Annotated in this window: 57 protein-coding genes and 1 tRNA gene (1 of these 58 running past the window's edge); 34 read left to right on the forward strand and 24 right to left on the reverse strand. The window is 39.4% G+C overall.

Annotated features, from left to right (window positions below; all coding sequences use genetic code 11):
- Positions 1 to 433: 433 nt before the first annotated feature.
- Positions 434 to 661: a helix-turn-helix domain-containing protein gene (locus E4661_RS12245; RefSeq protein WP_136467743.1), complete on the reverse strand. Its 228-nt coding sequence runs from the start codon at positions 659 to 661 to the stop codon at positions 434 to 436.
- Between the two features lie 217 nt (positions 662 to 878).
- On the opposite strand from E4661_RS12245, the gene E4661_RS19080 reads away from it, so the two are divergent.
- Positions 879 to 1,028: a hypothetical protein gene (locus E4661_RS19080; RefSeq protein WP_168796368.1), complete on the forward strand. Its 150-nt coding sequence runs from the start codon at positions 879 to 881 to the stop codon at positions 1,026 to 1,028.
- A 78-nt stretch (positions 1,029 to 1,106) separates the two neighbouring features.
- On the opposite strand, the gene E4661_RS12250 is transcribed toward E4661_RS19080, so the two are convergent.
- The 9 genes from E4661_RS12250 to rseP all read right to left on the reverse strand — a co-directional run bounded on the left by E4661_RS12250 (position 1,107) and on the right by rseP (position 8,577).
- Positions 1,107 to 1,520, reverse strand: a complete 414-nt coding sequence (locus tag E4661_RS12250; protein WP_136467744.1) for a VOC family protein — start codon at positions 1,518 to 1,520, stop codon at positions 1,107 to 1,109.
- Positions 1,486 to 1,938: an NUDIX hydrolase gene (locus E4661_RS12255; protein ID WP_136467745.1), complete on the reverse strand. Its 453-nt coding sequence runs from the start codon at positions 1,936 to 1,938 to the stop codon at positions 1,486 to 1,488. The genes E4661_RS12250 and E4661_RS12255 overlap by 35 nt, the downstream gene beginning before the upstream one ends.
- Before the next feature lie 57 nt (positions 1,939 to 1,995).
- Positions 1,996 to 2,301, reverse strand: a complete 306-nt coding sequence (locus E4661_RS12260; RefSeq protein WP_136467746.1) for a hypothetical protein — start codon at positions 2,299 to 2,301, stop codon at positions 1,996 to 1,998.
- Between the two features lie 42 nt (positions 2,302 to 2,343).
- The gene (locus E4661_RS12265) at positions 2,344 to 2,646 is read right to left on the reverse strand and encodes a hypothetical protein (protein WP_136467747.1); all 303 of its coding nucleotides are present in this window, start codon (positions 2,644 to 2,646) and stop codon (positions 2,344 to 2,346) included.
- Between the two features lie 2 nt (positions 2,647 to 2,648).
- On the reverse strand, positions 2,649 to 3,623 hold the full coding sequence (locus E4661_RS12270) for a deoxyhypusine synthase family protein (protein ID WP_136467885.1): 975 nt from the start codon (positions 3,621 to 3,623) through the stop codon (positions 2,649 to 2,651).
- Positions 3,613 to 4,551: an agmatinase gene (gene speB / locus E4661_RS12275; RefSeq protein ID WP_136467748.1), complete on the reverse strand. Its 939-nt coding sequence runs from the start codon at positions 4,549 to 4,551 to the stop codon at positions 3,613 to 3,615. The genes E4661_RS12270 and speB overlap by 11 nt, the downstream gene beginning before the upstream one ends.
- 12 nt (positions 4,552 to 4,563) lie before the next feature.
- Positions 4,564 to 6,015, reverse strand: a complete 1,452-nt coding sequence (locus E4661_RS12280) for an arginine decarboxylase (RefSeq protein ID WP_136467749.1) — start codon at positions 6,013 to 6,015, stop codon at positions 4,564 to 4,566.
- A 1,063-nt stretch (positions 6,016 to 7,078) separates the two neighbouring features.
- Positions 7,079 to 7,152, reverse strand: a tRNA-Asn gene (locus tag E4661_RS12285).
- Positions 7,153 to 7,221: 69 nt separating this feature from the next.
- Positions 7,222 to 8,577 carry an RIP metalloprotease RseP gene (gene rseP / locus E4661_RS12290; RefSeq protein ID WP_136467750.1) on the reverse strand — a complete coding sequence of 452 codons (1,356 nt, stop codon included), beginning with the start codon at positions 8,575 to 8,577 and terminating at the stop codon, positions 7,222 to 7,224.
- 153 nt (positions 8,578 to 8,730) lie between these two features.
- On the opposite strand from rseP, the gene E4661_RS12295 reads away from it, so the two are divergent.
- The 4 genes from E4661_RS12295 (at position 8,731) to E4661_RS19310 (ending at position 12,074) form a co-directional block, all read left to right on the forward strand.
- Positions 8,731 to 9,405, forward strand: coding sequence for an SCO family protein (locus E4661_RS12295; protein WP_136467751.1), 675 nt, complete (start codon positions 8,731 to 8,733; stop codon positions 9,403 to 9,405).
- An 88-nt stretch (positions 9,406 to 9,493) separates the two neighbouring features.
- Entirely contained in the window at positions 9,494 to 9,736 is a 243-nt protein-coding gene (locus E4661_RS12300; RefSeq protein WP_136467752.1) for a FeoA family protein, read from the forward strand.
- On the forward strand, positions 9,733 to 11,925 hold the full coding sequence (feoB, locus tag E4661_RS12305) for a ferrous iron transport protein B (RefSeq protein ID WP_136467753.1): 2,193 nt from the start codon (positions 9,733 to 9,735) through the stop codon (positions 11,923 to 11,925). The genes E4661_RS12300 and feoB overlap by 4 nt, the downstream gene beginning before the upstream one ends.
- Complete coding sequence (locus E4661_RS19310) at positions 11,925 to 12,074, forward strand: hypothetical protein (RefSeq protein ID WP_205728956.1); 150 nt, start codon at positions 11,925 to 11,927, stop codon at positions 12,072 to 12,074. Before feoB ends, E4661_RS19310 begins: the two co-directional genes overlap by 1 nt.
- A gap of 3 nt (positions 12,075 to 12,077) precedes the next feature.
- Here E4661_RS19310 and E4661_RS12310 read toward each other — a convergent pair whose 3' ends face one another.
- The 4 genes from E4661_RS12310 to E4661_RS12325 form a co-directional block, all read right to left on the reverse strand.
- Positions 12,078 to 12,470, reverse strand: a complete 393-nt coding sequence (locus tag E4661_RS12310; protein ID WP_136467754.1) for a DUF423 domain-containing protein — start codon at positions 12,468 to 12,470, stop codon at positions 12,078 to 12,080.
- Positions 12,471 to 12,494: 24 nt separating this feature from the next.
- Complete coding sequence (locus E4661_RS12315; RefSeq protein ID WP_240751472.1) at positions 12,495 to 12,872, reverse strand: DUF2141 domain-containing protein; 378 nt, start codon at positions 12,870 to 12,872, stop codon at positions 12,495 to 12,497.
- 79 nt (positions 12,873 to 12,951) lie between these two features.
- On the reverse strand, positions 12,952 to 13,386 hold the full coding sequence (locus tag E4661_RS12320) for a hypothetical protein (protein WP_136467756.1): 435 nt from the start codon (positions 13,384 to 13,386) through the stop codon (positions 12,952 to 12,954).
- The gene (locus E4661_RS12325) at positions 13,379 to 15,418 is read right to left on the reverse strand and encodes a S9 family peptidase (RefSeq protein WP_136467757.1); all 2,040 of its coding nucleotides are present in this window, start codon (positions 15,416 to 15,418) and stop codon (positions 13,379 to 13,381) included. The genes E4661_RS12320 and E4661_RS12325 overlap by 8 nt, the downstream gene beginning before the upstream one ends.
- A gap of 148 nt (positions 15,419 to 15,566) precedes the next feature.
- On the opposite strand from E4661_RS12325, the gene E4661_RS12330 reads away from it, so the two are divergent.
- The 7 genes from E4661_RS12330 (at position 15,567) to E4661_RS12360 (ending at position 20,690) form a co-directional block, all read left to right on the forward strand.
- Entirely contained in the window at positions 15,567 to 16,325 is a 759-nt protein-coding gene (locus E4661_RS12330; protein WP_136467758.1) for an SDR family NAD(P)-dependent oxidoreductase, read from the forward strand.
- Between the two features lies 1 nt (position 16,326).
- Complete coding sequence (locus E4661_RS12335; protein WP_136467759.1) at positions 16,327 to 16,800, forward strand: hypothetical protein; 474 nt, start codon at positions 16,327 to 16,329, stop codon at positions 16,798 to 16,800.
- A 64-nt stretch (positions 16,801 to 16,864) separates the two neighbouring features.
- The gene (locus E4661_RS12340; protein ID WP_136467760.1) at positions 16,865 to 17,563 is read left to right on the forward strand and encodes a DUF4386 domain-containing protein; all 699 of its coding nucleotides are present in this window, start codon (positions 16,865 to 16,867) and stop codon (positions 17,561 to 17,563) included.
- Between the two features lie 67 nt (positions 17,564 to 17,630).
- Positions 17,631 to 18,548: a helix-turn-helix domain-containing protein gene (locus E4661_RS12345; RefSeq protein ID WP_205728957.1), complete on the forward strand. Its 918-nt coding sequence runs from the start codon at positions 17,631 to 17,633 to the stop codon at positions 18,546 to 18,548.
- Between the two features lie 81 nt (positions 18,549 to 18,629).
- Positions 18,630 to 19,139 (forward strand): nuclear transport factor 2 family protein, encoded by a 510-nt coding sequence (locus tag E4661_RS12350; protein WP_168796369.1) that lies wholly within the window; start codon positions 18,630 to 18,632, stop codon positions 19,137 to 19,139.
- Positions 19,123 to 19,653, forward strand: coding sequence for a nuclear transport factor 2 family protein (locus E4661_RS12355; protein ID WP_205728958.1), 531 nt, complete (start codon positions 19,123 to 19,125; stop codon positions 19,651 to 19,653). Before E4661_RS12350 ends, E4661_RS12355 begins: the two co-directional genes overlap by 17 nt.
- A 5-nt stretch (positions 19,654 to 19,658) precedes the next feature.
- The gene (locus E4661_RS12360; protein ID WP_136467762.1) at positions 19,659 to 20,690 is read left to right on the forward strand and encodes an alpha/beta hydrolase; all 1,032 of its coding nucleotides are present in this window, start codon (positions 19,659 to 19,661) and stop codon (positions 20,688 to 20,690) included.
- Between the two features lie 56 nt (positions 20,691 to 20,746).
- Here the strand turns inward: E4661_RS12360 and E4661_RS12365 are convergent, their stop codons facing one another.
- Positions 20,747 to 21,934: an MFS transporter gene (locus tag E4661_RS12365; RefSeq protein WP_205728960.1), complete on the reverse strand. Its 1,188-nt coding sequence runs from the start codon at positions 21,932 to 21,934 to the stop codon at positions 20,747 to 20,749.
- 65 nt (positions 21,935 to 21,999) lie between these two features.
- On the opposite strand from E4661_RS12365, the gene E4661_RS12370 reads away from it, so the two are divergent.
- Entirely contained in the window at positions 22,000 to 22,554 is a 555-nt protein-coding gene (locus tag E4661_RS12370) for a Crp/Fnr family transcriptional regulator (protein ID WP_136467763.1), read from the forward strand.
- Between the two features lie 5 nt (positions 22,555 to 22,559).
- Here E4661_RS12370 and E4661_RS12375 read toward each other — a convergent pair whose 3' ends face one another.
- Complete coding sequence (locus E4661_RS12375; RefSeq protein ID WP_136467764.1) at positions 22,560 to 23,381, reverse strand: ZIP family metal transporter; 822 nt, start codon at positions 23,379 to 23,381, stop codon at positions 22,560 to 22,562.
- The gene (locus E4661_RS12380; RefSeq protein ID WP_136467765.1) at positions 23,381 to 24,037 is read right to left on the reverse strand and encodes a metal-dependent transcriptional regulator; all 657 of its coding nucleotides are present in this window, start codon (positions 24,035 to 24,037) and stop codon (positions 23,381 to 23,383) included. The genes E4661_RS12375 and E4661_RS12380 overlap by 1 nt, the downstream gene beginning before the upstream one ends.
- A 179-nt stretch (positions 24,038 to 24,216) precedes the next feature.
- On the opposite strand from E4661_RS12380, the gene E4661_RS12385 reads away from it, so the two are divergent.
- From E4661_RS12385 to E4661_RS12405, 5 genes are all read left to right on the forward strand, one after another.
- On the forward strand, positions 24,217 to 26,490 hold the full coding sequence (locus E4661_RS12385) for a TonB-dependent receptor (RefSeq protein WP_136467766.1): 2,274 nt from the start codon (positions 24,217 to 24,219) through the stop codon (positions 26,488 to 26,490).
- 66 nt (positions 26,491 to 26,556) lie between these two features.
- Complete coding sequence (locus E4661_RS12390) at positions 26,557 to 27,261, forward strand: hypothetical protein (RefSeq protein ID WP_136467767.1); 705 nt, start codon at positions 26,557 to 26,559, stop codon at positions 27,259 to 27,261.
- A gap of 217 nt (positions 27,262 to 27,478) precedes the next feature.
- On the forward strand, positions 27,479 to 27,658 hold the full coding sequence (locus E4661_RS12395; RefSeq protein WP_136467889.1) for a SymE family type I addiction module toxin: 180 nt from the start codon (positions 27,479 to 27,481) through the stop codon (positions 27,656 to 27,658).
- A 286-nt stretch (positions 27,659 to 27,944) separates the two neighbouring features.
- Positions 27,945 to 29,066 (forward strand): chromate efflux transporter, encoded by a 1,122-nt coding sequence (gene chrA, locus E4661_RS12400; RefSeq protein ID WP_136467768.1) that lies wholly within the window; start codon positions 27,945 to 27,947, stop codon positions 29,064 to 29,066.
- Between the two features lie 51 nt (positions 29,067 to 29,117).
- Positions 29,118 to 30,260 carry a lycopene cyclase family protein gene (locus tag E4661_RS12405; RefSeq protein ID WP_136467769.1) on the forward strand — a complete coding sequence of 381 codons (1,143 nt, stop codon included), beginning with the start codon at positions 29,118 to 29,120 and terminating at the stop codon, positions 30,258 to 30,260.
- Positions 30,261 to 30,404: 144 nt separating this feature from the next.
- Here the strand turns inward: E4661_RS12405 and E4661_RS12410 are convergent, their stop codons facing one another.
- The gene (locus E4661_RS12410; RefSeq protein ID WP_136467770.1) at positions 30,405 to 31,388 is read right to left on the reverse strand and encodes a polyprenyl synthetase family protein; all 984 of its coding nucleotides are present in this window, start codon (positions 31,386 to 31,388) and stop codon (positions 30,405 to 30,407) included.
- A 184-nt stretch (positions 31,389 to 31,572) separates the two neighbouring features.
- On the opposite strand from E4661_RS12410, the gene E4661_RS12415 reads away from it, so the two are divergent.
- The 6 genes from E4661_RS12415 to E4661_RS12440 all read left to right on the forward strand — a co-directional run bounded on the left by E4661_RS12415 (position 31,573) and on the right by E4661_RS12440 (position 39,502).
- On the forward strand, positions 31,573 to 32,118 hold the full coding sequence (locus E4661_RS12415) for an RNA polymerase sigma factor (RefSeq protein ID WP_136467771.1): 546 nt from the start codon (positions 31,573 to 31,575) through the stop codon (positions 32,116 to 32,118).
- Positions 32,119 to 32,123: 5 nt separating this feature from the next.
- Positions 32,124 to 32,558 (forward strand): hypothetical protein, encoded by a 435-nt coding sequence (locus E4661_RS12420; RefSeq protein ID WP_136467772.1) that lies wholly within the window; start codon positions 32,124 to 32,126, stop codon positions 32,556 to 32,558.
- A 212-nt stretch (positions 32,559 to 32,770) separates the two neighbouring features.
- A complete protein-coding gene (locus E4661_RS12425) occupies positions 32,771 to 33,376 on the forward strand; it encodes a TetR/AcrR family transcriptional regulator (protein ID WP_136467773.1) in 606 nt (201 codons plus the stop codon).
- Positions 33,377 to 34,708 carry a TolC family protein gene (locus E4661_RS12430; RefSeq protein WP_136467774.1) on the forward strand — a complete coding sequence of 444 codons (1,332 nt, stop codon included), beginning with the start codon at positions 33,377 to 33,379 and terminating at the stop codon, positions 34,706 to 34,708.
- A gap of 24 nt (positions 34,709 to 34,732) precedes the next feature.
- The gene (locus E4661_RS12435) at positions 34,733 to 35,923 is read left to right on the forward strand and encodes an efflux RND transporter periplasmic adaptor subunit (protein ID WP_136467775.1); all 1,191 of its coding nucleotides are present in this window, start codon (positions 34,733 to 34,735) and stop codon (positions 35,921 to 35,923) included.
- A gap of 69 nt (positions 35,924 to 35,992) precedes the next feature.
- Entirely contained in the window at positions 35,993 to 39,502 is a 3,510-nt protein-coding gene (locus E4661_RS12440; RefSeq protein ID WP_136467776.1) for an efflux RND transporter permease subunit, read from the forward strand.
- Positions 39,503 to 39,569: 67 nt separating this feature from the next.
- On the opposite strand, the gene E4661_RS12445 is transcribed toward E4661_RS12440, so the two are convergent.
- Positions 39,570 to 39,920: a toxin-antitoxin system YwqK family antitoxin gene (locus tag E4661_RS12445; RefSeq protein ID WP_136467777.1), complete on the reverse strand. Its 351-nt coding sequence runs from the start codon at positions 39,918 to 39,920 to the stop codon at positions 39,570 to 39,572.
- A gap of 299 nt (positions 39,921 to 40,219) precedes the next feature.
- On the opposite strand from E4661_RS12445, the gene aspS reads away from it, so the two are divergent.
- The 4 genes from aspS (at position 40,220) to E4661_RS12465 (ending at position 44,348) form a co-directional block, all read left to right on the forward strand.
- Positions 40,220 to 41,968 (forward strand): aspartate--tRNA ligase, encoded by a 1,749-nt coding sequence (gene aspS, locus E4661_RS12450; RefSeq protein ID WP_136467778.1) that lies wholly within the window; start codon positions 40,220 to 40,222, stop codon positions 41,966 to 41,968.
- 63 nt (positions 41,969 to 42,031) lie between these two features.
- Positions 42,032 to 43,816, forward strand: coding sequence for a chloride channel protein (locus tag E4661_RS12455; protein ID WP_136467779.1), 1,785 nt, complete (start codon positions 42,032 to 42,034; stop codon positions 43,814 to 43,816).
- Positions 43,813 to 44,076, forward strand: coding sequence for a hypothetical protein (locus E4661_RS12460; RefSeq protein ID WP_168796370.1), 264 nt, complete (start codon positions 43,813 to 43,815; stop codon positions 44,074 to 44,076). Before E4661_RS12455 ends, E4661_RS12460 begins: the two co-directional genes overlap by 4 nt.
- 80 nt (positions 44,077 to 44,156) lie before the next feature.
- A complete protein-coding gene (locus E4661_RS12465; protein ID WP_136467780.1) occupies positions 44,157 to 44,348 on the forward strand; it encodes a cold-shock protein in 192 nt (63 codons plus the stop codon).
- A gap of 56 nt (positions 44,349 to 44,404) precedes the next feature.
- Here the strand turns inward: E4661_RS12465 and E4661_RS12470 are convergent, their stop codons facing one another.
- Complete coding sequence (locus tag E4661_RS12470) at positions 44,405 to 44,857, reverse strand: nucleoside deaminase (protein WP_417936400.1); 453 nt, start codon at positions 44,855 to 44,857, stop codon at positions 44,405 to 44,407.
- Positions 44,858 to 44,931: 74 nt separating this feature from the next.
- Here E4661_RS12470 and dxs point away from each other — a divergent pair, with 74 nt between their 5' ends.
- Positions 44,932 to 46,713, forward strand: coding sequence for a 1-deoxy-D-xylulose-5-phosphate synthase (gene dxs, locus E4661_RS12475; protein ID WP_136467781.1), 1,782 nt, complete (start codon positions 44,932 to 44,934; stop codon positions 46,711 to 46,713).
- Positions 46,701 to 47,768 (forward strand): DUF3078 domain-containing protein, encoded by a 1,068-nt coding sequence (locus E4661_RS12480; RefSeq protein WP_136467782.1) that lies wholly within the window; start codon positions 46,701 to 46,703, stop codon positions 47,766 to 47,768. The genes dxs and E4661_RS12480 overlap by 13 nt, the downstream gene beginning before the upstream one ends.
- Here E4661_RS12480 and dgt read toward each other — a convergent pair.
- Positions 47,765 to 49,123 carry a dGTP triphosphohydrolase gene (dgt, locus tag E4661_RS12485; protein ID WP_136467783.1) on the reverse strand — a complete coding sequence of 453 codons (1,359 nt, stop codon included), beginning with the start codon at positions 49,121 to 49,123 and terminating at the stop codon, positions 47,765 to 47,767. The genes E4661_RS12480 and dgt overlap by 4 nt on opposite strands.
- A 306-nt stretch (positions 49,124 to 49,429) precedes the next feature.
- Here dgt and E4661_RS12490 point away from each other — a divergent pair, with 306 nt between their 5' ends.
- The 3 genes from E4661_RS12490 (at position 49,430) to E4661_RS12500 (ending at position 53,390) form a co-directional block, all read left to right on the forward strand.
- Positions 49,430 to 50,632, forward strand: coding sequence for a porin (locus E4661_RS12490; RefSeq protein ID WP_136467784.1), 1,203 nt, complete (start codon positions 49,430 to 49,432; stop codon positions 50,630 to 50,632).
- Between the two features lie 74 nt (positions 50,633 to 50,706).
- Complete coding sequence (locus tag E4661_RS12495; protein WP_136467785.1) at positions 50,707 to 53,010, forward strand: inorganic phosphate transporter; 2,304 nt, start codon at positions 50,707 to 50,709, stop codon at positions 53,008 to 53,010.
- Between the two features lie 17 nt (positions 53,011 to 53,027).
- Positions 53,028 to 53,390 carry a DUF6503 family protein gene (locus E4661_RS12500; protein WP_136467786.1) on the forward strand — a complete coding sequence of 121 codons (363 nt, stop codon included), beginning with the start codon at positions 53,028 to 53,030 and terminating at the stop codon, positions 53,388 to 53,390.
- 40 nt (positions 53,391 to 53,430) lie between these two features.
- Here E4661_RS12500 and E4661_RS12505 read toward each other — a convergent pair whose 3' ends face one another.
- Entirely contained in the window at positions 53,431 to 54,153 is a 723-nt protein-coding gene (locus E4661_RS12505; RefSeq protein ID WP_136467787.1) for a DUF6503 family protein, read from the reverse strand.
- A gap of 10 nt (positions 54,154 to 54,163) precedes the next feature.
- Positions 54,164 to 55,867 (reverse strand): recombinase family protein, encoded by a 1,704-nt coding sequence (locus E4661_RS12510; protein WP_136467788.1) that lies wholly within the window; start codon positions 55,865 to 55,867, stop codon positions 54,164 to 54,166.
- A gap of 292 nt (positions 55,868 to 56,159) precedes the next feature.
- Here E4661_RS12510 and E4661_RS12515 point away from each other — a divergent pair, with 292 nt between their 5' ends.
- Positions 56,160 to 56,774 (forward strand): recombinase family protein, encoded by a 615-nt coding sequence (locus E4661_RS12515; RefSeq protein ID WP_136467789.1) that lies wholly within the window; start codon positions 56,160 to 56,162, stop codon positions 56,772 to 56,774.
- On the opposite strand, the gene E4661_RS12520 is transcribed toward E4661_RS12515, so the two are convergent.
- Positions 56,771 to 57,671 carry the 3' portion of a hypothetical protein gene (locus E4661_RS12520; RefSeq protein WP_136467790.1) on the reverse strand. Its footprint extends 197 nt past the window's final position, so only the last 901 of its 1,098 coding nucleotides appear in the window; its start codon lies off the right edge, out of view — the gene reads right to left on this strand; it ends in the stop codon at positions 56,771 to 56,773. The two genes, E4661_RS12515 and E4661_RS12520, sit on opposite strands and share 4 nt — an antisense overlap.

Raw genomic sequence — 57,671 nt, forward strand, 5'->3', positions numbered from 1 at the left:
TTGTTTGGCAAGTTCTAATAATCCTAACTTTGGTTTGATGATCTTTTCTTCTGTACTCATCTGACAAATCTAATTTAAGGGTTAAACTAATTTATTAAGATTGTCAGATTAAGTCTTAACTATTACAGCTTAATTCTATTTAACGGTTAATTCTTATTTTTTTGAGTTGTAACCTCTTATCCCATATAACCCGAAGGTCACTGGTTCGAGTCCAGTTCCCGCTACTTGCAAAGACAAGGGTTTCAAGAAATTGAGGCTCTTTTTTAATATCTAAAATTTACTTGGGTACAACAATCTAGAGTTTTCTGATTTACTCATTTTTGTTAAACTTGTTTAGACTGTTTTAGTATTTATCCCCATATCAATTGGGGATTTATTAGTTTAGGTTTAAGAGGTTTCATAACAATAGGTTAGAGGGAAATCAGGAAGAAAGCTAAATTCCTTTGAAAAACTCTTCCAAACTCAAATTATGGATTTTGAGAATCCTGATTAAGGTATTAATAGTGAAATTTTCTCCTTTTTCAATACGCCAATAATTCTTTCGAGGTAGACCATTTTCAATAGCAAAAGTTTCGTAACTGGTATATCCACTTTGTATTCTTAGCTCTTTTACTCGATTAGCTATGAGTTCCCTTTCCTTTGTATAGTCAGCTTTCTGCATAAATGGGAAATTGCGGAAAACGCATGATATAGATTACGTCAAATATGACGTGTATTTATTATCTTTGTTCAAAATCCATAGGTCAGCGTCATTATAAACAATGTTATCGTCGCAAAAAAATAATGAACCCCGATATCTTCTTTGCCTCAGTAAGGATGCTAAACTACTGTTTCAAGTTTCTTTGAAGACTCTAATTGAATCGGAAAACTCTGATTTTATGGTTTACAAATTACGAGACAGGAGCATGATAGATATACCAGACTATAAAGAATGGCTAGAAATTGTGGAAATTGATGAAGGCAAATATTCACTTTTACATCTGAACCTCTGTTACAAGATTGGCAAGGAGGTAAGGCGTAATAAATAACTAGAAGAAGACATTAAAAAAGATAACTTTTTCTTTTACGCTATAAAAATGTCGTTTTTATCATGAGAGATTATTTCTTTAATTGGCAAAAATCTCATCTGCATCCTTGAAGCTTTTAAACTCCAACATATATCCATTGGGATCTTGAACCAAAAACGAAAGATGTTCTCCTTTTTTACTTTGCATAAATGTCGCTTCGGTAGTGACCTCCAAATCCATTTGGAATAGCCTTGTATAAAGTTTACCCCAAATATCCACTGGTACAATAACACCGAAATGGAAGGACGGTAAAATATAGTCTTCCAATTTGTAACTTTTAAAATCAAATTTAAAATCCCCTGCCTGTGTAAAGGTCAGTTGGTTACCGAACAGGTTAACATCCAACCATTTTCCCGTATTCCTTCCTAAACTTGCGCCTATGATATCTACATAGAAACTTTTGGTTTCTTCTATTTCCTTACAGGGCAATGCGAGGTGAAACTTGGCGTTCATAATTGTCTTTGCTTTTTTGTTTTCTTCTTATGTTCTTGAAATATGCCTTTATGGCCATACGATCTGATTTATCCATAAACTCAACTGCTTTCTTCCAACTCAGCCAAAGCACCGTTTCGAATTTATGTTTTTCCAAAACTTTGATTTTTGATGGCTTTAAAATGGTGTAATAGTAATTTTTGTTTATGATTTCAGTATCTGTCCGTTTAATATGGGACAAATAAAATTGAAGCTGTTCTTCAATCAGTTTCAGTGCTATTTCTTCTCCTGTTTCCCTAATAAGGGCTTCTTCTTCGGTTTCTTTTCGCTTTTTGACACCTCCGGGTAATGTATATCTAATGGGCTTACCAACTTTTTTAAGGACCATGACCTTGGTTCCTTTGACAGCCAATAATCTTGATTTGACTATTTTTTTCATATTCCTTTTTTTGGTTAAAAAGGGGCAGAAAAAATATCCCGCCCCCAAAGGTTTGAGTTAGTTAATCAAATCAAGGTTTACAATAATATAAACATCGTATTCCTCATCATTTTCGTCAATTTCAGTATCCGTCCAATAGGTAATCTCAAATTTCTTTCCCACCAACTTATCCGAGTCCAGGTCATATTTCTTCGAAGCCTTTACATCAATATCTGAAAACTCGTACTCCAACTCATCATCATCAATAAAAGTGTAAACGCCCTCTTCTACACCAACATAAGTGGCTTTAACGGTAAACTCTTGCATGAAAGATTCTTGTACAAAAGCTGTTAAGGCTGTAAAAATTATTATAAGTGTTTTCATGTTTCTTTGTTTTTAGATATCTGTCATTTTTAGTCCAACGATTTATTCTTCTTCAAAATCTTTGGACTCATTAATATTTATTTCGTCATCAGATGAATCTTCATCATCATATTCTTCCATGGCCATGGTCAGTCGCTTACTTACCTTTACCAAATACAGAGTGTCCGCCGTTTTGACCTCAATACATTCCACCCATTCCCCTAGGGCGTTTCTGAAACTTATGATATCCCGATCTCCGTACCCATCCGCATATTTTTCCATGATAAGATCCAGAATATCCTTGTTCAATTTTTTATAATCGACAATTACTCGTTTTAGGGCGTTGTTTCTCTTGTTCTCCTTCATGATTACATGTTTAATAGGTATGCAAAAATCAATGGAGCCACGATGGTGGCATCACTCTCAATTATGAATTTTGGTGTATTAATGTCCAGCTTTCCCCATGTAATCTTTTCGTTTGGAACGGCTCCCGAATAAGATCCATAACTTGTGGTGGAATCGCTTATCTGGCAGAAATAGCTCCAGAAAGGCGTATCAGTCTCTTCTAGGTCTTGGTACAACATTGGAACCACACAAATTGGAAAATCACCTGCGATTCCACCTCCTATCTGAAAAAAGCCAATACCATTTTTGCTGTTGTTCTTGTACCAATCCGCCAAGAAGGTCATGTACTCAATTCCCGATTTCATGGTGCTTGCCTTAAGTTCTCCTTTGATGACATAACTGGCAAAAATGTTTCCCATAGTGCTATCTTCCCATCCTGGGACAACCATAGGTAGATTCGCTTGAGCGGCGGCAAACATCCATGAATCTTTAATATCAATTTCATAGTGCTCTTCCAAGACACCAGAAAGTAAAAGGCGATACATAAATTCATGTGGGAACAAGCGTTCGCCGTTTTCATCAGCTTGTTTCCATATCTTATAGATATGTTTCTGCAAACGGCGGAACGCTTCTTCTTCTGGAATGCAGGTGTCGGTAACCCGATTGAGTCCACTTTCCAGTAAGTCCCATTCATCTTGTGGGGTCAGATCTCGATAATTGGGCACCCTTTTGTAGTGGGAATGGGCCACCAAGTTCATAATATCCTCTTCCAGATTGGCACCTGTGCATGATATGATATGTACCTTTTTTGAACGAATCATCTCTGAAAAAATCTTACCCAGCTCCGCTGTGCTCATAGCTCCGGCCAACGACACCAACATTTGAGATCCTTGCTCCAACTGTGCCTCATATCCCTTGGCGGCATCGACCAAAGAAGCTGCATTGAAATGCAAAAAGTGTTTCTCCAGAAATTGGGAGATTTTCCCTTTATTTTTCATCATATTGCTCACCATTCCTTTCAAATTTTTCAAAATTGTAGGGTTGTTCATATTCATTCTCAATTTCTTCCATGTTCTGTTTGAATTTGTAGCTCAGCATTTTATAATAAAGCTTTGCTGCCAAGAAATCTGAGGACTTCTCCTTTTTATTAGGACAGAGCTCCACTATATCAAAACCAACCACATTGCATTCTTCAAAAATCCGTTTTAGAAATTCAAGGGTTTCATACCAAAAAAGTCCTCCAGGTTCCGGTGTTCCGGTAGATGGAAGGATTGAGGGGTCCAGAGCATCCAAATCAAAAGTTATGTAAACATTGTCCGTCATCAAATCCAAAACATTGTCCATCCAATAGTCATTGGACATTATTTCATGTGCAAAAAAGACATGGTCACGGTTCATGACGGATACCTCCGACCGATCCATGCTACGAATACCTACTTGAACCAAATTTGTAATCTGAGAGGCTTCATACAAAGCGCAGGCGTGATTGTATTTAGAACCGTTGTATTCCTTTCGTAAATCAGCATGTGCATCGATTTGGAGTACTGTTAGTCCCTGATGTGCTTCATTGAACGCCCTAATGGCCCCTATGGAAACGGAATGCTCCCCGCCAATCATGGTGACCATTTTTCCTCGGTTGATAAAATCTTTTACCTCATTATGTACGGTGTTGACCATGTTTTCCGGTGAATTGAAACCATCCAAGGTCTCGGTCAAATAAATTCCTTCTCGATATACTTCGCTATCGGTTTCAATGTCGTAGAGCTCCATATTCTCTGAAGCTTCCAAAAATGCTCCCGGGCCTTTATCGGCTCCTTTTCCCCAAGTGCTGGTGCCATCGTAGGCCACCGGGATCAACACCACTTTGGACTTTTCCGCGGATGCATACTCCTCGGGTATTCCAGCATAGGTTCTTATTAGTTTCATCTTAATTATAGTTTATGGTTGATAGACCATTTTTTTGTTCCTTAAAACCTTAGGCTTTGAAACCTTCGGTTTGCCATATCCCAAAATGGATAAAAAATCTCCGGCGGTCTGTTGTTCAGAAAAAACACGGGTCTTTAGGTTCCCTTCAACATCTTTATCGATTAAAATATGTTTGGGCTGGGGAATCAAACAATGTTGCAACCCACCAAAACCACCTATGGTCTCTTGGTAGGCTCCTGTATTGAAAAAACCTACATACAATGGCCGTTCCTTTTTGAACTTGGGAAGGTAGATGGCATTCATATGCTGCTCCGAATTGTAATAATCATCACTGTCGCATGTTAGCCCCCCCAATAACACTCTTTCGTATTCCTCGTTCCAGCGATTAAGGGAGAGCATGATAAATCGCTTGCTAATGGCCCACGAATCTGGAATGGTTGTTATGAACGAAGAATTGATCATGTTCCATTTCTCCCGATCATTCTGCTGTTTTTGATACAGGACTTGATAAATGGCCCCACCACTCTCACCCACAGTGAAGCTGCCAAACTCGGTAAAGATGTCCGGAACCTCAACATTTGCTTCTCGGCAAGCCTGATTTATTTGGTTAACGATCTCATCCACCATGTACTCGTAATCGTAATCAAATGCCAGTGAGTTTTTAATGGGAAAACCTCCGCCAATATTCAAACTGTCCAGTGTAGGGCATATTTTCTTTAGGTTGATGTATACCTTTAGGCATTTTAAAAGTTCGTTCCAATAGTAGGCAGTATCCCTAATTCCTGTATTGATAAAAAAGTGGAGCATTTTTAACTCAACTTTTGGATTGTCCTTAATAGCCTTTGAATAAAATGGAACTATGTTCTTATAACCTATGCCCAATCTTGAGGTATAAAACTCAAATTTGGGCTCTTCTTCAGAGGCAATCCGGATTCCTACTTTGAAGTTTCCGTGAATTTCATTCCCAAGTAGATCGAGTTCTTCAAAATTATCGATGATGGGGATGCAGTTTTTGTGGCCTTTGTTTATGAGTCGGGCAATTTTTTCAACATATTCATCCCTTTTGAAACCGTTGCACAGCACAAAGGTCGAATCTGAAATCTTACCCTCAGCTTTCAGGTGTTCCACAATGTCAATATCGAACGTAGAAGAAGTCTCAATATGGATATTATTTTTGAGTGCTTCGTTTAGAACGTGTTCAAAATGTGAGCTCTTGGTGCAATAGCTATAATGATATGCACCAGCATAGTTATGTTTATGAATTGCTGTTGCGAACCATTTTTTGGCCCGCTGGATATTCTCGGATATTTTTGGGAGATAGGTGAACTTAAGGGGTGATCCATAACGGTGAATCATTTCCATAAGGTCAACCCCGTGAAAGTGCAAATTGTTCTCCACAAGTTGAAACTCCCTTTGTGGAAAATCATAGGTCTGTTCAATCAAATCGATGTATTTGGTCTTCATCTGTATTTCGCATTAATAAAAAAGTGATTAAGGGTCGTGGTAATTGACCAATCTCAAATGCGGAATACAAAAAACCTATCAGGCGTAGAACCAAAAAATCGTAGATACAACCTACGGTAAGAAGAAAACATTTCGGAAGTCAGCCCTATTATTCGGTGTCCTATCCCTAAGACGGCTTTTTGGGTAGACTTCCTTATCCCCATTGGCCCGAACTTGAAAAAAGTTTTCAAAACAAAAGGCAATGCGTCCGATTAGTTGGACTCATTTACTTAAAGTAAACTTAGTAAAAAAATCAATCCGTAAACTTTTTCATATTAATATTTCCATTAGTTCGTTATTCATAAGGCAGTTTGAAGTTCATGTGCCATTCTTTGCAGTATTTTGATTTTAATTAATGTTAAACAGAGTTATGTTATATTTCCAATAATCTCATTTTCTCTAAATTTTATGAATCAATTAAGTTTGGAGTGTTTTGGATAAATATGACTGATGAGAACGGCACTTTGTGTTTACAGTTTTTGTCCTGCTTGCAGGACGAAGAATGTAAAGCAAGAGGATAACACGCTAACGCGATGTTATGTTTTTTAATTAATTGATTATCAATTAACTATGAATATCTGAGGTTTAACCAAAAAAAGTTTTTGCTGTAAAAACCTTGGTAAGCCCAGTAAACATTGGAATTTTTTACTGTAAAAAATATTATTTGCCTCGGTTTGTAGGTATTTGGGAAACTTTTTCGGTCAAATTTAATTTGACATCGTTTAGGGGTATTTGAAAGCCTCACTTCTAGATTGAAAAAAAGGATATTAAGGGGTATGGTAGGTGCGCCCTATTTTAATTTTACTTAACGCTTATTCTTTCCGAACACTATAAAATTAAAACAGGATCCATGCGCAAAGTTTTAGGGTAAGTATTTGGGACAAATCGCAAGTAATTCTGGAAAAATTTAGATTGAAATGTTAAAGTTTGACTCCAAATAAAATTTTTCTCAATCTGCGTGCAAATTGCGTGCAAATAAAAAAGGCTCCAGAGTGTGAATTTCTCTGAAGCCTTGCTGTTTCTGCTCCCCCTCTTGGGCTCGAACCAAGGACCCTCTGATTAACAGTCAGATGCTCTAACCAACTGAGCTAAGGAGGAATTTTTTATCCTAAGCGGGTGCAAATATAGTAGTTTCTTTATAACACCCCAAACAAAAAAAGTGCTTTTCTATTTAAAAAGCCATTTATATAAATCGTTCCCATTGGCAAACAATAAAAGTCCAATCAAAAGAAAGAAACCAACCATTTGGGCATACTCCAAAAATTTATCGCTTGGCTTTCTACCCGTGACCATTTCATATAGTAAAAACATTACATGACCACCATCCAAAGCCGGAATCGGTAAAATGTTCATAAACGCCAAAATAATCGATATCAATGCAGTGGTAGACCAAAACGCTGCCCAGTCCCAAGTATCTGGAAACATACTGCCAATAGCGGCAAAACCACCAACTCCCTTATAGGCTCCTGTTTGCGGATTGAAAATCTTTTTTAATTGCTTTACATAACTGGATAACGTGGTAACACCCTTGTCGATTCCTGCTGGAATGGCTTCCAAAAAAGTATACTTCTGGGTTTTGATTTTAAAATAACCCCTTTTCTCAAAATCCTCCATGGTAAGGCCTCCAATATCCAGCCCTAATTTTCCTTCATCGTTAACTTGAGCAACCAAACTGGCTTGACCCCCATCTTCTCTCTTAACAGCAATGTTAATCTCTTGCCCTTTATTCGCTTCCAAAATTTTGAAAACTTGATCTTGGTAAACGGATAGTTCACCATTAATACTTAAAAACTCATCCCCTTCTTTAAATCCAACATTTTTGTTATGGGAAGTTTTTGTAACATCATTCACCACAAACGGGGCCCGCAGACTTATGAACCTAACTTTTTCTTCATCCTCCAAAAGCGTCGATATAAAATCAATCGGGATTTCTTTTTCAATACGCTTTCCGTCCCGTTCAATGGTTATGGTATTTCCATTAATGAGTTCAATGAACACATTGCCGAACTTCTCTATTTTGTTACCGTCTACAGCAATTATCTTATCCCCTGTTTGTATTCCAATCTTATCTCCTATTTCCTTTTCCGTTACCCAGACTCCATCACGGACACTATCCATTGGAATGTATTGATCCCCATAGGAATATGCCATTCCAATATAAATGATAACGGCAAGTATAAAGTTTACGGTAACCCCTCCCAACATAATGATCAAACGCTGCCACGCTGGTTTACTTCTAAATTCCCAAGGTTTAGGTTCCTCCTTCATCTGCTCGGTATCCATACTCTCATCAATCATTCCCGCAATTTTCACATACCCGCCCAAGGGAAGCCAGCCAATTCCATATACCGTTTCGCCAATTTTCTTTTTAAACAAAGAAAACTTAACATCGAAAAAGAGATAGAATTTTTCAACCCTTGTCTTAAAGGCCTTAGCAGGAATAAAATGTCCTAGTTCATGAAGCACGATCAACAGGGACAAACTAAGGAAGAATTGTATGGTCTTTATTAAAATGGGGCTCATCAGCAATTATCTGTTAAAACGCACAAAAGTAAACTTTTAGATAGTGATAAAAAAACGCTTGACTCATGGCTACTTTGATTTAAGAAAGTTTTAGCAACAAAACTTCACTTTGAATGGTGATGAATCCCCAACTGGGGCGTAATTTTGTATTTGGTGTTATCATTTTTCTCAAAATATAAGTTCTTCGGAATGGTGTTGCTTGGATTATCCGCTGTGATCATCTATCTTTTTTACAACGCCCTTCAACCAAAAAAAATGCTTCCGGTATTTCAACCTTCAATGGTAGATCAATCACTGGTAGATAGCACCCTTCATTATAAAAAGAAGTACCACAGCATTGTCGATTTTGAACTTATTAATCAAAATGGGGAAAAAATCACACAGGACGATTACAAGGACAAAATATATGTTGCGGATTTCTTCTTTACAACCTGCCCTACCATTTGCCCAATAATGACCAAAAACATGGCTCAAATCCAAAATTCAATTTTGGAGGATAAGGATGTGCTTTTGTTGTCCCATTCAGTTACCCCAGTTATCGATTCTGTCCCTCAATTGAAAAAATATGCCCTTGAAAAGGGGGTTGTTGACAGTAAATGGAATCTAGTCACAGGAGATAAGAAACAGATATATGAATTGGCTAGAAAATCGTACCTAGCGGTTAAAAATGATGGTGATGGAGGGCCTTACGACATGATTCACACAGAGAATTTCATCCTCGTTGATAAGGAAAGAAGAATTCGTGGGTTTTATGATGGAACCAACAAGGAAGAAATTGAAAAATTACTTTCAGATTTGGAAATCCTAAAATCCAGCTACGCAGAATAGACTCCAATATCCAAACCATTTTGCAGCGCACATGTTCGCTTTTTTCCCTATTTTTGCTCTTACTTAAAATCAATCTAAATAATATTTAGTGGTTACGGTTGCGGAATTGGAACATGGACAAAAGGGAGTGATAAAAGATTTTTCAAATGATATTCTCCCCATCAAACTATTGGAATTAGGGTGTCTGCCAGGGAACATTGTTGAACTTGTACAGGTTGCTCCTTTGAATGACCCCATTTACATCAATGTTAACGGAAGTCATATTGCCATTCGGAGAACGCTTGCCAAGCAGATTGAAATTGATATCCAAGAAGACCCCAAAGCCATATGAGCAAAAACATCAATGTTGCACTAATTGGCAATCCCAATACTGGAAAAACCTCAGTTTTTAATGCCCTCACAGGTCTAAAACAAAAAGTCGGTAACTACCCCGGAATCACAGTTGAAAAGAAAATGGGGGTCTGCAAGCTACCCAACGGTGTTAAAGCCAATATTTTAGATCTTCCCGGAACCTATAGTTTAAATACCACCTCATTGGACGAAAGTGTAGTGGTGGAAGTCCTTCTCAACAAAAACGACAAGAGCTATCCTGATGTTGCAGTCGTGGTATGCGATGTGGAAAACTTGAAAAGGAACCTACTACTTTTCACCCAAATCAAGGATTTAAAGATTCCAGCTATTTTGGTTATCAATATGGCCGATCGTATGTCTAGAAAGGGTATTTCGTTGGACGTTGCTGCCTTGGAAGAAAAACTGGACACCAAAATAGCCTTGGTCAGTACAAGAAAAAACAATGGTGTTCCGCGCATTAAAGAACTCATTGCAGATTATGCTTCCTTGTCCGCCGACCCAAATGTTGATACTTCAAGGATTTCACCAGAGTATTTTTCCCGCTTGCAAAAAGCTTTTCCCAATGAAGATTTGTACAAACTCTGGTTGGTCATTACCCAAGATGTCAATTTCACGGATATTGAAAAGAAGCGTATAGAAGATGCTACTTCCTTTTCGACCAAATCCAAAACAGAGCTCAAAAAATTACAGCATAAAGAAACCGTGCTGCGGTATCAGTTTATCAATAATACCTTAAAAGAAACCTACAAAGTTGACCTTCAAACCGCAAAAGGACTAAGGGCATCTCTAGATAAAATTTTGACCCATAAAATATTTGGGTATGTCATTTTCTTTGCCATTTTGCTATTGATATTCCAAGCCATTTTTGATTGGAGCACTTATCCAATGGATTTTATCGACGAGCAATTTGCCATAGCTAGTGAGTGGTTAAAAAACACGTTACCTCCTGGTGTTTTTACTGATTTGTTAGCAGAAGGAATCTTGGCAGGTATTGGAGGTGTTGTAATTTTCATTCCGCAAATCGCCTTTTTATTTCTCTTTATTTCCCTTTTGGAAGAATCAGGGTATATGAGCAGGGTGGTTTTTTTAATGGATCGATTAATGCGTCCCTTTGGATTGAGTGGAAAAAGTGTCGTTCCTTTAATTTCGGGAACTGCCTGTGCTATTCCGGCAGTAATGGCCACCCGTACCATCGAAAACTGGAAAGAGCGGTTGATCACTATTTTGGTAACCCCATTTACCACCTGTTCGGCAAGACTTCCTGTTTATTTAATTCTGATTGCATTGGTAATTCCAGAAGGCAGATTTTTGGGTTTAAGCTATCAGGCCCTGACCTTAATGCTACTATATCTCATTGGATTTGGCATGGCGCTTTTTTCAGCCATGGTTTTGAACAAAATCCTGAAAATAAAGAGTCGTTCCCTTTTTATGGCCGAAATGCCCACTTATCGATTGCCTTTGCTTAAAAATGTGGGCTATACCGTTTTGGAAAAAACCAAAAGCTTTGTTTTTGGAGCTGGAAAAATCATTTTGGCCATTTCCATTGTCCTATGGTTTTTGGGGTCAAATGGAATTTCGGATGATTTCAAAAATGCCGAAAGCATCGTAACCCAACGAATCGAAGAACAAGGCCTTACTCCGTACAGTAAGAATTACATTCAAAACAATCTTGATGGCTATTCTGAGGAAGGGAAACAAGACTCCATCCGAATAATGACCCCTATCCTAAAGGAAAGGGCCAGAGCACAGGAAATTGCAGGCTATAAATTAGAACATTCCTATATAGGTTATGCGGGCAAAGCTATTGAACCTGTAGTCAAACCTTTGGGTTACGACTGGAAAATAGGGATTGCAGTTTTGACTTCATTTGCGGCACGCGAAGTTTTCGTTGGCACCTTAGCCACAATATACAGTGTTGGCAGCGATGAGGAAGAGACTATTAAAAACAGAATGGCGGCTGAACTGGATGCTTCTGGCAAGAAACCCCTTTTTAATTTGGCCTCAGGCATTTCCTTGATGCTATTTTATGCCTTTGCCATGCAATGCATGAGTACACTGGCCATCGTAAAGCGAGAAACCAACACCTGGAAATGGCCTTTGCTTCAACTCCTTTTTATGAGTGTTTTTGCGTATCTTGTAGCGTTGACCGCTTTTCAAATCCTTAACTAATGGATACTTTTCAGCAAATTCTAATTTATATCACCTTGGCTATGGCTGTGGGGTATTTAGTCTGGAAGTTTATCCTACCCAAATCTTTGGTAAGAGGAAAAAAGCAAGCATCTAAAGCCTGCGGGCAAGATAGGTGTGGCTGTGATTAATCTTTAAACCATTGGTGCCACAAAATGGAACAGTAGCAATACCCACCCAATCACCAACAACAAACCTCCAATGGGAGTCATAGGCCCAAAAACACGAAGCTTTTTGCCATTGGCGGCACTCAAGCAAAGTGCATAAATACTGAAAGAAAAAAGCAAAGTGCCGAAAATAAAACAGTTCACAATATAGGTATCCAATGCTTTGTCAAATCCCAAGTTGAAAGCAAGTACCAGCAACAGGATAGCGTGATACATCTGATACCTCACCCCGGCCTCAAAGCTTTGTTGTTGTTCGGGAGTAAATCTCTTTTTTAATGCATGGGCGCCAAAAGCACCCAATATTACCGCTAGTAAACCGTAAAGGCCACCCATAAATTGGGCAAGTAAAATGGTTTCCATTCTATATGTTGAAATTTGAGAAGGCTAGAGCTCAATATCGATTTCAAAGTCTGAATTTACGCTAAAAACACATTCCTTGTATTTGGGAGGGCCAAAGGTTTTCATTTTGCCTTTAGAAAAGGCCACTTTTTCTGTAGGGATGCCCAACCAATTTTTATCAAGCTCATCATTGCCATTTTCATCATGGAAAATAGCCAAGGCGTACTCTCCAGCTGGCATATCCTCAATCTTTAAATCAACCACTCCTTTATGGGCTTGGGTAGAACCTGTTTTGACCACACCTTCAAACTTTAGAAAAGTCTCATCAGAATCGTATACCGCTACGTTGATTTTACCATCTTCAGACGGAACGTTATGCACATGAATTGAAATGGTATTTTGGGAAAATAACCAGGCGGGCATTATGAAGACGCATAGGATAAGTGTTCTCATAGTAAAACTGCGACTAAATTATCTTTCTTGAACATATACGACGTCAAAACTAGTTTGGGTTTTTGAGCTTAGCCAACAATTCTTCTTTTAAAACCTCATACACTTTTTGGGTTTCCAAACTATCCTTAAAATTAATGAACACTTTAAGGGAATCGCCATGCACCAAGCGTATTTTTTGCTGCCTTAAGTCATCCACAAAAACATAAACCTTGGTTTGGGTCAAAGAATCTTTGAAAATCCCTTTTTCCTTCGCTTCCCATGAAAAACCGTTCGAACGCTCCATTTCGGGCAGCTTATCAACAAATTTAATGCTGTCAATTTCTGAAATAGAGATTCTTTGATAGTAAATTCCAGATAGAATCTTTAACTCTCCTTCTTCAATTTTGTGCCAGTTTTTGTAGTGTATAACAAAAGCGAAAATACATATGAAAAGGGTTAGCACAATAAGTACGTTGCATAACCAATGTCTTTTCTTCTTATTCATTTTCCTTATCCGTTCTAAACTTATCGAACCAAGCTACTGTATGTGCAATTTTGGTAATCAAATTACTGGGCTTACCTGCTATCCCATGGCTTGCACTTGGGATTTCAACCAATACCGTCTCAATTTTGCGCAGTTTTAAGGCATGGTATAGTTGTTTGGCCTCACTTGGCGGGGTACGCAAATCGTTCATGCCAACCATGACCATCGTTGGGGTCTGTATATTACCAACGAGTGAAATGGGAGAAAATTTCCAATACCCTTCAAAATTTTCCCAAGGTTGTCCCGGGTACCGATGATTGAAGTAGTAAAAATAATTATCAGCAACTAAGGTTTTATTGATCCAGTTCATTACAGGTTTTGCAACTACCGCTGCCTCAAATCTGTTGTTTTTTCCAATCATCCAAGCAGACATAATACCTCCTGCGCTTCCGCCAGTCACGAACAGTTGATCTTCATGAGCAATCCCCTTTTTAATGCAGTAATCCACCCCATCCATCACATCGTTATAATCTTCTCCTGGGTAATTGTTGTAAAGCAAATTCCCAAATTCTTCCCCGTAACTGGTACTTCCTCTGGGATTCGGATAAAAAACGATATATCCAGCAGCCGCGTAGAGCTGCATTTCGGTGGAAAATCGGTCACCATAATTCAAGATAGGACCTCCATGGTTTTCCACCATAAAAGGATATTTTTTAGAAGCATCATAATTTGGAGGATACACTACCCAACCTTGTATGTCACGGCCATCCACAGATGATTTGTACCAAATCTCTTCTACTCTCCCCAATTCTCGATAATCAAGTAGAGCCCCATTCAGATTGGTAATCTTTATTGGGTTTTTGGCCTTTGGTTTAAGAATGGCTAATTCGGACGGATAGCTGGGTCGAGATTGCGTATAGGCAATAGTCCCATTTTTAGAAACACTGAACGATCCGCTTGCATATGGCCTACCCAAAGTAGTACCTCCTTGATTATCAAGTAATTTTGTAACAGTCCCAGAAAGCGAAATCTGTCCAATCTTTCCATTTCCTTTGTCGTCGTATTGAATGTAAACACCATCGCTTTTTGCATTCCACTGGATATCGGAAATGGTACGGTCCAGTGCTTCAGAAATGACTCTTTTGCCACTTCCATCCATGTTCATGATATGCACTTTTCTGGTTTGAAAGGCCTGCACTTTATCTTCATATCCCAAATAGGCGATATACTTTCCATTTGGTGATACTTTAGGACTGTAATCCGGTCCGTTTCTATTGGTCAAGGCCTTTATTTCGCCATTTTCAACATTGACCGAATAGATTTCGCTATTTCGGAAACGGTACTCCCAATCTTCAACCCTATTTGCTGAAAAATAGATTTTGCTTCCATCCATGGCCCAAGAAATCGTACCTCTATGGTGCCAATCCCCAGAAGTGATTTGCCGTGGCGCCCCACCATCTGCCGGAATGGTAAAAATATGGTTGAAACCAGGTTTTATATATCCCCTCCCGTCGGCCTCATGGTAAACCCTATCCGTAATCCGTGGTGTTTCGGCCCATTTGGCTCCCTTAGGCTTTTTAGGCATTTTGGCGATAACCGGAGGAGCTTTGGGAACATTCATGGAAAAGGCCAATGTTTTTCCGTCAGGGGACCAAGTCAATGAACTTGGGCTAAACGGTAATTGGGTCAATCGAGCCACTTTTCCAGAATCAACCCAGTACATATATATTTCGGAACCTTCATCAGTGCTGCTTGCAAACGCGATTCGATTACCAGTTGGTGACCATACTGGACTACTTTCGCTTACCTCCCGTAATGTTAGTTTTTGATGCTGGCTTCCATCCGTTCTAATCATCCATAAATTTCCAACGGAACGATCTTTCATGATATCAAAGCCCATTCTTCTATATACCACCCATTCTCCATTTGGAGAAATCTGTGGGTCAGACACATACTGAAGTCCAAATACATCGAGATAAGAAAAATTTTGCTTTTGTGCTGCTGAAAACTGTAGGGCACTAGCTGCTAGAACGAAAAGAAAGAGTCTCCGCATAGTTTTGAAATTTGTAGTTTTAAAGGTAAGCAAAAGGAAAATCCTTAGAAATAAAATTACGGGTGTAATTCCACATTTCAATTATCCAATAATAGAAATACAAAACCGTAATGTACGTGCTATCTTTGATAGCGATAAAAGTACCCGAATGGAGTTCAAGAATAAAAATGTATTGATAACAGGCGCCTCCCGTGGAATTGGCAAGGCCACGGCAATTGCATTTGCCAAAAAAGGAGCTAAAATCGGCGTCAATTTTCGAAGTAATTTGGAGGAAGCAGAAAAGACCTTATCCGAATTACCTGGTGAGGGCCATCACCTTTTTCAAAAAGATATCAGTCAAAAAGAAAACTGCCAAGCTCTCATCAATGAATTTGTTTCAACTTTTGGCTCTTTGGATATTTTGGTGAACAATGCGGGAATTTCCATTTTTCATGACATTGACGAGGTAGATTTTGACCATTGGACCCATGCCTGGGAAAATACGTTTAAGACCAATCTATTTGCCGCAGCCAATATGTGCTATTGTGCTGCACAAGCCATGATGGAATCGGGTGGAGGCCATATTGTCAATGTATCATCAAGGGGTGCATTCCGAGGAGAACCGACCAAGCCGGCATATGGAGCTAGCAAAGCTGCATTGAACGCCATGAGTCAATCCCTTGCTAAAAAACTAGCTCCACACAACGTTTATGTTGGAGTCGTTGCACCAGGCTTTACCGAAACGGAAATGGCAGCCGTGACTTTGACACCCAAGGAGCGTGAAAATCTGCTACGGGAATCTCCTTTTCAGCGCATGGCGCAACCTGAGGAAGTCGCCCATGCTATCTTGTTTTTGGCTTCCGAAGGTGCTAAATATTCATCGGGAACCATAATTGATGTCAATGGCGCCTCATATCTAAGAAGTTAATATGAAAGCCTCCACCATTGCTCAACTTAAAAAGGAGCTACAACACCGTAACCCAGATGAGCTTTTATCACTTTGTTTGCGTTTGGCCAGGTTTAAAAAAGAAAACAAGGAACTCCTAACGTACCTACTTTTTGAAGCAGATCATGAAGCTGGTTTTATTGAAAGTGTTAAATCTGAAATTGATGAGCAGTTTACTGAAATCAATACCAACAGTTTCTTCTACATTAAAAAAAGTGTCCGAAAAATTTTGCGCAATATTAAAAAATATATCCGCTATTCCGGTAACAAGGAAACCGAAGTGGAGCTTTTGTTGTATTTCTGCCAAAAACTGAAGGATTTTAGACCCTCAATAAAACGCAATGTAGCATTAAGCAATTTGTACGATAGGCAATTGGTCTTTATCGAAAAGAAAATTAGTGCATTGCATGAGGATTTACAGTACGATTTTGGGCAAATTCTAGAAAGTTTAAAATAGCAACAGGCAACCTAAAGCACCTCAAAAGCGTCTTTTTTAGTAAAGAACCTTCATCAATCGAAAAATGGAAGTAAATAACAAAACCGCACGCCTGGCCGGTCTCCTTTATTTTTTAGTAGTAATCACAGGAATATTTAGTTTGTTATATGTCCCCTCAAAGCTTATTGTTTGGGATAATCCTTCAATAACAGTTGAAAACATTAAAGCTTCGGAAGGTCTATTTCGTTTAGAAATTTTAAGCGGTCTCCTCTGTTACCTTTTCTTCCTTCTATTACCTTTAGTACTCTACCAATTATTTAAAAAAACAAATAAAATTGTCGCCATAACAATGGTGGTGTTGGCAGTGGCGAGTGTTCCTATCTCATTTGGTAATATGGTGCATAAATTGGATATTCTTTCCCTGCTCAGCGGGGCTGAATATCTAAAAGCGTATACTCCAAATCAGATTCAGGCCCAGGTAATGTTAGCCTTAGAATCGTATAATTCGGGCAACTTGATAGCTCAAACCTTTTGGGGACTGTGGCTATTCCCATTCGGATATCTCGTTTTTAAATCTGGATTTTTACCTAAGCTTCTGGGCATTTTCTTAATGGTAGGTAGTATTGGATATTTTCTGGATTTTGTAGGTCGCATCGTATGCTCCGATTTTGGCAGTCTCGGGATAGCAGACTATTTAACCATCCCTGCTAGCATCGGTGAAATTGGAACCTGTCTTTGGTTACTGATTATGGGAATCAAGCTGAAAAAATCGACTGCTGAATAAGCGGTATTCGTATTTGGGATATTTAATTTTAAAACTTTACTTTCATAGAGAGTAATTTTTCCTCTAGGTGATATCCCAGTATTCCACATTGCAAGACTACTGCAAGGCCATTAATATTCCGCCTCCAAAACGGGATGATTTTGATATTCGAAGTTTTCAAGAAAACATGCCGTCGGTAGTTCATAAAATGCCTCCTTTCAAACATGAATTTTATGCTATTGCCCTAAAGTTGGAAGGAAGCGGCAAAGCCATTTCGGGACATCATGAAAGCTTGGAAGGATCCACCGTTTTTTTTAATTCCCCGTTCCAAATCATCTCATGGGATATAGCACCGGATTGGGAAGGCTATTATATCATTTTCACCAAAGATTTTATAGCTAAGTCCAAACACTTGTTGCACTTATTGGATGAATTCTCGTTCCTCAAAATTGACAAAGCCATTCCATTTGCGGTAGATGCCAAAGAAGCATTGCCAATACTTAGTGTGTTCCAGAATATCTACGAGGAACTTCAGAATGAAAAAGCGGATAGCCTCCTAATGCTGGAAGCTCAGGTACTGCTTTTGTTGAATTATGTAAAACGATATTTTAACTTAAAGGTCGATTCCAACGAAGCCTCAAAAGCCATTCGGAAAACGGATGTTAAGCTACTGTCAAGATTTCAAACACTTATTGAGACCCAGCTTCGTTCCGATGCACCATTGGGAAAAGGTAAAACACATTCCCCAAGCTACTATGCCAATCAACTGGGCATCCATCCCAACCATTTGAACACTATTGTCAAGAGCATTACACAACATACGGCAAAGCAACATGTTCACGAACATTTACTTCGATTGGCCAAATCCCGATTGCTCCAAACCGATATGAGTGTCAAGGAAATTGCCTATTCCCTACATTTTGATTCTCCGAACAACTTCAGCAGTTTTTTTAAAAAATACACTGGAAAAACACCAAATTCCTTCAGAAAGGAAGCGATTCTTTGATTTTTAGAGTTCTTGCTTTGATTTTATAAATCCATTCCTATGGGTGCTTTGGACATTTGTACTGTTCAAAATTTACAACCCATGAAAAAGTTGATATCCCTTTTTGCATTCACAATTTGTTTAACCCTAAACGCTCAAGAAATGGAACAATCCCATGTACAAACTGCTGTAACAAAATTGTTTGTTGCGACTGACCAACAAGATTGGTCATTGGTCGAGGAACAATTCACTGACAAGGTAAATCTAGATTACTCATCCATGACAGGAAACCCAGCCGCAGAAGTTTCACCAAGTGAAATCACATCGGGTTGGAAAACGGTTTTACCCGGTTTCACCCACACCCATCATCAACTTGGAAATTTTATAACAGCGATAGAAAATGACAAAGCCCATGTATTTGTATATGGTACCGCCTCGCATTTTCTAGAGGATGAAAACGGAAATGTTTGGACCGTTATCGGTTCTTATGATTTCGATTTGATAAAAACCGGAGGCGACTGGAAAATCACCTCTATGACCTTTAACTACAAGTTTCAAGATGGTAATGGTGGATTAATTCAAAAAGCTATAGAAAATGTCAATAAAAAATAAGCTAACAGGACTATCAGTAATCATTTTGGGACTTGTGTTGCTCTCATGCAATTCCAAGTCACCAAATAACAACACAACAACTATGGACATACAGATTGCAACCCAGAACAAAGAGACCGTTAAAAAGTTCTTTAAAGCCCTGGAAAATGAAGATGTCAACAGCTTGGTAAATCTTTTTGCAAAAGATGCCGAACACATCAACCCATACCATTCCGATTTGTTTCCTAAAGGAGCCAAAGGAAAAGATGGAATCCGTACCTACTGGACTCCTGTTTTTCCAAACTTCGATGGTATGGAATTTCCAATAGAGGACCTTTACGCCATGGAAGACCCGAACATCGTATTCGCAAAATACAAAGGCGATATCAAACTGAAGAATGATGCCGGTGTTTACAGCAACGATTATTACTCCACCTTTAAGTTTAATGGTTCAGGAGAAATCATTGAATACGTAGAAATTTTTAATCCCATTGTAGCCGCTCGTGGTTTTGGATTATTGGACCAAATAAAATAAAAAACATGAAAACGTACATTTTAACCTTAGTTGCGGCAACATGCTTGTTAGGCTGCAACAGAAACAAAAAAGAAGTCAAATCGGAAAATTCGAAAGAACAAATAGAAACGTCAAATCAAGAACAGATGAAAAAAGTAAATTTTAAAAGTGAAGGATTGAATTTAGTGGGAAACCTTTACTATCCCAATAATTATAAAGAAGGTTCCACCCATCCCGCAGTTGTCGTTTCTGGAAGCTGGACCACCGTAAAAGAGCAAATGGCAGGGCTATATGCCGAAAGACTTGCTGAAAAAGGTTTGATCACTTTAGCTTTTGATTTTCGAAATTTCGGCGAGAGTGAAGGTCTCCCTCGAGTTTATGAAAGTCCTACTTTAAAAATCAAGGACATTGAGAACGCAGTTGCCTTCCTAAAAACATTACCTGAAGTGGACAGCGATCATATTGGAGCATTTGGAGTGTGCGCAGGTTCTATGTACACCTTGATGGCATCGGCGGAAGATGCTGATATTAAAGCTGTGGCTACCGTTGCTTCATGGTTGCATGATGGAGAGGCCGTTAAACTGTTCTATGGTGGCGAAGAAGGAGTTCAACAAAGAATAACTGCTGCACAAAATGCCAAAAAGCGTTTTGCCGAAACTGGGGAAATCGAATATATACCCGCAATTTCCACCACTGATGAAAGTGCTGCCATGTTCGGGGAGTTTGATTACTATTTAAATCCTGAGCGCGGAGCTATCCCCGAATGGAATGCAGACCAATTTGCCGTTGCTACTTGGGAAGATTGGTTGACCCTTGACCCATTTCCTGCTGCTGCAAAATTGAACAAGCCTGTTTTTATGGTTCATAGTGATGGTAGTGTTTTGCCTGATTATACCCGAAAATTTTACGAGGCCATCCCTTCGGAGGATAAGGAATTGCTTTGGGTAGATACGGAACTGCCTTCGCCCACGCACCAATTTTCTTTCTATGACCAAGAGGAAGAAGTTTCCCTTGCCGTAAATGCCGTTGGGAAATTCTTTAATGAAAAATTGAAATAGCAAGGGTTAACCGAGATTAGTATCCGTGTTTTGGTCTCAAGCTGAAGCGCGGATATCTATTTCCTATTCTTTTTAAACCATAAAAAACCTAATCCTACCAAAGCTAGCACAGTACAAGCATACATTGTAACAGGAATGTTTTGATACTGGTCTTGATAGTACCATCCCGATAAAAGGGCTCCCAACCCTATGCCCGCTTCAAGAGCAATAAACATGGTCGCAATACCTTTTCCTCGCTGTTCTTCGGGACTCAAATCCACGGTCCATGCGTTCAATGCTGGAGAAAGAACTCCCATAGAAAGTCCATATATAGCAGCGGCGAACAACAATCCATTAGTTGTTTGAAAAAATGCCATAATTAGCAGGGCGAAACACAGCAAAATAAGTCCTATCATGGTGACCACTTTACGTCCTATTCTATCCGAGACTTTCCCTGCCAAAAAACGAATGGTCAATGAAGCAATGGTGAATACCATAAAAAAACTTCCCTTATTCCGTATACCCAGATAGTCACTCCAATCCGGAATCAATGTCAACACCATTCCAAACGCAAAATAGGATAAGAAAGTAATGATCGCGGGTGTCATCACTTTCAATGAAATGATATCCTTACTTGAAATTTTGAGCATTGAGAAGGTGAATGACTTTACATTATCTAAAGTCTCTCGAAGTTTATAAATCAATAAAATAGATATCAATGCCATGACAGATGAACTGTGAAACAGCACATCATATGAATAATGAAGTTTGATAGTGCTACCAATAGCGGGACCTAGCGCCAAACCACATGTAAAAAATACGCCTTGAATGCCAAAAGCTTCGCCCCAACGCTGGGCGGGAACTATATCGGCAACATAAGCTGCAATAGCAGTTGGCGTAAAACCTGTGGAAAATCCGTGAACTAACCGCAAGAACAAAAAACCGGCAACAGTAGTCAAAACTGGATATAGAAATCCACAAACTACACAGACCAATGCGCCAAAAATCATGACGGGTTTACGTCCTATCTTATCCGTTAGCACCCCACTAAAGGGGCGAGAAAGCCCTGCAGTCAATGTAAATAAAGCAATGATAAGGCCAATGTATTTAGAACCGCCTAGCCCAGAAAGATACCCTGGCAATTCAGGAATAAGCATATTATAACTGCTAGAGAAGAGCAGAGAACTCAAACACAATAATCCAAATCTAAGATTGTAGATCGGGTGTACTTTATTTGGTCTGGTAATGCTATCTTGTAGGTTCATATTTGACACCAAAGAAATAGCCCCTTTTTGAATTTGAAAAGGACATTTGTCCCAACCTTCAAAAAATGATACGCATCAATACCGAACTACTGAATTATATCACCCGGTTGCATTGCTCCGGAGATTATCCCATGATTGTGGAGGGGGAAGCTCAAGCTGGAGAAAAGATCATTGTGCAAAAAACCAAGGTCTTTGCACTATACATTATTAAAACTGGAATGGTCAAATGTTATCATACCATTGATACTGGCACTTATTTTATACAAGAGTTTTTTGGAGAGGGCGAGCCTTTTGGTGAGATTGAAATCTTTACTGGGGAATTTAGTTTTTGCACGGTTGAGGCCCTTACCCCGATTTCCTATTTTAAGATTTCCAAGACCGATTTAGAAGAACTTGTCAAAAAAGATGCTGCTTTTAATAGTCTTTTGTTTAAAATGATGGCTTCCAAAATTAGGTATACGGCAGTGAGACATTCGTACAATCAATCGCATTCCTTGAAATTGAATCTAAAAAGATTGACAGATGACTTTCCAGATCTATTGGAAAAAATTTCAAAGACCGATATTGCCAACTACCTCGGCATCACGGTGAGAAGCTTGAATCGGGTTTTGAAAAATTAGTTGGGTTACCCAAGACCCACATCCAACATCATCATAATGATAAATCCACCGATAAAGCCCATGGTGGCAATGTCAGTGTATTTGTCTCTCTGAGTTTCTGGAATCACCTCTTCCACCACCACAAAAATCATGGCTCCGGCCGCGAAAGAAAGCGCATAGGGTAAAATAGGTTCAAAAGTGAGCACGGCCCAAGCCCCCAAAACGGCTGCAATGGGTTCTACCATGGCCGAAGCCTGTCCGTACATAAAGCTTTTTTTTCTACTCAGACCCTGTCTACGCAATGGCATAGCTACGGCAAATCCTTCTGGAAAGTTTTGAAGCCCAATTCCCAATGCCAATGCAACGGCACCACCGATGGTCGCCCCATCAAAACCAGCGGCCACGCCTCCAAAAAGTACTCCTACGGCCAATCCCTCCGGAATGTTGTGCAACGTAATAGCGAGAGTCAATAAAGTGGTTCTGTGCCAAGGTGTCTTTACTCCTTCAGCTTCGCTTTCCTTAAAATTGATATGCAAATGGGGCAATACTTTATCCAGTCCGAAGATAAAAGCGGCTCCTAAAAGAAACCCAACCGCGGCTGGAATCACTTTCACAAAACCTTCGCCTTCGCTCATTTCAATTCCAGGTGCCAATAAACTCCAAAAACTGGCAGCCACCATCACTCCACCTGTAAAGCCTAACATGCCATCTAAAACTGCCCGGTTCATTCCCTTAAAGAAAAAGACCAAAGCTGCTCCAGCAGCGGTTAAGCCCCAAGTAAAAAGCGTGGCATAAAATGCTGCTAAGATTGGGTCTATGCTTTCAAAATATTGGATTATTTCTTCCATTAATCGTTCAGTTTTACGTAAAGATTAGATGCTATTTGGTGTGAGATATGAAGTTGTTTCTCGTCCATTTGAATATGGAGCGATTGATCAAACTCTTCCTTTTCAAGAATTTCAATGGTTTTTCCCAAGGCAATACCGTTTTTGTCGAGAAATTTCAAAAAGGTCGATGAAGTATCCTTCACCCCAACACAAACCCCTTTGGTATTAATATCGACCTCGCTCAACAATTGCTTGTCCCGCTCCATAAATTTTCCATCCTTGCTGGGAATGGGATCGCCATGGGGGTCATATTTGGGAAAATCGAGCAATTCGTCAATCTTATCAATGAGCTTTTCACTTTTGATATGCTCCAATTGCTCAGCCACCTCGTGTACCTCATCCCAAGAAAAATCAAGTTTCTTGACCAAAAAAACTTCCCAAAGACGATGCTTTCGGATAATTGAAAGTGCAGTTTTCACCCCGATATCCGTCAAGGAAACGCCTTGGTACTTTTTATAATGTACCAATCCTTTTTCGGCCAACTTCCGGGCCATATCGGTAACCGAAGAAGGTTTGGTTTCCATCTGTTCGGCAATGGCATTGGTAGCAACTGTGATAGAATTGCTTCCGCCCAAATGAAAGATGGTTTTTATGTAATTCTCCTCTGATCGGGTCATAGCTTATTAAAATGTCACCTCGAAGTCATCCTGAGCATGTCGAAGGAGCGAGCGAGAGGTCATTATCTTTTGTAGTTCTCGACTGCGCTCGAACTGACCATAAATTTAATTTTTCCAAAAATACATTTTTATTTATAAAAACAAATTTTTAGTTTTGTCTAAATTTAAATTTACTGAAATTGAAAAATAGATTTGGTCATCTTGTATTTTTAGTATTCGTCCTAGGCTTAAGTACCTTCGGATTTGGACAAAATGCTACATTAAAAGGTAGGGTGACCGAAAATGGGCAACCCGTTGCCTTTGCCAATGTACTTTTAAAGGGTACCCAAGTGGGAACGGCATCCAATGCTGACGGATATTACGAGCTTACCAATATTGAGCCTGGGGAGTACGCCCTCATCGCTTCTTCTATAGGTTATATTTCCTTCAGAACCTCTATTTTAATTGGAAAGGGAGAGGTAAAAACCATTGACATCGAACTAGAAGCTTCCGCTGAAAGTTTGGAAGAAACAGTGGTTACCGGAACACTAAAAGCCGTAAGCCGATTGGAAAGTGCTGTCCCTGTTGAAGTGTATAAACCGACTTTCCTGAAAAAGAATCCGACCCCAAATATTTTTGAGGCGCTTCAGAACGTCAATGGTGTACGCCCCCAGATCAACTGTAACGTTTGTAATACGGGAGATATCCATATTAATGGATTAGAAGGGCCATATACTTTGGTTTTAATTGATGGAATGCCCATTGTCAGTGGACTTGGGACGGTATATGGGTTGTCAGGAATTCCCAATTCTCTCATAGAACAGATTGAAATCGTAAAAGGCCCTGCCTCTACTTTGTATGGTAGCGAAGCAGTTGGCGGCTTGATCAATATTATTACCAAACATGCACCCAATGCCCCAGAATTTTTTGCTGATGCCTATGTAACGGGTTGGGGTGAGTACAACCTGGATGTAGGTTCCAAAATTGAAGTGGGCAAAAAAACCGACCTACTCCTTGGGGTCAACTATTTTAATTACGACCAAGTCATTGACAACAATGGCGATAACTTTACCGATCTTACGCTTCAAGATAGAATCTCCGTGTTCCAAAAATGGAATTTTAAGCGAAAGGATTCCAAATTATTCTCCATCGCCGGGAGGTTCTTTTATGAAGATCGATGGGGAGGTGAACTACAATGGACTCCAGAGTTTCGAGGAGGTGATGAAATCTATGGGGAAAGCATCTATACCCGCAGATGGGAGGTTTTGGGGAAATATCAGTTGCCCATTGACGAAAAAGTGATGCTATCGGTATCCTATAACGACCATAATCAGAATTCGGTTTATGGTGACACTCCTTATTTGGCCGACCAGCGTATTGGTTTTGCACAGATGACCTGGGATAAAACCGTTGGAAATCACGATTTACTATTTGGAAGTGCTGTTCGATACAATTATTATGATGATAATACACCCGCTACGGTAACTTCCGATGAAGTTTGGATTCCCAGTGTATTTGTTCAGGACGAGCTCAAGTTGGCAGAAAAGCATTCCATTTTAGGAGGGCTGCGTTACGATTATGATCAACGACATGGCAATATCTTCACTCCAAGAGCGGCTTATAAATGGAAAATTTCTGACAACGACATTTTCAGGGTCAATGCTGGAACAGGATTTCGGGTGGTAAACCTTTTTACCGAAGATCATGCTGCGCTAACAGGTTCTCGGGATGTCATAATTGCTGAAGCATTGAAACCCGAACGTTCCATAAATGTCAACCTTAACTACTTAAAAAAGATTTATGGAGATAATGGCACTTTTGTAGGCATTGATGCATCAGCCTTTTATACTCATTTCTCCAATATTATTTTGCCGGATTATGACACCAATCCCAACCAGATTATCTATGATAACTTGGACGGTAAATCCGTTTCGCAAGGGGTCAGTGCCAATATTGATTTGGTATTACCGAATGGACTTAAATTTTTGGTAGGCGCTACTTGGCAAGATGTGAGCAATACCGAAGACGGTGTGACCGAACGCCAGATTTTGACCGAGAGCTTTACCGGGACCTGGAATGTCTCCTACACCTTTCGGAATTTGGATTTGACCGTGGACTATACCGGAAACCTATACGGCCCCATGCGATTGCCCTTGTTGGGTGATTTGGACCCAAGGTCACCCAAATCTCCTACGTGGAGCATCCAGAACATACAATTTACCTATAAAGGGTTGGACAAATTTGAGTTTTATGGTGGTGTTAAAAATCTGTTGGATTGGACCCCGAACCGCGGCAACCCATTTATCATTGCCCGGGCCAATGATCCTTTTGATAGGAATGTACAGTTTGATGCACAAGGCAATGCAGTTGCCACCGCCGACAATCCTTATGCCCTTACTTTTGATCCTAGCTATGTATATGGCCCCAACCAAGGGATTAGAGCCTTCTTTGGGTTGAGGTATACGGTTTTTTAGACTTTCTACTTTGTTATCTTAATTCTATTACTAAATTACTATTAACCACCGTTAGGTAATATTAGCATGAACATCTTCAAACGACATACAAAAGTTAAACACATAAAAAAGTTTGAAAACAATGTTGTACATATCCTTAAAAAGGATTTTCCAAACATTTATGAAGTATCGAAACTTATCGAGTTGGATACCATCTCTACACATTATAGCAACGGAATTCCATCAGGAATAACTTTACTTCATCGGTATGTTAGTAATGTGGCATATGAAACTGCCATGCGGAATCATCGCTCACATTTTTTTATTGATGGCATCACTGTTTGGAACAAGAAAAGCAATGATTTTCAACAAATACGCTTACGCTTTTCAAATAACATTATTCAAGGAATCGATGTTGAAAATCCAACTAAATTTCATAGAAATTTCGATTTAAATAAAGTTGGAAAAGAATCTATAAAAATTGAAGACCTTCCTATTGGGGAAAACCCAGATAAAAAAATAGCGGAAAAAATACTGAAATCTCTAACCAAAGAACAAATTGAGCTTTTGGAATTGGAATACACTTTCGAAATTGAATTTGAAGAAAAATTCTTCTACACAATTTTAGATATGGAAGATGGAAATTATATCGCAACGGATAAAAAAGGAAAAATATATCGATTGAATCACGACCATCAAGAAAGGGTTAAGCTGATTTCAAATAACCCCACTGCCTTTTTTGACATATACAATGGACAGAAAAACGAATTGGAAAATATAATGTACAAATAAAACCCACTTACAAGCCATTTAAATCCGTCATTCGCTGAAAGCCAAAAACTCTGAAAAGGATTATCCCCAACCTATCAAAAGTTCTGCTTCCACTCCAATTTTCTTATAATTCTTTAGCTAAAAGCCCAACTTTAACATAATTCGCTTTCGGTTGTTCACTATACCGAACACGAGTAAAAAAATTCCATCCTATATTCGTTCCAACGAATATTTGTCCTTGAAAAAGCCCCGAAAACTTAAGATCCATGGAAAATTCCGTCGCCGTAGATGGGATCATACCACTGTTCCCGAAATCCGGTTAGAGGGCCGTTGGTTGGAAGAACTCGGTTTTGAGCAGGGCAAAACGGTCAAGGTCATTCAAGAAAATAGGGTTTTGGTGCTTATTCTAGAAGATTAAAGGCATCCCGTCAGTTCGAGTGATTTTGAGGTACGAAAAATCGTATCGAGAACCATATTGAAGTTGAAATTCTTGTTTTCGATACAAATTTTCACTGATCACAATCGTGAAAATTCACTCAAACTGACAAATTTCATCAAGGTGTCACATTTTGTGACACCTAAAACTCAATTGGTGAAAATCTGTGGGATTCGTGTCAAATTGAAAACTGTCTCATACTCCCTTCCTTTTCTTATTTTTGGCACATATTCAAGATTAGTTCATCCAACCAAAAACCTAATCCAAAATGTCTCAAAAAAATGAGCTAAGGGAAGTTGCAAAACTGTTCTTTAAATTAGGGTGCATCGCATTTGGCGGTCCTGCAGCACACGTTGCCATGATGGAGGACGAGGTGGTCAAAAAACGAAAGTGGATGACCCAGGAGCATTTTCTTGACCTGGTGGGGGCCACCAATCTTATCCCAGGCCCGAACTCTACTGAAATGACCATGCATTGTGGGCACGAGCGTGCCGGTTGGAAGGGCCTTTTTGTGGCGGGCATCTGCTTTATCTTTCCCGCAGTTGTTATTACCGCCGTTTTTGCATGGCTCTATGAACAATACGGTCAACTACCAAAAGTTGAACCTTTTATTTATGGCATCAAGCCTGCCGTGATTGCCATTATTGTTATGGCCGCATTTCGATTGGGTAAAAAAGCGGTCAAAACCACCGAGCTTGCCATTTTGGGAAGTATTGCCTTAGGTGCATGTTTGCTAGGAGTAAACGAAATTGCCGCACTCTTTGGCACAGCTTTATTGGGCTTAATACTCTATTTCGCGAAAAAAAGTTCGCGAAATGTCAATAGTTTTGTTCCCTTTTTGTTTTTCTCCATGGATGGAGTTGCAAAATTAGGAACCCTTAAAATATTTCTCACCTTCTTAAAAGTAGGGGCAATTCTTTATGGCAGCGGTTATGTACTGTTTGCTTTTTTAGATGCAGAGTTGGTCGCCAATGGTTGGCTGACCAGACAAGCCCTAATTGATTCTGTCGCGGTCGGACAAATAACTCCCGGACCTGTACTATCAACTGCTACTTTTATCGGTTGGCAAATGAACGGAGCAATGGGAGCACTAGTTGCAACACTTGGAATTTTTCTACCTTCTTTTCTTTTTGTACTGGCATTAAATCCCTTGATTCCCAAAATGCGAAAATCAAAGATCATAGGTTCAGTTTTAGATGCCGTCAATGTAGCTGCGGTAGCACTTATCATAGCCGTTTGCATAGAAATGGGAAAAGACACCTTGATCGATTGGAGAACAACCGTCATTGCCATTGCCAGTTTGATCGTTGTTTTTGTTTTTAAAAAACTGAACAGCGCCTTTATCGTTTTTGGGGGAGCTTTGCTGGGATATTTATTGACTTTTATTTAATTGATTTTTCAATACAGTCTCCCAATATTTTCCTTTCCGTATTTTTGAGATATGTCCAACTTTGATCATATCATTATAGGTGCCGGGGCCGCGGGTCTTTTGTTGGCCGATGCCCTTACCAGTGATGATCATTTTTCATCCAGCTCTATTTTGATCATTGATCAAGACAACAAAACCAAAAACGATCGCACTTGGTGTTTTTGGGAAAAAGAAAATGGAAAGTTCGACTCCTTGCTCCATAAAAGTTGGTCCAATATCCATTTTGCCGGGCAGAAGTGGGATCGTTCCTCCTCTATTGCTCCCTATCAATATAAAATGCTTCGGGGCATTGATTTGTATAATCATTATGTGAACAGAATCAAGGAGCATCCCAACGTGACTTGGGTCAAGGACCGTGTGGTTTTGGTGGAGGAAAATGGAAGCAAAGTCTTGGTCACTGCCCAAAACGGGTTTCACACCGGAAGCATAGCTTTCGACAGTCGCTTCAATCCAGAACCGATACAAAAGCAGCAAAAATATCCCTTGTTGCAACAGCACTTTTTAGGTTGGTTTATAAAAACAGAAAAACCAATTTTTAAACCCGGAGAAGCCACTTTTATGGACTTTTCCATTCCACAAAAAGAAAATACCCGGTTTATGTACGTGCTTCCCTTTTCGGAAACTGAGGCACTTCTGGAATACACTTTATTCTCGGAACATTTCCTTGAAAAATCAGAATACGAAGCGGGAATCCGAGATTATATCGAACAAAAACTAGGGAATACAAACTTTGAAATCATGGAGGTGGAGCAAGGTACCATTCCCATGACCTGCTACAAGTTCCACAAACACAATTCCGATAGAGTCATGCATATTGGTATTGCGGGAGGATGGGCCAAACCCAGCACTGGTTTTACGTTTTACAACACCAGCAAAAAGGTTACTGATTTGGTTGTTCATTTGAAAAAAGGGAAACCCTTGTCCAAATTCCACAAAAGGACAAAGTTTTGGTTTTATGATTTGTTGCTCTTAGACATTTTGTACAAGCATAACCATTTAGGGCATTCCATATTTGAAGCTATGTTCAAAAAAAGAAAGCCGCAATTGATTCTTAAATTCTTGGATGAGGAAACTTCCCTTTGGGAAGATCTTCAAATTATCAGCGCCTGCCCAAAGCTTCCTTTTGTAAAAGCACTTTTTGGTAGAATATTTTAAGGTTGAAGAAATTTACGTCAGTTTGAGTGATTTTTGCAAAAAATCGTATCGAAAACAAGTAAATTTTGACTGAAAAGCTTCTCGATACATCCCGAGCATGCTTCGACTCCGCTCAGCATTCGTTCGGGACACTCGAAGTGACTTCTAAACAGTTCGTCCCATTAGGGATTCCCCAAATTGCCGTAACACTAATTTATTGGATTCTGGCATATTAATGTTCGTCAAAGCATCAAATGCCTTTTGAGTGTAGGCTTCAATCTCAGCTTTGGTCTTTTCCACAGCACCACTTTTCTCAAAAATGGATTTCACTGTGCTTACTTTAGCCTCAGAATCTTCAGGTTTTAGGGAATAGAGATGCATAAGGCCTTCTTTCTGATCTTGGGGCGCGGCTTCCAACGCTTTTAAGTAGAGAAAGGTTTTTTTGTTTTCGATAATGTCACCACCAACTTGTTTTCCAAAGGTTTTAGGGTCACCGAAAGCATCCAAATAGTCATCTTGCAATTGAAAAGCGATGCCCAAATTTTTGCCGAACTCATAAATCGCATTGGTGTTGGCTTCCGAAGCGTTTGCGATTATCGCTCCCATCTTCATGGCAGCTGCGACCAAAACTGCCGTTTTGTATTCAATCATTTTAAGGTATTCGGGAATGGTAACATCATCGCGTGATTCAAAATCCACATCGAATTGTTGTCCTTCGCAAACCTCAATGGCTGTTTTGCTAAAAAGTGAAGTCAATTTCTTAAACACATCGGGAGGATAACTCTCCAAATATTGATAGGAATTAATCAACATAGCATCTCCGGACAAAATTCCGGTATTGATATCCCATTTTTCATGTACGGTGGTTTTTCCCCTCCGTAAAGGCGCATCATCCATAATATCATCATGCACCAAAGAAAAGTTATGGAATACCTCAACCGTCAAAGCCGCATCTAAAGCATCTTCATAGTTTCCTCCAAACAAATCGGTGGTCATTAAAGCAAGCACAGGGCGCAAACGCTTTCCTCCCAAACCCAAAATATAAACCATGGGCTCATATAGATTTTGAGGTTCTTGTAGTTTCACCTTATTTTCTAAGTGGGAAATAAATGCGGATCGGTATATGTCCACGGACTCGGAATTCATCATGCACCAAAAATAAGCGCAATTAATGAATTTAGCGGACAAATATTAATACATCCCTATCACATTCATTTTCAATACTTAAAAACAAAAATTTAGCAAGATTAGAAAAAAGTTTGCCAAAAAAACGCAATAGATTTGAAAACCTTCGTCTTTATAGTTGAAGACAGCAAACAGTCTTTTTTAAACGGTGACCAACAAAGAGAATTATAATAATCTAACGGCCTTTTTTAACGACGAATATCAGTCGCTCAAGGGGTATGTACAATCTAAAGTGCATGATTCCACCGAACGCGATGCCGAGGATATTGTCCAGGACGTAGCCTTACGAATATTCTCTAGGTCGGATGATTTATCTCCCATCACCAACATTGCCGGTTTTGTTTACAACTCGGTAAGAAACAAGATCATTGATGTGATGCGCACCAAAAAAGAAAGTGTCCACGAAAGTGAAGGTTTGGAAACACAATGGGCCGAGTTTGCTGAATTGTTTTATGGGAAGGCAGACAATTCGTATCCGGAAGAATTGATGCACGCCCTGAAAAATGCGATCAAACGTCTGAGGTCTTCGTACCAAGACATCATTATCGCAGTAGACTTTGAAGGTTATTCCTATAGGGAAATTGCAGAACAAACAGGCATATCGCCCGGTACACTAATGTCAAGAAGGCATCGGGCGCTATCCCTGCTATCAGAATATTTAGAAACAGAAAAAAATAAGAGTATAAAAAACTAAAAGATATGGAACCAAGTGATCTATACTATGAAAGAAAAGTGGAGAAAAAAGTGAAGAAATATGTAACCAAAGGGTTCAAGATATTTTTCATGATTGTTATGGGCATCCTCTTTATATTTTTAATGGGGTTTGTGTTTATGTGGTTATGGAACTGGCTCATGCCCGATATTTTTGGATTGACCACCCTTACCTACTGGCAATCTTTTGGCTTGCTATTATTGGCAAAAATCATTTTTGGATTTGGAAGTGATTCATCAGGACCAGGTAGCAAAAAACACAAAAAGCACAAAAAATGGGATCGTTTTTGCGACCCGAAAAATGGGGGTTCCGATTGGACCTACTATGATCAATATTGGAAAGAAGAAGGCAAGGCAGCCTTTGATTCCTATGTACAACGAGTTAAAACTGAAAAAGCAAATGACACCGAAGAAGAGAACTAATGTGCTCCAAAGAATAGAAAACTACGGGCGAAGGGCTTTTTTTTGGAGTTCAAAACCTAAAACAACAGGTCAGTCCAATTCTCCTGCCCCCGTTCGTCAATATAGTGTTGATTAGCAGCGAATAATCACTGAATCACAATCGTTAAATAATTGTAAAACTTTGGAAACTTTTTTTGTTTTTAAAGTTTCCAGAATTATTTTTGCTGGCGATTATGCGAGAAAAGATTTTACATAAGGCGACTGAACTGTTTTTGAACCTAGGTTTCAAGAGTGTGACGATGGATGATTTGGCCAACGAAATGGGAATTTCGAAAAAAACAATCTATTCCCATTTTGAAAACAAGACCAAACTAGTAGAGGAAAGCACTATAGCATTGTTCTGGTTTATTTCAAATGGAATCGACGAAATTATTGCGCTGCAGAAAAACCCTATCGAGGAGCTATATGAAATAAAAAGGTTTGTCATGCTTCATCTAAAAGACGAAAAATCCTCACCCCAATACCAATTGCAGAAATACTATCCAAAAATACATGAAACCTTGAAGAAAAAACAATTTGAGGTAATGCACGAATGTGTTTTTGACAATGTGAAACGGGGAATGGACATGGGCATATATCGTGAAAATTTGAATGTTGAATTTGTGGGGCGGATTTATTTCTCAGGAGTTATCAGCATAAAGGACAATAGCCTTTTTCCGATTCAAATTTTCTCCATGTCGCAACTTATGGATTACTATCTAGAATATCATCTGAGGGGTATTGTAACTCCAAAGGGACGAAAAATATTAAACTCAATCATCAATTCAAATCAAGAATAAATGCGATCAACCATCATTGGCCTGCTTTTGGCACTGCCATTGTACATGCAGGCACAAACTTCAAACAGTTTTAGTTTGGACGAGGCCATAGCCCATGCGCTAGAACATAATTATAGCGCTATTAATGCAAATAGGGACATCGTGGATGCCCAAAAGCAAAAGTGGGAAACCATTGCAACCGGATTACCTCAAATTTCAGGAGCTATCAATTATCAAAATCAGCTGAAGCAGCCTGTAAGCCAGATTCCAGCTGAGTTTTTCCCAGATGGAGAACCTGGAACTTTTGTTGAAGTAGTTTTCGGACAACCACAATCAGCAACGGCAACTGCCACCTTGGAGCAACAGATTTTCGATGGATCCTATATTGTGGGGGTTCAGGCCACCAAAGCATTTTTAAGCTATAGCCAAAACAACAAGGAGAAAACGGACCTTGAAGTTCGAAAAGCAGTTGTGGAAGCCTATGGCAATGTGCTTTTGGCTCAAGAGAGCGTTTTGATTTCAGAAAACAATAAAGCTACCCTTGAGAAGAACCTATATGAGACCAAGCGCATCTTTGAAAATGGACTTGGTGATGAAGAAAGTGTAGATCAGCTTCAAATCACTCTGTCTTCTGTTGAAAATCAACTCAAGAATGCCAAGCGTCTCGAGAAAATAACCCTTCAAATGTTGAATCTTGTATTGGGATTACCCATCGAAAATGCTACGGTTTTGACCGAGGGCTTGGATGACCTCACACAAAAACAGATAAACTTTGGCCTGATTGATTCTCAATTCAATATTGAGAACAACGTGGACTACAAATTGGCCATCAACTTGGAAGAGCAACGCTATTTTGAACATAAATTGGCCAAGAGTAGAGCATTACCCACACTTAATGCCTTTGTCAACTATGGCGGATCTTCATTTAGTGATCGTTTCAACTTTTTAAGCAGTGGCCAAGAATGGTTTGGTTCATCCGTGTTAGGTTTCAATTTAAACGTTCCTATTTTTAGTTCCTTCGGCAGAAGTGCAAGCACACAACGCGCCAAAATTGCCTTGGAAAAGGCCAAAACCCAGCTAACGGAAGCAGAAGAGCAAATCCGATTACAACTGGAAAGCGCCAAAAGCGAGTACATTTTGGCCATTGAGGAATACGGTACTTCCAAACAGAATTTGGAGCTCGCTGAACGTATTGAAAACAAGAATCAGATAAAATATTCTGAAGGTTTAGCGACCAGTTTTGAGCTTAGACAGGCCCAAACCCAATTATATTCCACCCAGCAAGAATATCTACAATCTATGGTGGACGTAATCAACAACAAAACAGAATTGGAAATTATATTAAATCAATAATCTAAATAGAAAAACCTTATCATCATGAAAAACATAACATACATTGTCTTAGCTGCCATGGTTCTCTACGCATGTGGAGGTGGTGATAAAAATACCGTGGAAAGCGCAATTGCAAGCAATGATCTAAATGTTATTCGCGCAAAGCAAGCGGAAATCTCCGAGCAACGAAAGGCCCTAGAAAAAGACCTTCATATTTTGGATTCTGTAATCTCCTCTTTGGATGACAATGCCAAATTGCCCTTGGTAACAACAATAGAAGCCAAAACCCAAAAATTCAATCATTATTTGGAGCTTCAAGGTGACGTAATGACCAAACAAAATGTACTTATCTACCCCGAAATGGCCGGTACACTGAACCGAGTTTATGTCAAAGAGGGGCAGAAAGTTTCAAAAGGACAAATATTGGCATCTATCGATGATGGTGGCTTGTCCAGTCAATTAGCCCAATTAAAAACGCAGGCTGCACTTGCCAAGACTACCTTTGAGCGTCAAAAAAGATTGTGGGATCAGAACATTGGTTCCGAGATTCAATATTTGGAGGCAAAGACTTCCTATGAAGCTCAAGAAAATGCAGTAAAGCAAATGCAGAGCCAAGTGGGCAAATCTGCTATTAGAGCTCCTTTTTCGGGAATTATCGATGACGTAATAAAAGATCAAGGTACAGTGGTTAGTCCAGGCCCAGGGTCGGAAGTTTTCAGAATTGTGAATCTATCCAATATGTACATTGAAGTTGAGGTTCCTGAAAGTCATTTGCCAAATGTAACCCCTGGTAAGGACGTTCATGTTTATTTCCCCGTATTGGGAGATAGCGTAACTACCAAAATAAGGCAAACTGGTAATTTTATCAATCCTAGTAACAGGTCTTTTACCGCTGAAATTCCAGTTCCTAGCGAAGGAGGAAAAGTAAAGCCGAACCTTACTGCCAAAGTGATGATCAATGATTACACCAATGACAAGGCCATCTTAATTCCTCAAAGTATTGTGTCAGAAAATGCAGAAGGAGAGCAATATGTGTATTTAATTGGAGCTGATTCTACCTCCTCCGATGCCATTGCACACAAAGCTATTATCACCACTGGAAAAACCCAAGGTGATTTTGTAGAGGTACTTTCCGGAATTAACAGTGGAGATGGTATAATTGATGAAGGGGCACGTAGTGTAAAGGAAGGACAGAAGGTAAGAATTAAGAATGGTGATCAAGGCCATGGGAAATAGTCAACAGAGCATCTCTGTGGAAAACCATCAACTAACGTCTATCAACTATAGACCTAAGACTTATACAGCATGAGTAAACAAAAGAAACAAGTAGATAAAGAATTCAGATTGTCCTCATGGGCCATCGACAACAAAACAACCATGTATGTTTTGATTGCAGTAATTCTTTTTCTAGGGGCTTCAGCATACTTTAGTATGCCAAGAGAGAACTTCCCCGAAATTAAAGAAACCAAAATCTATATCAGTTCGCTCTATCCCGGAAACACCGCGGAAGATATTGAAAAACTGATAACTGACCCTCTTGAAGATGAACTTAAGACCGTAAGTAATGTGGTTGAGATTACCTCAACCTCGCAAGAAGATTATTCCATGATCATTGTGGAATTTGACGAAAATATTACTGTTGAGGCTGCAAAGCAAAAGGTTAAGGATGAGGTTGACTCCCAAACAGCGGGAGAGGATTGGCCGACATTTAACGGCGCCAAAGTGGAACCGAATGTTTTTGACCTGAGTATGTCTGAAGAAATCCCAATTCTCAATATCAACATCTCAGGAGATTATCCAGTGGATAAACTTAAAGAATATGGTGAGTATTTGGAAGATGAAATTGAGGGATTATCAGAGATAAAGCAGGTGGATATCCGTGGTGCGCAGGAAAAAGAAGTTGAAGTTGCTGTTGACATCTATAAAATGATGGCTGCCCAAGTAAGCTTTGATGATATTATCAATGCCATCAGCAGGGAAAACATGACCACTTCCGCCGGTAACCTTATTACCAGCGGGCAGCGCAGAACTATTAGAATTGTTGGTGAAATTGACAAGCCCAACGATTTGAACAACTTTGTGGTAAAATCAGAAAATGGAGACCCTGTATATCTAAGAGATGTTGCCAAAGTAACTTTTAAGGAAGAGGACAAGACCACTTATGCAAGAGAGTTTGGACATCCGGTAGTAATGTTGGATGTTAAAAAACGTGCTGGTAAAAACATGGTGGCTGCGGCTGAACAGATTCAAGTAATTGTAGAAAATGCAGTTAAAAATGTATTCCCCCAAGACCTTGAAGTCTCCATTGCCAACGACCAATCTTCAAAGACCATTGGTCAAGTGGACGATTTGGTAAACAATATCATCTTCGGGATTATTCTGGTGGTAACCGTTCTTATGTTCTTTTTAGGATTTAAGAACGCACTCTTTGTTGGATTCGCAATCCCCATGTCCATGTTCATGTCGCTCATGATTTTGAGCACCTTGGGGTATACCATGAACACCATGATCTTGTTTGGTCTGATTATGGGATTGGGAATGCTAGTAGATAACGGTATTGTGGTTGTAGAAAATGTGTACCGTCTTATTGACCAAGAAGGAATGTCTCGCTTGGAGGCTGCCAAAAAAGGAATAGGTGAAATTGCATTTCCAATCATTATTTCGACTTTGACGACAGTAGCGGCCTTCGTTCCGCTAGGGTTATGGCCAGGGGTAATGGGACAGTTTATGATATATTTCCCGGTGACCCTATCCGTAGTATTAGGTTCTTCCCTATTTGTGGCCATCTTCTTTAACTCGGTATTGGTTTCACGCTATATGACTACTGAGGACAAGGAAATGCCTATGAAGCAAATAATCCAAATAACATCAATCGTTGCAGGAATTGGATTGTTGATTATCCTTTTTGGAGGAAGCTACAGAGCTTTGGGTACCCTTATGGTCTTTACTGCCATCATGCTTTGGGTTTACAGGCTTTTCTTAAGAGGTTGGGCCAATGGATTCCAAAACAGGGTATTACCAAGATGGGAGAAATTCTATGAAAGAACATTACGTAGGGCATTAACAGGTAGAAAGCCAATTTTTATCGCCATTGGAACATTTGTGTTGCTCATCGTTGCCTTTATGGGCTTTGGAGCTTCAGTTGGCAGTCAGCGAACCAAAGTGGAGTTTTTCCCTGACAACACCCCAAACCAGATTATTGTTTATATCGAATATCCTGAAGGGACAGATATCAAAAAAACCAATGAAATTACCCAAGATATCGAAAAGCGGGTCTATGAAATCGTAAACGAAGACGCGTACTTGCACGGAGACTATAACTTCTTGGTAGAAAGTGCAGTTTCCCAAGTGGGTGAAGGTGCGGGTAACCCACAAACAGATGGAGGTTCCGCGGCAGAGATGCCTCACCGTGGAAAAATTACCTCCACCATGCGAGAATACAAGTTCCGAGAGGGGGCAGATAGTAACGAATTATTGAAAAAAGTTCAGGAAGCATTGAAGGATGTTTACCCTGGTGTTGCCATTTCGGTCGAAAAAGATGCCGTGGGTCCTCCCACTGGATATCCAATAAATATTGAATTGGAAGGTAATGACTATTCCGAGCTTATTACTACAGCCGAAAAAATGCGGAATTATATCAATTCCAAAAATATTCCCGGAATTGACGAGCTTAAAATTGATGTGAACAAATCCAAGCCATCCATGTTGGTTGAAGTAGACCGTAAAAAGGCTGGAGAACTTGGTGTGTCTACAGGACAGGTCGGACAGCAGCTTCGAAATTCCATTTTTGGAGCAAAAGCTGGTATTTATAAGGAAGATGGTGAAGATTACGACATTTATGTTCGCTTTAATGAAGAGAACCGATACAACACCAGTGCTATCTTTAACCAAAAAATCACTTTTAAAGATCAGAACTCTGGACAAACCAAAGAAGTTCCTATATCCGCAGTAGCAAAACAGGTGAATACCTCTGGCTTCAGTGCCATTAAACATAGAGAAACGCAAAGAGTGGTTACCGTTTATTCCGCTTTGGCCCCTGGGTTTACTGATGCCGGAGCCATTGTTAGCAAGGTACAGGAAGAAATGGCTGGATTTACCGACCTTCCTGCGGACATTAAAATTGACTATACTGGTCAGATCGAAGAACAAAATAAGCAAATGGCCTTCCTTATGGGAGCATTTTTTACCGGACTCGGATTGATCTTCTTTATTTTGATTTTCCAGTTTAATTCGATTTCCAAGCCCGGAATCATCATGCTTGCAATTTTCTTGAGTTTGATAGGGGTATTTGGAGGAATAGTAGCCACGGGAAGCGCCTTTGTAATTATGATGACCATGATGGGAATTATTTCACTGGCAGGTATCGTAGTAAACAATGGTGTGGTGCTATTGGATTACACTCAGTTATTGATTGATAGGAAAAAAGTAGAACTCGATTTGGAGGAAGAAGATCTTTTAGATTCCAAGGACTTTATGGAAGCTGTGGTTAAAGGTGGTAAAGCAAGGCTACGTCCAGTTCTGTTGACCGCAATCACTACGATTCTTGGGCTGATTCCACTAGCAACCGGATTCAACATCAACTTTTTTACATTGTTCAGCGAGTTCAACCCTAACATTTACTTTGGAGGAGATAACGTAATTTTCTGGGGGCCTTTAGCTTGGACTGTAATCTACGGATTGTTGGTTGCCACCTTCTTGACCTTGATTGTGGTTCCAATACTATTCAGTTTGGTTTACAGAGTTAAGGTAAGACTCCATAGAAGAAAAGTGAGAAAAGAAGAAAACAACAAGAATGTTTTAGATATTGCAGCGTAGTTGGAAAAGTTGTTTTCAAAAAAAAAGCCCCGGTCAAAACCGGGGCTTTTTTGTAATTGTTTTTTTGTTATCGATTTGTTGACGCAATTTCGGATTGATTCCAATTTTTTACATCAACAATGCGGTTTTCTGAAAAATCCACCTCCCTCAAAATCTCCTTTTCCCAGAAAAACCATTTTCCAGACTTTACGCCATTTATGTACTTGCCCGAAGCTATCTTTTTACCTTCTGTGTTATACATGAACCATTGTCCGTGCAACTTACCGTTTAAAAAATGTCCCGTTTGGGCAATTTGGCCATTTTCGTGAAAATATGTTGCTTTTACCATTTCACCCACCTTTTCCAAAGTAGGCTCAGAGTTCTGGGAATACATACAAACCGAAAATAGCACCGCCATAAAAAATACTGCTTTCTTCATATGCTATAGGTTTTAACTTGTTTAATAATCTTAACGTAATAAAGATAGGAAGTATTTTACATTAAAGACATATTTACATAACATTAAATTTACATTTACATCATATATAACTAATAATCAGATAATTATCCAATGTTAAGTTTTTAAAACGAAGGGTTTCATCGAAAAATATTACATTAAATCTGATTATTTTATAAAATAAATCAATCCCTTTAGCTAACATTCCATATCAGAAAATGTATATATGTAGCAAGAAATTTTGACATTCCTCTTAAATTTGCCCTCCATTAAGAGATATCATGTATAGAGACAATACTTGCGGCGCCCTAAGGGCATCTGACATCAATTCAGCAGTAACCCTAAGTGGATGGGTACATAAAGTAAGGGATAAAGGTTTTGTGGTCTGGGTAGACCTTAGAGATCGCTATGGCCTTACGCAATTGGTTTTTGATCAAGACCGTACATCATCCGAATTATTGGACAAAGCCAAAGTATTGGGAAGGGAGTCCGTAATAAGGATAAAAGGAGAAATCATTGAAAGAGCCTCCAAAAATCCCAACATCCCTACAGGAGATATTGAGGTACTTGTAAAAGAACTTGAAATCCTGAACGATTCGCTTCTTCCTCCATTCACCATTGAAGACGATACTGATGGTGGTGAAGACATCCGCATGAAATACCGATATCTGGATATCCGAAGAAACCCTGTCAAAGACAACCTTATCTTTAGGCATAAGGTGACCATGGAGGTAAGGAAACACCTTTCCGACAAGGGATTTATCGAAGTTGAAACTCCATATCTTATTAAGTCCACACCCGAAGGTGCGAGGGATTTTGTAGTGCCTAGTCGCATGAACGAAGGTCAATTTTATGCATTGCCTCAGTCACCACAAACCTTTAAGCAATTGCTGATGGTCGGGGGAATGGATAAGTATTTCCAGATTGTGAAATGTTTCAGGGATGAAGATCTTCGTGCCGATAGGCAGCCAGAATTTACCCAGATTGATTGCGAAATGGCCTTTGTTGAGCAAGAAGATATTTTGAATGCGTTTGAAGGCTTGACCAAGCATCTTTTAAAGGAAATTAAAGGAATAGATGTAGAAGATTTTCCAAGAATAACCTATGATGAAGCCATGAAGCGATTTGGCAACGACAAACCCGATGTCCGTTTTGGTATGGAATTCGGTGAATTGAATGCTGTTGCCCAACACAAAGATTTTAATGTCTTCAACTCAGCAGAATTGGTGGTCGGAATCGCTGTTCCCGGTGGAGCTTCGTACACCCGAAAAGAAATTGACAAACTCATTGATTGGGTAAAACGCCCTCAAGTTGGAGCCAAAGGCATGGTCTATGTAAAATGCAATGAAGATGGCACCTATAAATCGTCTGTGGATAAATTCTATGACCAAGAAGATTTGGCCAAATGGGCAGAAGCAACCAATGCCAAAGCAGGCGACTTAATATGTGTGCTTTCTGGAACCATCAATGAGACCAGAGCGCAGCTAAGTGCTCTTCGCATGGAGTTAGCTGAGCGTTTGGGCCTTAGAAAACCAGATGAATTTGCTCCACTTTGGGTCATTGATTTTCCATTATTGGAATTGGATGAAGAAACTGGTACTTATCATGCCATGCACCATCCATTCACCTCTCCTAAACCAGGTCAGTTGGAGTTATTGGAAACGGAACCAGGTAAAGTGAAAGCCAATGCGTATGATTTGGTATTGAACGGAAACGAAATAGGTGGTGGTTCCATCAGAATCCATGATAAAGAAATTCAGGCCACTATGTTCAAACATTTAGGGTTCACTCCTGAAGAAGCCAAAGCCCAATTCGGCTTTCTAATGGATGCGTTCCAATATGGAGCGCCTCCTCATGGTGGAATCGCTTTTGGTTTAGATAGACTAGTTGCCATTTTAGGTGGCCAAGAAACCATTCGAGATTTTATCGCCTTCCCGAAAAACAATAGCGGAAGAGATGTGATGATTGATGCTCCTGCTACAATTGATGAAGAACAATTGAAGGAACTGCATCTTAAATTGGATATCTAAGTAAACTAACATCCCGCCTTTGAGCGGGATTTTTTAATACTTTTAAGTATCTCATAGTTCTTCATGTCCAACAAAAAGAAAAACTGGCTCACCCGTTTCCTAAAATGGCGATATAAAAATATCTCCAATCGCACTTTTGTGCACATCATGAGTATAGTGGTTGGGTTTTTGGCCGGATTGGTATCCGTCACTTTAAAAAATGTTACCTACTTTATTCAATCCGCACTGGAAGAGGGAATTGTATTTTCTCAAAACCAATTATATTTTGTTTTGCCGATTATTGGCTTAACCTTGGTCTATCTATATGTAAAATATGTGCATAAAAAGCCTATTCAACATGCCGTGTCTTCCATAATCTTTGCTTTATCCAAAAAAGGAGGCATACTAAAGGTTAAAAACATTTATACTCCCTTGATTGCAGCTCCCTTAACCGTTGGTTTTGGAGGTTCTGTTGGATTGCTGGGGCCAGCCGTTAAATCAGGTTCCGCATTGAGTTCCAATTTGAGTAGATTGTTTCATATAGATGCCAAAACAAGGTCGCTTTTGGTGGCCTGCGCATCCGCGGGCGCCATTTCATCCATTTTTCAGTCCCCTATTGCCGCTATCATTTTTGCGGTGGAAGTATTCACTTTGGATCTTACCATGTTGTCCATGCTACCACTTTTATTAGCTTCTATTTCAGGGGTGCTTACCTCCTACTTTTTTCTAGGGAACGAAGTACTCTTTAGTTTTTCGTTATCCGAAGGGTTTCAACTTAATGACACCTTATTTTATGTACTGTTGGGGGTAGGCACTGCATTTGCTTCTATCTATTTCACGAAAATGTACTTTGGTATTTTGGAATTCTTCAAACGGTTTAAAAGTCCGAAATATAAATTGCTGGTCGGCGGGATTGCTATAGGAATCATGTTGTATGCTATTCCTCCACTATATGGTGAAGGTTTTGGTTTTATCAACAATCTACTGGATGGAAATCATCTAAAAGCACTTGGCACAACACCTTTTGACGCCTATATCGATAACATTTGGATGGTCATTGCACTTCTGTTTGGCATCACCATTTTTAAGGCAATTGCAATGACAGCTACATTTGCTGCAGGCGGTGCAGGTGGAATCTTCATTCCCACAATGGTCATGGGAAGCGCTTTGGGCAATGTTGTAGCCAAGGTCATCAACAATATTGGTCTTGGATTTTCAGTTTCCGAAAGTAACTTCACTTTAATTGGAATGGCAGGATTGATTGCAGGAGTAATCCATGCCCCTTTAACGGCAATCTTCTTGATTGCAGAAATCACTGGAGGCTACCAACTTTTTGTTCCTTTGATGATTACGGCTTCCATTTCGTTTCTCATCACCAAAAATGCCTTGGACTATACTATATATACCAAGGAGCTAGCAAAAATAGGGGCATTGCTAACCCACAACAAAGATCAGATGGTTTTGGGCCTTATGGAAATGGACAACGTTATTGAAACCAACTTTAGGTCAGTGCATCCTGAGATGTCGCTGGGCCAAATGCTGCATGAATCTGTTTCTAAATCCAAGCGAAATATCTTTCCTGTACTTAACGAGGAAGAAAAATTGATGGGTATTATTGTTTTGGATGATATTCGAGAATTTATGTTCGATAGGTCGCTTTATGAATCAACCTTTGTCAAAAATCTTATGCACGCCCCTCCCGAGCATATTTTTTATGATTCGGACAATATGAAAGCTGTAATGCAAAAGTTTCAGGATAGCGGAGCTTGGAATCTTCCAGTAATCAAAGATGGTAAATATGTGGGCTTTATTTCCAAGTCCAAACTATTGACCGCTTACCGGAGAAAACTCATAAATTATACCCGATGAAGTTCAAAATGAAATACCTGATTGTCCTTATTGTCTTGTTTTCTTTTGGATCCATTATTTATGGTTTTAGCATTAAAGAAGAGCAAACAGCTACGGCCAATAAGTTTATTGGGGCGGGGACAGCAGCGCTTTTTTTGATTGCAATGCCGCTTTTTTTGTTCAAGGAAAGCAAGGGAAAGGATATGAAAGATTATATGTTGACCAAGGAAAACATCAGAAAAATGCAGTCTCAGGAAGAAAAAAAATCTGAAAATCAATAATTTTTCAAAGATTTCACGCACATTTTACCTCTAGCCATTTTAAATAGTATATTTTCGTGTTTTAACAATTATTTTTTTTAATGACTGGAACAGTAAAATTTTTTAATGAATCTAAAGGTTATGGATTCATTACCAACGACGACACCGGAAAAGACATCTTTGTTCATGTTACTGCATTGAACGGAGTATCATTGAACGAAGGCGACAAAGTAGAATACCAAGAAGAAGAAGGAAGAAAAGGAGTGGTTGCTGCACAAGTGCAAGTAATCTAACAACAATATTTTATTTTGATTTGTTTGAATCCCGGCCCGTAGGTCGGGATTTTTATTTAATTTAAATTCCTTCTTTGGATAAAAAAACGTTTCAACATTTCCGAAGCTTCATTTTCCAAAATTCCACCGACAATTTCCGTTTTTGGATGCAGATTCCCACCCATAACCTTGTAACCGCGCTCCAAATCGGGAGCTCCATAAACAACTTTTGAAATCTGGCTCCAGTATAAAGCCCCTGCACACATTTGACAGGGCTCCAAAGTAACATATAGGGTGCATCCATGAAGATACTTTCCTCCCAAAAAGTTCGAAGCCGCGGTAATGGCCTGCATTTCAGCATGCGCAGTCACATCATGCAAACGTTCCGTCAGATTATGTGCTCTTCCAATAATTCTATTGTTCACGGTTACCACAGCTCCTACGGGCACCTCACCCCTTTCGAAAGCAATCTCAGCCTCTTGCAAAGCTTTCTTCATAAAATATGTGTCGTCGAATGGATTCTCCACCATTTCCTGTCCAATTTTAAGATAACTAAACTACACATAACAATTTACCAATAATAGGTATTTTTGTTTTTAATTTCTTGGAAAAGCTTTTATCACATATCAACTCTCCAGCGGACCTAAAAAAACTGCCATTGGACAATCTTTCTCAACTTGCCCAAGAACTGAGGGGGTTTATTATAGATGTTGTCTCTACAAAAGAGGGACACCTTGGTGCCAGTTTAGGAGTTGTTGAGCTAACCATTGCAATACATTACGTTTTTAATGCCCCAAATGACAAATTGATTTGGGATGTGGGCCATCAGGCATATGGCCATAAAATACTAACAGGTCGAAAAGATATCTTTGATTCCAACAGGCAAATAGGAGGCATCAGTGGATTCCCAAAAAGAAGTGAGAGTGAGTATGATGATTTTGGAACCGGACATAGCTCAACAGCCATTTCCGCAGCTTTGGGCATGGCACTGGCATCAAAACTGCAGGGAGATATGTCCAAACATCACATAGCAGTAGTAGGAGATGCCTCCATTGCAAGCGGAATGGCATTTGAAGGATTGAACCATCTAGGTGTTACCGATGTCAACACACTTATTATTTTAAACGATAATGCCATTGGTATTGACCCAAGTGTAGGAGCACTAAAAAAATACTTGACCAACGTAAAGAAGGGAACGGCAAAAGACGAAAACATCTTTGAGTGTCTAAATCTAGATTACACAGGACCCGTTGATGGGCATGATATGGAAGTGTTGATTAAAGAACTGAATCGTCTTAAGACGGTCAAAGGTCCTAAATTGCTCCACATTATTACAACTAAAGGAAAGGGGCTTAAAAAAGCGGAAGAAAACCAAGTCGTCTATCATGCTCCTGGAAAATTTGATAAGGATACTGGTGAACGACTAAAAAAATCTAAAGAACATCTTCCTCCCAAATACCAAGATGTTTTTGGACATACATTGGTCGACCTTGCAAAGAAGAATGAAAAAATTGTAGGTATCACACCCGCAATGCCTACAGGAAGTTCCCTTAAATTCATGATGGATGAAATTCCTGAAAGGGCGTTTGACGTTGGTATCGCGGAGCAACATGCCGTTACCTTAGCCGCAGGAATGGCAACCCAAGGACTTGTTCCTTTTTGTAATATTTATTCCACATTTTTGCAACGCGCCTATGATCAAGTAATACATGATGTAGCACTTCAGAATCTACCGGTTATTTTTTGCTTGGACAGAGCCGGACTTGTTGGACAGGATGGTGCAACGCATCATGGTGTATTTGATTTGGCTTATTTGCGATGTATCCCAAACTTGATCATTTTTGCACCCATGAACGAAATGGAGCTTCGCAACATTATGTATACCGCGCAGTTAGGCCTAAATGGCCCTATTGCCATTCGTTACCCAAGAGGGCGTGGTTTACACTTGGGTTGGAAGAATCATTATGAGACCATAAAGATTGGTTCAGCGAATTGCATAAAAGAAGGAATCTCAATCGCTATCCTTTCCATAGGACATATCGGTAATATGGTTTTTAAAATACTTGATGAAATAGACCATAAAGACACTATCGGGCATTACAATATGCGGTTTGTAAAACCATTGGATATGAAAATGCTTCATAAAATCTTCAAAAAGTACAATCATATCATTACTCTTGAAGATGGATGCAAAACTGGCGGCTTTGGTTCAGCAATTTTAGAATTTGCCAATCGTGAAGGTTACCATAAAACCGTTAAGGTTTTTGGAGTTCCTGACAAATTTGTTGAACACGGAACAATTCCTGAAACCCAAGCGATGGCTGGTATAGATTTTGATGCAATACATTCTTATATAAAGTCAACCCTCAACCAATGCGACCAATAATTTGTTTTTTGTTTTTTTTCCTGTGCTCTTTTCTATCATCGTACGCTCAAGTAAACCCTTTAAGCGTTTTTGAACGAGACCCAGATACCACTGCTTCAGCCTTTGAAGTTATCCGAATAAAGGATATTAAACTTAAGTATGTACCACGTGGCGCAAAATTAACAAGTCCAGTGACAGTACTTAATCGGATTAAACCCATTTTAAAAAAATACAAGCGATTTGTGCCGCACTCTTTTTGGGACAAAACCAATCAATTTGCACTCAATATTAATGAGGTTGCCTTTGTCAACTGGAATGCAGGTGGCGACAATTCTGTTTCCGCCCTTGCCAACATGAAATTCAACCGGAATTACAAATTCCGCTACCTCAACTGGAACAATGAGCTCCGTTTGCGCTATGGGCTAAATGCCCAAGAGGGAAGGCAGCTTAGAAAAACAGATGATCAAATCAGGTTTGCCTCTACCTTCGGTTTTAGAAAAGATACCATTACCAATTGGTACTATTCGGTGAAAGCCAACTTTAACACCCAATTTTCAAACGGTTACAAATATCCAAACAGAACCACCCCCATTTCTCGTTTTATGGCACCTGGTTATTTATTCCTGGGAGCAGGTACAAGTTATATTCCTGATGGAAAAAAATTCAACCTATACATTTCTCCTGTCACTCAAAAAGCCACATTTGTTTTGGACGAAGATTTATCTGAGCAAGGGGTTTTTGGGGTTGAAAAGGGCGAGCATACTTTTATGGAGTTTGGTTTTTTGGTGACCAATTCTTGGGAAAAAGAAGTGCTTAAAAATGTGCTGATGAATCATCGCATCAGCCTATATTCAGACTATTTGCAAAGTTTTGGAAACATAGACGTGGACTGGGAATTAAATTTCCTTCTTAAGGTCAACAAAAACATTAACGCCAATATAGGTTCCCATGTCATTTTTGATGACGATATCAAGTTTGATGAAGTGGCGGATGCCGATGGTAACATTGTAGACCCAGGTATTCCAAAAATCCAATTTAAACAATTACTGGGTGTAGGGCTCAACTATGCCTTTTAAAATTGTTTGCCCATCAATTTATTGTGGATATGGACTGCCGCACTATCTGACAAGCTGGCTACAAAACAACACGTGTCCAATAAAATTTTATAGATGGTTTTATCTGGATTGTTGTAATTATCCGGCAGGCTCTTTAACAGCAGTCTATCATAATTGGTATCGGTACCTTGCTTAACATTAATCAATGAAGTGGTATACAAATCGAGAATATCCGAGATAATTTTATATCCCGCCAATTCCTTGTCTATGACTTCAGTGGATTGGTAGACTTTTTCAACACTTAATTTTATAATATCATCAATCTGGGCTTGGTATTTGCCGCAATCCAAAAGGGCAGCATCAAAATCACCACTTAGAATTTTAGTTTCGTTGGTCACAAACACATCAACAGCATCCCTGATTAGGGTGCTAATAGCCAATGCTCTTAAATAACTCAATCGATCACTTGAAGTGGTCATGGCATTGTATTTTTTCGTGTTGATATTGTCTTTGACTAAGTTGATAAGGTACTCTAGTGCGTATTCTTCCGGAATGAGTCCCAAGTTGATGCCGTCTTCAAAATCGATAATGGTGTAGCAAATGTCATCCGCAGCTTCGACCAGATAAGTCAGCGGATGTCTAAAAAACCCAGTCCCTGGATTGTTTGGATTGGGAATCAATTCCAGTTCCTTGACCACATCCATAAAAAAATCTTCCTCGGACTGAAAAAAACCAAACTTTTTATCCGCTATATGCTTAGAGGGCCTTTTGGGCAATGATGCCTTGGGATACTTCATAAAAGCGCCCAAGGTGGCATAACTTAAACGCAATCCTCCTGGCACTCCTTCCCTAGACTCTGTGAGCAACTTGAACCCATTGGCGTTGCCCTCAAAGTTCACTAAATCCTGAAACTCAATATCGGAAAGCAAACCTTTATATTTTTGGCCGTTGCCCTGTTCAAAATAATTGCCAATAGCCTTTTCGCCACTGTGCCCAAAGGGTGGATTGCCAATATCATGAGCCAATGCCGCCGCCGCAACAATAGCACCGAAATCATTGAATCTGTAACCATGAACCTCTTTTAAAGCAGGATACTTTTCCAAAATTTGCTTTCCCGAAATGCGCCCCAAACTCCTTCCAACCACAGAAACCTCAAGGCTATGGGTGAGGCGGGTATGTACAAAATCTTTTTTTGAACCTACACTTATGGGAAGCGGAATTACTTGGGTCTTATCTTGAAGACTCCTAAAGGCCGAAGAAAAAATGATACGATCATAGTCCACCTCAAAACCCAAACGGGTTTCTTCTTGTTCTATTCGAAGTCTTTTATGCGTATCGCCTTGGCGTTTAAGAGATAATAGGGTTTCCCAGTTCATACAGATTGGAATAAAGGTGCAATATACTGTTTATGCCCGCATTGTATAATTGCCATTGCGAATTTTAAATAAACAGTAAGTTTAAACATAAGTTAATCTTTAGATTACAATTAATTGGTTTTCCTATAGGATTTTTGTCTTTGTCTTAAGACCGATAGATTTCTCAATATATTAGTTTTTGTCAGCTACTTTTTGAAATCTAGATTATGGCCACCTTGGCCAAGGTGGCCATTTTAAAAATAACATAAACCAAACATTAACTTAACATTGGTATTGGTTCTTTGCACCCGACAAAAACTAGTATTGATGAAATTTAAATTCTTGGCCTTTGGCCTTGTTCTGCTTTTTAGTATCTCCAGTTATTCTCAAAAAGTTGAAGCTCCTAAATTCGGAAAGGGTCTTTTAAATATTATGGGCAAAGACAGTACTTGGAGCATGAAATTTGCCTTAAGAATGCAATTTCTTGGCACAGCAACTTGGGACAGAAGTGACAATGATGACTTCATAAACCCAGAGCAGAACTTTTTGATTAGAAGATCAAGATTTAAGTTTGATGGTTTCGCCTACTCTCCAAAACTTAGGTATAAATTTGAGCTGGGATTGTCCAATCGCGACCTTTCCGGGGCCAGCGAATTTACTAATAATGCTCCTCGATATATTCTTGATGCGGTGGTAATGTGGAATTTTTATGAGAATTTTGAACTATGGGTAGGGCAAACCAAACTTCCGGGCAATATAGAGCGAGTTATCTCTTCTGGAAATCTACAGCAGGTGGATCGTTCTTTATTGAACAGTAGGTTTACCATAGATCGAGATATGGGCATTCAATTAAGACATTACTTTAATCTTACCGACAAGTTTTTGGTTCGTGAAAAATTTGCAATCTCGCAAGGCGAAGGTAGAAATGTGACGACTGGTAATCTGGGTGGGCATCAGTATACTTCAAGAATTGAATTACTCCCTTTTGGGAAGTTCAAAGGCAAGGGAGACTATAAAGGTGTTGATCTTAATCGAGAAAAGACACCAAAACTAATGCTAGCGGCAACTTACGATATTAATGCCAATGCAGTTAAAACAAGGAGCAACCAAGGATCCTATATGACTAATGACACTGGTTTTTATGAAACCAACATCAACACAACATTTGTAGATGCCATGTTCAAGTATAATGGTTTTTCGTTTATGGGGGAATATGCCCACAGAACAGCTAAAGATCCTGTTGCCACGAATTCTGATAATTCGGCAACAGGGGATATTGTTTTGATCGGAAGCGCCTTAAACTTGCAAAGCGGGTATCTTTTCAGAAATAATCTGGAGGTTTCTGGTAGATACACCTCACTCGATTATGACAATATTACACTTACAAATGACAGGAAACAATACACTCTTGGTCTTTCAAAATATATTGTTGGACACAAATTAAAAGTTCAAACGGATTTGAGCTATCTTACCATTGACAATGGCACCGATGAATTGATGTATCGATTGCAAATGGAGGTACATTTTTAGGCAAAAAATAACCTTTAAATAACATTGATAGTCAGCAAAGTATAGACATTTGACAATTATTTTTAGAAACGATTATGGACAATATTTACCTTTTAATGATTATAGCCCTAGCCGCCTTGGCCATTGCCGATTTGGTTGTAGGGGTAAGTAATGATGCGGTTAATTTTTTGAACTCCGCCATTGGCTCTAAAGCCATCTCTTTCAAGACCATAATGATAATAGCCAGTGCCGGTATAGCATGTGGTGCCATATTTTCTAGCGGACTTATGGAGGTCGCCCGGAAAGGTATTTTTAATCCAGGAGAGTTTTACTTTCAAGAGATCATGTTCATATTTATGGCGGTAATGATTACGGATATATTGCTGCTAGATTTCTTTAATACACTCGGAATGCCAACCTCAACAACGGTTTCCATAGTCTTTGAGTTGTTGGGTGCCGCAGTTGCCATGTCTCTTCTTAAAATTGGTGCTGCCAATGGGAGTTTTGCGGATGTGGTCAACTATATCAATACATCCAAGGCCATTCAAATTATCTCAGGTATTTTGCTCTCGGTTCTGGTGGCATTCACCATTGGTGCCATTGTTCAGTGGATATCCAGACTGTTATTGTCCTATAATTTTGAGAAAAAGGCAAAATGGGTAGGTGCTTTATTCGGAGGAGTTGCCTTATCCTCAATGGTATATTTTATATTGATGAAAGGGATAAAAGGGACTCCATATGCCGGTTTAAGCTTTGAAATTTTGGGCGGGATGAAAATTAAGGATTTTCTTGAGGCTAAAGTGGTTCCAATTGTGGCGGTAAACTTTGTAGTATGGTCCATCCTTTCGTATATATTTATCCATGTAGCCAAATGGAACATCTATAAAATAATTATAGGAGTAGGCACCTTTGCCTTGGCACTTGCTTTTGCAGGAAATGATTTGGTAAATTTCATAGGGGTCCCCATTGCCGCATGGCAAAGTTATGAAGCTTGGGTAGCTTCAGGGGTTCCTGCTACAGAATTCAGCATGGACGTTTTGTCTAAAAAAGTCCCTACTCCAACGTTTTTGCTCTTTGTTGCAGGAATAGTTATGGTGGTTACGCTATGGCTTTCCAAAAAGGCGCGTTATGTAGCTGATACTGAAATCAACCTTTCAAGGGAAGGTGAGGCCAAAGAGAGGTTCCAACCCAATTATATCTCCAGAGGACTTGTAAGGTTGTTCTCCAATCTTTCACAATATTTCAACTCGTTATTACCGAAAAAAGTAAAGGCAAATCTGGATAAGCGGTTTGAAAAACCTGTAATCGCCTTGTCTCAGGATAGGGTTCACAGACTTCCTGCTTTTGACATGGTACGAGCTGCGGTTAATCTTATGGTTGCAGGTATATTGATTTCCATTGCAACTTCTTACAAATTGCCTTTGTCCACAACTTATGTAACTTTTATGGTAGCCATGGGAACCTCCTTGGCAGATCGAGCTTGGGGTGCAGAAAGTGCAGTGTATCGCGTTGCAGGGGTACTCAATGTAATTGGTGGTTGGTTTGGAACGGCCATTATCGCGTTCATATCTGCCGGTACCATTTTGACTCTTATTAATTTTGGCCAAGGAGCAGCTATTGCCATTCTTTTATTTGCCGCAATACTTTTATTGATCAGAAACTATACGGCTTATAACAAAAAAGCAAAAGAGCAAAAAGCCGAAGATAGCCTTAATCGAGCCGAAAGCAGCTCCATACAAGGGGTAATCGAAGAAAGCGCCAACAATATTGCCAATGTTCTAAAAAGAACCAATAAAATCTATACCAACTCTATAAACGGTTTGGCCAAACAAGATTTGGAGCTTTTGAAAAAGAACAAAAAACAAGGAACAAAACTCTCGGACGAGATTGAAGATCTTCGAAATCATCTTTTCTTTTTTATCAAAAACCTGGATGAGGCCAACGTTGGAGCAAGTAATTTCTACATCAATACCTTAGCGCATCTAACAGACATTGCTCAATCATTGGAATACATAGGCAAAGTAAGTCTTAAGCATGTCAACAATAACCACAAGAAATTAAAGTACAATCAAATCAAAGAGCTCAAAGAGCTGGATCTTGAACTGGAAAAACTAATTGCCAACACCCAACGAATTTTTGAAAACAGGTCTTTCGAAGAAATCGAGGGCACCTTACAGGGCAAAAAAGAGTTGTTCAAGTTGGTTTCTGACAAGATTGAAAGACAGGTTGCAAGAACACGAACCGAAGAGTCAAGTCCAAAGAACACTACCCTATACTTCTCCATATTGACAGAGAGTAAAGATTTAGTAGAAGTTGTATTTGAGCTTTTGGAGCTTTACTTCGTTGAACATGACAGTTCCGTAGAGCCCGCAAGGATAGAACCTACAGAACCTGCTTAATTTCATAATTTTACGTTATGCGCTGGTTTATTCTTGTTTTAGTCCTTCTTATCCAAAATGTGTTATCTGCTCAAGAGTTGTTGGAAAGAGCAATCAATTTTCATGACCCAAACCAACAGTGGAGCAAATTTAACGGCTCGTTTGAGGTACTCATGAAGACCCCTGGTTCAACTGACCGCTTAAGTGTGATAAGCATGGACTTTCCTAGACAGCAATTTGCCCTTGAGGTCAAAAAGGATAGCATATTCTATACCTATATCTTTGATAAGGACCGATGTGAAACAAGCTTAAATGGTTCCAAGGAAATTTCAGATGAAAATCGAAAAAAGTATCGGTTGACTTGTGATGGTGGAAAGATGATGCAGGATTACTACACCTAGGTTGAAGGTATATTTTATGTATCATCATTAATAATCGTTTTCAGTTCAAAGATTCGGATTTGGTCAAGGTATCAGTACCCAAGTGTTTATCATCCTTGTTGTAGTACCACGCCCTCACTTTTGGCATCTTAATGTTGGCAACCACTTCCATCTCACTCAGTAGGATATACTCCCCATCATTCTTCGATTCATCATGGAAGAATTGGTACACTTCCATTGCATAGGTCTTAGGGTCAAAATAGAAGTACCAAGTATCATCACCCACTTCTTTGTCATAAGTAACTTTTAGAACAAGATACTCCTTGCCCTTGAAGACTTTACTTTGTACAATGGGGTCTAAGTTCGTACCCGTATCCCTAAGTTTCATCGGCAGACCATATAAGTAAAGATAATAGTCCTTCATTGTTCTTGCACGGTCGCAGTTCAACCTATGCTCTTTTTTCAATTCTTCTGAAATGTCCGTACTGCCGTTCATCTTTAGGATGCATTCACCATCGTTTAGGGTCTGTTCAGTTGTAACCGTTCCGTTAATTGCGGTCAACTTAAAAAACCCCCTCTGCATATCGACCTCAATTTGGCTTAATCTCTCCCTTCCATCTGGATAGGACATTGTGATATACATTTTCTCCTTTAGGTTTCCCCATCTTCCCTCTGGGTCATGATAGGAAATAGTCCTCTCCAACAGTTCGGATGCAGTCAAGGATTGACCCATTAAATAGTACGAGCCAAATAGAAATGTCAATGCAAGGAAGCAGCTTTTCATATACTAGATTTTAAATCAAATGTGTTACCCTTGCCTCGTGGTCATAAATTGGTTCGGGTTCACTATCATAGTAAAAATAGGGTTTATAATCCATGAAGGTAGGCTGAATAGAACCATCTGGCAGCTTAATCTCAAAGCCTTCTCCCTCAATTACATCGAAATTATCCGAAAGAACCTTGTCATTGACCTCTTTTATAACAGGTACATTGTTCCACCATCTAAGTTCGTCAGATGCTTTTTTAAACTTTTGTTTAAGCATCTTCCCCGTTAAAATCAATTCAGGATAGTGCCTGTTGACAGCAAAACCTTTCTTTGTGTGAATATAGTATGAAAGGGCAAGTCTTTTGTACTTGAATACAATGTCAATCCTGCGAACTTTGTCTATTCCGAACACCCCTATTTCATGGATGTATTTTTGAGCCAATTCTCTTTTGACCGTATTTGGTAGGCTCACAGTACCCTTAAAGTTGAGGTCTGAAAGGTCAGGTTTGTTGTAAGACTGAATTTGTGAACTGACTACTTTTATCTCTCTTGTTAGTTTCTCTCTATCTTTTTTGATTCGCTGACTTATGGTTTCTAGTGCCTCTAAAGTCAATGCGTTACTTATTAACATCTCTCCATGTCTTACCTCTTGTTTTAGAAGGTCGTCCATCTCATCTTGTACGTTCCTTAACCTTTCTTTGAGTTCATCAAGACCATTTTGGTTGGACAGTTCCCTTTCAATGAGGTCTTGGAGGTTATTCAACATTACATACCAAACTAGGTCATCAAGGAAAGAGGCATTAATATTTGTTGAAGTACATTTCTTTGGGTCGTCCCTTTTGGTAGCACACATATAATGAGGGTATTTTGTCTGCATACCTAAGTATCTATTCCCACAGTTGTTGCACCTAATTAATCCGTTGAGGTAGAACCTATCTGGGTTATGTACTCCCTTAGTAGTAGCGTTCTGCTCCAAAGTAGCCAATGAACGCTCGAAAAGTTCACGGTCAATCAACGCAGGACATGGTACATGTGAACCTTTGAAATTTCGCTGTCCGTAGTACATGGGATTGTGAAGTACTTTAAGAACCGATGTTTTTTTCCATTTGCCACCAAAGTAAGGAGGTATTCTCATACGGTTCAGTCTATCTCGTATTGCCCCTGCCGTCTCACCATTCGCAGACCACTCAAATATTGACTTTACAATTCCTTCCGTCTCTGGATTTGGTATCAATTCTCGTTCCGACCCTTTGCTATATCCGAAAGGCATCCTACCATGAACCTTGCCCTCTTTGAAATTCTTTTCAATTACACCTGCAACGTGTTTTTTCGTTAGGTCAACATAGAATTGCCCAGTCGCTGACATTATGGAGTCTAAAAGTTTTGCTGTGGGGTCATCGTAATTGAACTTCTCACGGTCATAGTAAATCTCAACTTTATGCCTTCTACAAACCGTTTGCACTTTCATTCGTGCCTCATCCGACCTATAAAGGCGGTACTGATGCCAAACATACAAATGGGTTATATCACCTGAGACAATATCTAAAAGAAGCTGTGAAAGTCCTTCTCTTTCGTCTGGGGACGTTGTGCCAGAAACTCCCTCATCCGTATAAGTCCTATATGAAAGTCCAAGTTCAACAGCCATTTCTTTGCCCTTCTCAATTTGGAAGTCAATCGAACGGTCTTCGTCATCTTCTTTTTCCCCTGAAATTCTTGCGTAGATTCCTAACATAATACCAAAATACTAATCTATGTTTAATAAAACAATATGTAATAATTTTATATTGATTATCTCATAAAATGAGTTAGGTAAATCGTTTGCTACGGCTACAACCTAATATTTCGGATATACCCATCTGTGGGAAATCGAATATTTACAATACCCCCCGTTCGATTTATGTAGAATTAAGATTACTTCGTTCCAAATTCAACCTATACCACAGAATAGCACAGTTTTAACATCTAAAATTTGCACTTTAACGATTATATTTTAGCACATGTTGATAATAGTACACATTTGTTCTATGAAAAAAGCAAAATATATTCGAGTTAGTACAACCGAACAAAGTACCGAACGACAAAAAGAGAATGGATTTAAGCTGTTTATTGATAAAGTTTCAGGTTCAGTCCCATTTAACGAACGTAAAGCAGCCTCAAAATTGCTTATAGAAGCCGATAAGGGCGATTTGAGCGAGGTTCACGTTCACGCTATCGATAGACTTGGGCGCAACACATTGGACATCTTAGAAACCATTAAAACACTTACCGAAAAAGGAGTCAATGTTGTATCACAAAAAGAGGGATTCTGTACTCTTGTCGATGGAAAAGAGAATCCAACAGCAAAACTGGTAATTTCAATCATGGCAACGTTAGCGGAGTATGAATTAAACCTTATCAAGGAACGTCAAAGAGAGGGAATCCAGAGGGCAAAGGAGAGGGGAGTTTATACTGCCAATGGTGGAAGTAACCCATTAACTGACGAACAGTTTTTAAGCAAGGCTAAAAATGCCTTATGTGCCAAACATCTTAGAGCAGGTGAGAGTATCAGAAGAGCAGCAAAGCTATCTGGTGTTTCTAATGCGACTTCACAAAAAGTCAAAAGGATAATGAACTCCGTTAAGAATGTGAGCGTCCTTTAAGAGTTAGGAACTTTGAGTTCTAATTGAATATCCATTGTTTCCAACGTATCCCGAATGACAGATTCCACCGTTTTTAAATCTCGCCTGTGAAAGATAATCGAATCGTGTTTGCTAATAGCAGGAACACCTATTTCATGTAATTTACGAAGCACCCCATCAATGTAGATTTCAGACTCTTTCTGTTGCATGGCAATTGCAAGTTCCCTGTTGCTACTTTTCCGTTTGTACTTCTCGATTATAGCCATAGATTCAGGATAGAGTCTTGTCATTATTCTCTTCGTTTTATTGTCATGATAGTGTTTGGAGTAAATAGTTTTCATGACTAAATCCTTTGCTTCTTCACGAGAGCAATCCAGCTTGTCAGCTAATCTTTCATAAAGTACCCCACAAATAGCATCTGTAACAAAATCATCATTAACCTTTGCCTTTATCATATTTGCTAGAATGGCAAATTGACTGTTTTTGGCATCGATTTCGACAAGGTTGTTAGATTTCATGATATGTTCTACCAGAATAGAAGGCATATTAGTAAAGTTGGTATTTAGCCTGTCATTGACTGGACTCATTGAAGCCCTAACAACACCTGACTGTAAAAGTCTGATTGACCTGTACCATGAATAGCGTTTGAAATTAAGTGAGCCATTTTCAACTGGTAATTCATTGTCTATGAGACTACTTAAAACAGAGTAGTCAATTTCAATAGTCTTTAGGAAATCCAGAAGACCTTGAAAATATGGTCGGTCAGATTCAGATGGCTGAAAAGCATCTATATTTGTCAAGGATACAACCTCTAGGTCTGCCCAATTAGTAACTATTGAGGGACTTATCCGATAGCCTAACGACTTACGTCTAAATTCTGCATAATCATTATCACATTCAACTACTCCCTCACTTATG

The sequence above is a fragment of the Flagellimonas onchidii genome, from assembly GCF_004804315.1.
In the GTDB taxonomy this organism is placed as follows: domain Bacteria; phylum Bacteroidota; class Bacteroidia; order Flavobacteriales; family Flavobacteriaceae; genus Flagellimonas; species Flagellimonas onchidii.

Coding starts and splice junctions, on each gene's coding strand:
- E4661_RS12480 (WP_136467782.1), top strand. CDS start 46,701: ATGCGACCAATAATTTGTTTTTTGTTTTTTTTCCTGTGCTCTTTTCTA.
- E4661_RS12410 (WP_136467770.1), bottom strand. CDS start 31,388: ATGATGAATTCCGAGTCCGTGGACATATACCGATCCGCATTTATTTCC.
- E4661_RS12355 (WP_205728958.1), top strand. CDS start 19,123: ATGTCAATAAAAAATAAGCTAACAGGACTATCAGTAATCATTTTGGGA.
- E4661_RS12260 (WP_136467746.1), bottom strand. CDS start 2,301: ATGAAAACACTTATAATAATTTTTACAGCCTTAACAGCTTTTGTACAA.
- E4661_RS12350 (WP_168796369.1), top strand. CDS start 18,630: ATGAAAAAGTTGATATCCCTTTTTGCATTCACAATTTGTTTAACCCTA.
- E4661_RS12265 (WP_136467747.1), bottom strand. CDS start 2,646: ATGAAGGAGAACAAGAGAAACAACGCCCTAAAACGAGTAATTGTCGAT.
- E4661_RS12495 (WP_136467785.1), top strand. CDS start 50,707: ATGGACAATATTTACCTTTTAATGATTATAGCCCTAGCCGCCTTGGCC.
- E4661_RS12500 (WP_136467786.1), top strand. CDS start 53,028: ATGCGCTGGTTTATTCTTGTTTTAGTCCTTCTTATCCAAAATGTGTTA.
- E4661_RS12440 (WP_136467776.1), top strand. CDS start 35,993: ATGAGTAAACAAAAGAAACAAGTAGATAAAGAATTCAGATTGTCCTCA.
- E4661_RS12490 (WP_136467784.1), top strand. CDS start 49,430: ATGAAATTTAAATTCTTGGCCTTTGGCCTTGTTCTGCTTTTTAGTATC.
- E4661_RS12420 (WP_136467772.1), top strand. CDS start 32,124: ATGGAACCAAGTGATCTATACTATGAAAGAAAAGTGGAGAAAAAAGTG.
- E4661_RS12425 (WP_136467773.1), top strand. CDS start 32,771: ATGCGAGAAAAGATTTTACATAAGGCGACTGAACTGTTTTTGAACCTA.
- feoB (WP_136467753.1), top strand. CDS start 9,733: ATGAGCAAAAACATCAATGTTGCACTAATTGGCAATCCCAATACTGGA.
- E4661_RS12460 (WP_168796370.1), top strand. CDS start 43,813: ATGAAGTTCAAAATGAAATACCTGATTGTCCTTATTGTCTTGTTTTCT.
- E4661_RS12280 (WP_136467749.1), bottom strand. CDS start 6,015: ATGAAGACCAAATACATCGATTTGATTGAACAGACCTATGATTTTCCA.
- E4661_RS12435 (WP_136467775.1), top strand. CDS start 34,733: ATGAAAAACATAACATACATTGTCTTAGCTGCCATGGTTCTCTACGCA.
- E4661_RS12445 (WP_136467777.1), bottom strand. CDS start 39,920: ATGAAGAAAGCAGTATTTTTTATGGCGGTGCTATTTTCGGTTTGTATG.
- chrA (WP_136467768.1), top strand. CDS start 27,945: ATGTCTCAAAAAAATGAGCTAAGGGAAGTTGCAAAACTGTTCTTTAAA.
- E4661_RS12465 (WP_136467780.1), top strand. CDS start 44,157: ATGACTGGAACAGTAAAATTTTTTAATGAATCTAAAGGTTATGGATTC.
- E4661_RS12370 (WP_136467763.1), top strand. CDS start 22,000: ATGATACGCATCAATACCGAACTACTGAATTATATCACCCGGTTGCAT.
- E4661_RS12335 (WP_136467759.1), top strand. CDS start 16,327: ATGAAAGCCTCCACCATTGCTCAACTTAAAAAGGAGCTACAACACCGT.
- E4661_RS12360 (WP_136467762.1), top strand. CDS start 19,659: ATGAAAACGTACATTTTAACCTTAGTTGCGGCAACATGCTTGTTAGGC.
- E4661_RS12365 (WP_205728960.1), bottom strand. CDS start 21,934: ATGAACCTACAAGATAGCATTACCAGACCAAATAAAGTACACCCGATC.
- E4661_RS12255 (WP_136467745.1), bottom strand. CDS start 1,938: ATGAAAAAAATAGTCAAATCAAGATTATTGGCTGTCAAAGGAACCAAG.
- aspS (WP_136467778.1), top strand. CDS start 40,220: ATGTATAGAGACAATACTTGCGGCGCCCTAAGGGCATCTGACATCAAT.
- E4661_RS12320 (WP_136467756.1), bottom strand. CDS start 13,386: ATGAATAAGAAGAAAAGACATTGGTTATGCAACGTACTTATTGTGCTA.
- E4661_RS12405 (WP_136467769.1), top strand. CDS start 29,118: ATGTCCAACTTTGATCATATCATTATAGGTGCCGGGGCCGCGGGTCTT.
- rseP (WP_136467750.1), bottom strand. CDS start 8,577: ATGAGCCCCATTTTAATAAAGACCATACAATTCTTCCTTAGTTTGTCC.
- E4661_RS12250 (WP_136467744.1), bottom strand. CDS start 1,520: ATGAACGCCAAGTTTCACCTCGCATTGCCCTGTAAGGAAATAGAAGAA.
- E4661_RS12270 (WP_136467885.1), bottom strand. CDS start 3,623: ATGAAAAATAAAGGGAAAATCTCCCAATTTCTGGAGAAACACTTTTTG.
- E4661_RS12470 (WP_417936400.1), bottom strand. CDS start 44,857: ATGGTGGAGAATCCATTCGACGACACATATTTTATGAAGAAAGCTTTG.
- E4661_RS12315 (WP_240751472.1), bottom strand. CDS start 12,872: ATGCCCGCCTGGTTATTTTCCCAAAATACCATTTCAATTCATGTGCAT.
- E4661_RS12325 (WP_136467757.1), bottom strand. CDS start 15,418: ATGCGGAGACTCTTTCTTTTCGTTCTAGCAGCTAGTGCCCTACAGTTT.
- speB (WP_136467748.1), bottom strand. CDS start 4,551: ATGAAACTAATAAGAACCTATGCTGGAATACCCGAGGAGTATGCATCC.
- E4661_RS19310 (WP_205728956.1), top strand. CDS start 11,925: ATGGATACTTTTCAGCAAATTCTAATTTATATCACCTTGGCTATGGCT.
- E4661_RS12375 (WP_136467764.1), bottom strand. CDS start 23,381: ATGGAAGAAATAATCCAATATTTTGAAAGCATAGACCCAATCTTAGCA.
- E4661_RS12390 (WP_136467767.1), top strand. CDS start 26,557: ATGAACATCTTCAAACGACATACAAAAGTTAAACACATAAAAAAGTTT.
- E4661_RS12510 (WP_136467788.1), bottom strand. CDS start 55,867: ATGTTAGGAATCTACGCAAGAATTTCAGGGGAAAAAGAAGATGACGAA.
- E4661_RS12430 (WP_136467774.1), top strand. CDS start 33,377: ATGCGATCAACCATCATTGGCCTGCTTTTGGCACTGCCATTGTACATG.
- E4661_RS12515 (WP_136467789.1), top strand. CDS start 56,160: ATGAAAAAAGCAAAATATATTCGAGTTAGTACAACCGAACAAAGTACC.
- E4661_RS12505 (WP_136467787.1), bottom strand. CDS start 54,153: ATGAAAAGCTGCTTCCTTGCATTGACATTTCTATTTGGCTCGTACTAT.
- E4661_RS19080 (WP_168796368.1), top strand. CDS start 879: ATGGTTTACAAATTACGAGACAGGAGCATGATAGATATACCAGACTAT.
- E4661_RS12245 (WP_136467743.1), bottom strand. CDS start 661: ATGCAGAAAGCTGACTATACAAAGGAAAGGGAACTCATAGCTAATCGA.
- E4661_RS12310 (WP_136467754.1), bottom strand. CDS start 12,470: ATGGAAACCATTTTACTTGCCCAATTTATGGGTGGCCTTTACGGTTTA.
- dgt (WP_136467783.1), bottom strand. CDS start 49,123: ATGAACTGGGAAACCCTATTATCTCTTAAACGCCAAGGCGATACGCAT.
- E4661_RS12455 (WP_136467779.1), top strand. CDS start 42,032: ATGTCCAACAAAAAGAAAAACTGGCTCACCCGTTTCCTAAAATGGCGA.
- E4661_RS12340 (WP_136467760.1), top strand. CDS start 16,865: ATGGAAGTAAATAACAAAACCGCACGCCTGGCCGGTCTCCTTTATTTT.
- E4661_RS12380 (WP_136467765.1), bottom strand. CDS start 24,037: ATGACCCGATCAGAGGAGAATTACATAAAAACCATCTTTCATTTGGGC.
- E4661_RS12330 (WP_136467758.1), top strand. CDS start 15,567: ATGGAGTTCAAGAATAAAAATGTATTGATAACAGGCGCCTCCCGTGGA.